At 70.6% G+C, this 57671-nt stretch carries 30 protein-coding genes (2 of these 30 running past the window's edge); 5 read left to right on the top strand and 25 right to left on the bottom strand.

All coding sequences use genetic code 11. The annotated features are described in order from the left end of the window. The 8 genes from OG453_RS30400 to OG453_RS30365 form a co-directional block, all read right to left on the bottom strand. Positions 1-811, bottom strand: partial view of a sensor histidine kinase gene (locus OG453_RS30400; RefSeq protein WP_266871767.1) — the 5' portion only. 437 nt of this gene lie to the left of the window's left edge; 811 of the gene's 1248 nt are visible here — the first part of the coding sequence; its start codon is at positions 809-811; the stop codon falls past the left edge of the window. Then, a complete protein-coding gene (locus OG453_RS30395; protein ID WP_266871766.1) occupies positions 808-1620 on the bottom strand; it encodes a response regulator transcription factor in 813 nt (270 codons plus the stop codon). The genes OG453_RS30400 and OG453_RS30395 overlap by 4 nt, the downstream gene beginning before the upstream one ends. Positions 1621-1776: 156 nt before the next feature. After that, the gene (locus OG453_RS30390) at positions 1777-2565 is read right to left on the bottom strand and encodes a hypothetical protein (protein ID WP_266871765.1); all 789 of its coding nucleotides are present in this window, start codon (positions 2563-2565) and stop codon (positions 1777-1779) included. Further along, positions 2562-3497 (bottom strand): ABC transporter ATP-binding protein, encoded by a 936-nt coding sequence (locus OG453_RS30385; RefSeq protein ID WP_266871764.1) that lies wholly within the window; start codon positions 3495-3497, stop codon positions 2562-2564. The genes OG453_RS30390 and OG453_RS30385 overlap by 4 nt, the downstream gene beginning before the upstream one ends. Then, positions 3494-3697: a hypothetical protein gene (locus tag OG453_RS30380; RefSeq protein WP_266871763.1), complete on the bottom strand. Its 204-nt coding sequence runs from the start codon at positions 3695-3697 to the stop codon at positions 3494-3496. The genes OG453_RS30385 and OG453_RS30380 overlap by 4 nt, the downstream gene beginning before the upstream one ends. Positions 3698-3708: 11 nt before the next feature. After that, positions 3709-4809 (bottom strand): sporulation-delaying protein SdpB family protein, encoded by a 1101-nt coding sequence (locus OG453_RS30375; protein ID WP_266871762.1) that lies wholly within the window; start codon positions 4807-4809, stop codon positions 3709-3711. Next, positions 4802-5374 carry an SdpA family antimicrobial peptide system protein gene (locus OG453_RS30370; RefSeq protein ID WP_266871761.1) on the bottom strand — a complete coding sequence of 191 codons (573 nt, stop codon included), beginning with the start codon at positions 5372-5374 and terminating at the stop codon, positions 4802-4804. The genes OG453_RS30375 and OG453_RS30370 overlap by 8 nt, the downstream gene beginning before the upstream one ends. A gap of 105 nt (positions 5375-5479) precedes the next feature. Continuing rightward, positions 5480-6091 carry a hypothetical protein gene (locus OG453_RS30365; RefSeq protein ID WP_266871759.1) on the bottom strand — a complete coding sequence of 204 codons (612 nt, stop codon included), beginning with the start codon at positions 6089-6091 and terminating at the stop codon, positions 5480-5482. Between the two features lie 1255 nt (positions 6092-7346). Here OG453_RS30365 and OG453_RS30360 point away from each other — a divergent pair. After that, entirely contained in the window at positions 7347-7586 is a 240-nt protein-coding gene (locus tag OG453_RS30360; RefSeq protein WP_266871758.1) for a hypothetical protein, read from the top strand. A 664-nt stretch (positions 7587-8250) separates the two neighbouring features. Here OG453_RS30360 and OG453_RS30355 read toward each other — a convergent pair. From OG453_RS30355 to OG453_RS30340, 4 genes are all read right to left on the bottom strand, one after another. Then, entirely contained in the window at positions 8251-9795 is a 1545-nt protein-coding gene (locus OG453_RS30355) for a nuclease-related domain-containing DEAD/DEAH box helicase (RefSeq protein WP_266871757.1), read from the bottom strand. 246 nt (positions 9796-10041) lie between these two features. Continuing rightward, on the bottom strand, positions 10042-10842 hold the full coding sequence (locus tag OG453_RS30350; RefSeq protein WP_266871756.1) for a GNAT family N-acetyltransferase: 801 nt from the start codon (positions 10840-10842) through the stop codon (positions 10042-10044). Positions 10843-10897: 55 nt separating this feature from the next. Further along, on the bottom strand, positions 10898-12424 hold the full coding sequence (locus OG453_RS30345; RefSeq protein WP_266871755.1) for an amino acid permease: 1527 nt from the start codon (positions 12422-12424) through the stop codon (positions 10898-10900). A 49-nt stretch (positions 12425-12473) separates the two neighbouring features. Continuing rightward, a complete protein-coding gene (locus tag OG453_RS30340) occupies positions 12474-13508 on the bottom strand; it encodes a hypothetical protein (protein ID WP_266871754.1) in 1035 nt (344 codons plus the stop codon). A gap of 936 nt (positions 13509-14444) precedes the next feature. Here OG453_RS30340 and OG453_RS30335 point away from each other — a divergent pair. Beyond that, complete coding sequence (locus tag OG453_RS30335; protein ID WP_266871753.1) at positions 14445-15077, top strand: TetR/AcrR family transcriptional regulator; 633 nt, start codon at positions 14445-14447, stop codon at positions 15075-15077. A 66-nt stretch (positions 15078-15143) separates the two neighbouring features. Here OG453_RS30335 and OG453_RS30330 read toward each other — a convergent pair whose 3' ends face one another. After that, positions 15144-16133, bottom strand: a complete 990-nt coding sequence (locus OG453_RS30330; RefSeq protein ID WP_323178682.1) for an ABC transporter permease — start codon at positions 16131-16133, stop codon at positions 15144-15146. Between the two features lie 227 nt (positions 16134-16360). On the opposite strand from OG453_RS30330, the gene OG453_RS30325 reads away from it, so the two are divergent. Beyond that, positions 16361-17731, top strand: a complete 1371-nt coding sequence (locus tag OG453_RS30325; RefSeq protein ID WP_266871750.1) for a phosphatase PAP2 family protein — start codon at positions 16361-16363, stop codon at positions 17729-17731. Positions 17732-17743: 12 nt separating this feature from the next. Here OG453_RS30325 and OG453_RS30320 read toward each other — a convergent pair whose 3' ends face one another. The 5 genes from OG453_RS30320 to OG453_RS30300 all read right to left on the bottom strand — a co-directional run bounded on the left by OG453_RS30320 (position 17744) and on the right by OG453_RS30300 (position 24151). Continuing rightward, positions 17744-18820 (bottom strand): LCP family protein, encoded by a 1077-nt coding sequence (locus tag OG453_RS30320; protein WP_266871749.1) that lies wholly within the window; start codon positions 18818-18820, stop codon positions 17744-17746. A gap of 2 nt (positions 18821-18822) precedes the next feature. Beyond that, complete coding sequence (locus tag OG453_RS30315) at positions 18823-20913, bottom strand: bifunctional polysaccharide deacetylase/glycosyltransferase family 2 protein (protein WP_266871748.1); 2091 nt, start codon at positions 20911-20913, stop codon at positions 18823-18825. Next, positions 20910-21203, bottom strand: coding sequence for a hypothetical protein (locus tag OG453_RS30310; RefSeq protein ID WP_266871747.1), 294 nt, complete (start codon positions 21201-21203; stop codon positions 20910-20912). Before OG453_RS30310 ends, OG453_RS30315 begins: the two co-directional genes overlap by 4 nt. Positions 21204-21623: 420 nt before the next feature. Beyond that, a complete protein-coding gene (locus tag OG453_RS30305) occupies positions 21624-22979 on the bottom strand; it encodes an MFS transporter (RefSeq protein WP_266871746.1) in 1356 nt (451 codons plus the stop codon). Beyond that, entirely contained in the window at positions 22976-24151 is a 1176-nt protein-coding gene (locus OG453_RS30300) for an aminotransferase class V-fold PLP-dependent enzyme (RefSeq protein WP_266871745.1), read from the bottom strand. Before OG453_RS30300 ends, OG453_RS30305 begins: the two co-directional genes overlap by 4 nt. A gap of 85 nt (positions 24152-24236) precedes the next feature. Here OG453_RS30300 and OG453_RS30295 point away from each other — a divergent pair, with 85 nt between their 5' ends. Next, complete coding sequence (locus OG453_RS30295; RefSeq protein WP_266871743.1) at positions 24237-25658, top strand: PLP-dependent aminotransferase family protein; 1422 nt, start codon at positions 24237-24239, stop codon at positions 25656-25658. 17 nt (positions 25659-25675) lie between these two features. On the opposite strand, the gene OG453_RS30290 is transcribed toward OG453_RS30295, so the two are convergent. The 7 genes from OG453_RS30290 to OG453_RS30260 form a co-directional block, all read right to left on the bottom strand. Continuing rightward, positions 25676-26680, bottom strand: a complete 1005-nt coding sequence (locus tag OG453_RS30290) for a methyltransferase (RefSeq protein ID WP_266871742.1) — start codon at positions 26678-26680, stop codon at positions 25676-25678. Beyond that, on the bottom strand, positions 26677-27567 hold the full coding sequence (locus tag OG453_RS30285) for an alpha/beta fold hydrolase (protein ID WP_266871741.1): 891 nt from the start codon (positions 27565-27567) through the stop codon (positions 26677-26679). Before OG453_RS30285 ends, OG453_RS30290 begins: the two co-directional genes overlap by 4 nt. Continuing rightward, positions 27564-30794 (bottom strand): amino acid adenylation domain-containing protein, encoded by a 3231-nt coding sequence (locus tag OG453_RS30280; protein ID WP_266871740.1) that lies wholly within the window; start codon positions 30792-30794, stop codon positions 27564-27566. The genes OG453_RS30285 and OG453_RS30280 overlap by 4 nt, the downstream gene beginning before the upstream one ends. A 103-nt stretch (positions 30795-30897) precedes the next feature. Then, complete coding sequence (locus tag OG453_RS30275) at positions 30898-31110, bottom strand: MbtH family protein (protein ID WP_266871739.1); 213 nt, start codon at positions 31108-31110, stop codon at positions 30898-30900. Positions 31111-31140: 30 nt separating this feature from the next. Then, positions 31141-43209, bottom strand: a complete 12069-nt coding sequence (locus OG453_RS30270) for an amino acid adenylation domain-containing protein (protein WP_266871738.1) — start codon at positions 43207-43209, stop codon at positions 31141-31143. A gap of 67 nt (positions 43210-43276) precedes the next feature. After that, a complete protein-coding gene (locus tag OG453_RS30265) occupies positions 43277-44272 on the bottom strand; it encodes a TauD/TfdA family dioxygenase (RefSeq protein ID WP_266871737.1) in 996 nt (331 codons plus the stop codon). A gap of 60 nt (positions 44273-44332) precedes the next feature. Next, positions 44333-53992 (bottom strand): non-ribosomal peptide synthetase, encoded by a 9660-nt coding sequence (locus OG453_RS30260; protein ID WP_266871736.1) that lies wholly within the window; start codon positions 53990-53992, stop codon positions 44333-44335. Between the two features lie 624 nt (positions 53993-54616). Here OG453_RS30260 and OG453_RS30255 point away from each other — a divergent pair. Further along, on the top strand, positions 54617-57671 hold the 5' portion of the coding sequence (locus OG453_RS30255; protein ID WP_266871735.1) for a non-ribosomal peptide synthetase. The gene runs 4883 nt beyond the window's last position; 3055 of the gene's 7938 nt are visible here — the first part of the coding sequence; the start codon lies at positions 54617-54619; the stop codon falls past the right edge of the window.

Below are 57671 nucleotides of genomic sequence, written 5' to 3'. Positions count from 1 at the left end.
GCACCGTGAGTCCGCTGCGCTCGACGAGGGCGGGGATGTCGGCCAGGCGGGAGCCGAGGGGCACGCTCGCCTCCTCAGGGCGCTGTTCCCGCAGCGCCCTGACCAGGTGCCGCATCTCGTCCAGGGCACGCAGGCTCACCGTGCGGATCAGTTCGGCCTCCTGACGGGTGTCCGCGTCCGGGGCCCGCCGGGCCAGCGCCGCCGTCCTGACCGAGATCAGGCTCATCTCGTGCCCCACCACGTCGTGCATCTCGCGTGCGAGCGCGGCGCGTGCGCCCTCCTCGACGGCGGCGCGCTCACTCCTCAGGGCACGCTCGTGGCTCTGCCGCAGGGCAAGGACCTGTTCGGCCACGCGGGCCCGGGAGCGCAGCAACTGCCCGAGCGCCGCCGGTGCCGCCCCGAACACCGTGCAGTACACCAACGCCTGGAGCACGTCACCGGACGCGTGCGGCGATCCGACGCGCCACAGCAGAGAGTCAAGGAGTTCGGCGACGGACACCACGACCGCGCACAGCGACGCCGCCACGAGGGGTAGTACTCGTGCCGCTGCGACCAGGGCCACCAGGGCGGCGAGTTGCATGCCCGCCGGGAGCGCGGGCAGCGTCAGGACGAGCACGAGCACTGGCCGACGCCGCCGCCACGGCAGGGCGGCCAGGGCGAGCACGGTCAGCACCAGGCCGTACGGGCCCGGCTGCTCCTTCTCACCTTCGAGGAGTTCCACCAGCAGGTCGGTGCCCGCGAGGAGCAGTACGGCGGCCTCAATCGCGCAGCGGCGCGCGAACGGCGGGAGCCGAGGCTTGGCCGGAATCATCGGGCCGGTTCCGGCGTCGGCAGTCCGCCGTCGCGTCCCGGAGCCGGCCGAGACCCGCCGACGAGACCGGCCTGATAGGCGATGACTGCGGCTCGTACGCGGTTGTCCGTGCCGAGCTTGGCGAGCGTGGCGCTGACGTGCTCCTTGGCCGTACCGGGAGTGATGGCGAGCCGTTCGGCGATCTCCGGGTTGGACAGGCCGTTGCCGAGCAGCGCGAGCACCTCGTGCTCCCGGGCGGTGAGCCGGGCCAGACGCTCCCGCAACTCACCTGATGCGGTTCGCTGCGCGGCACGGGACGTGTCGTGTCCCGGCAGATCGCGTTCCAAGGCATCGGGGCCGGGAGGTGTCCGGGCGTCGAGCGTGGAGGCGTACCCCTCCACGACCGCCGCGGCGATGGAGGGGGAGAGCACTACACCTCCCACCGCTGCCGCGCGCACTGCGCGGATCAGGTCGTCCGGATCGCTGTCCTTGAGCAGGAAGCCGTCCGCCCCGGCGCGCAGCGCGCGCACCACGTACGCGTCGGCGCTGAAGGAGGTCAACATGACCACGGCCGGCGTCGGAATGCGTCCCTTGAGGTCCTCGAGCACCGCGAGGCCGTCACGTTGGGGCATCCGGATGTCGAGCAGCACCACGTCGGGGGAGTGCGCGGCCACGGCCTTGAGCACGCCGTCCGCCTCGCACGCCTCGACCACGCGTACGTCCCCGGCCGTCTCCAGGACCATGCGCAATCCCGTACGAAACAGTTCCTCGTCATCGACGATCACGACGTCGATGACGTCGTCAGGCCGACCCGCCCGTCTGTTCGCCACTGTCCTCGTCGCCCCCGTTGTCCCCGTTGTCCCCCTGTTGATCAAGTGTCCATCATGGGATTCTCGTCCCGCCTTGTGCAAGCCGGACGAGTGCGAACCGGGGTGATCAGCCCATTCCAGGGCCAACCATCTCAAAACCCGCTGTTTCAGGGCCCGTTATTCCAGGACCCGCTCCGCCCGGAAGACCAGCGGCATCAGCACGAGCAGCACGGCCGTCAGCACCACGGTGCCGCTCACGTACCAGCCCGTCATCGTCGTATACGCGTCCGGCGCCAGGCTGGCGGCCGTCGTCGCCCCCAAGGCGGGGAAAAGGGCGATCGCCCGCGCGAGCCCTCCGCCGAGCCCCGCGGTCGGCCGCAGCCCGGCGGGCCAGCGAAAACCGACGAACACGGTGGCGGACGCGGCCCACAGCACGGAGGCGGCCGGGACGAGCAGCCCCAACAGCAGGTATCCGGCGCTGAGATGAACACTGCTGCCGCCGAGCGTGAGGGCGGCCCAGGCGAGTCCGGTGAAACTGAGTACGAGGACGAGCCAGGACAGCACCCCGGTGATCAGCGCGCACGCGGTGTAGGCGAGGTACACGGAGCGCAGACGGACCGGTGTGGCGAGCAGCGCCTCCATGGAGCCGCCCGCCAGGTCCCCTGAGACGACGGCGCGGCTGACCGCCCCCGTGATCAGCGCGGCGGCCACCCCGAGCAGGGTGGGCGCGGCGAGCAGTGCGGTGCTCAGCGCGCGGGCGGTGGCGGAGTGCAGACCGGCCACGGCGACCAGGCCGTTGTCGGCGGCGACGAGTTCTCCGTGGACCGCGTCGGGGAATATGTGCGGCAGCACGAGCAGCAGGGCGACGAGGCCCGTACCGGCGGCCGCGGGGACGAGCAGGGCCTGGCGGCCCTGGTGTCGCCAGGTGCGGACGAGCAGGGCGCCGAGGAGTCCGCCAGTGGTCATGAGGAATCGTCCAGGAGTTGGTGGATGGCGGTTTCAATGGCAGTTGGAGTGGCGGTCTCAGTGCCGGGTTCCGTGATGCCGGCGGCACCTGCGGAGACGGTGTCCACGGAAACGCGGCCTTCGGAGACGGGGCGTACGTCGGTGACCTCGACACCTCCGGCGACGAGCCCGGCGATGTGCTCACCGATCGTCGTGTCCTGCCCGAGCTCGGCCCGCTCCCAGGCTCCGCCGCCGCGCGAGGTGCGCAGGTCGTACGCAGACGGCGACGCGGCCTGTTCCGCTTCTCCCGCCGCGGGCAGTCCGTGGAGCGCCCCGTCCTTGAGGACCAGCAGGTGTGAGGCGAGCGTCATCGCCTCGGGCACGCTGTGCGTGGAGTAGAGGACGGTCTTGTGCGCGCCCCAGGAACGTACGAGTGCGCGGGTGTGCTCGGCACTGACCGGGTCGAGCCCCGTCATGGGCTCGTCGAGCAGCAGGACGTCCGGGTCGGTCAGGGTGAGCCTGGCCAGGTCGGCCCGTTGGAGCTGGCCCCTGCTGAGCCGGGCGGTACGCCGGCCGAGCAGCCCTTCGATGTCGAACCGCGCGGCCGCGTCCCGTATCCGCTCGGTGTGCAGCGCCCTGTCCAGGCCCTGCACCCGGGCCCAGAACTCCAGGTTGTCCCGCACGCTCAACTGCGGGCTGAGCGCGGCGCGGTGGGTCAGCACGCCGATCGCGCGCTTCGCCTCACGGTGGGTGGCCAGGTCGGTGCCACCGAGGAGAACCCGCCCCGCGAGCGGCGGCAGGATACCGGCCAGGACCCGCATGAGCGTGGTCTTCCCGGCGCCGTTGCGCCCGAGCAGGACATGCACCCCAGGGGCGAGTTCCGTGTCGATGGGGCCGATTTCCGGGCGTCCGCGGTACCCGGCGACGACCCCGTCGAGGCGTACCCCCGTCACGGCGCGTCGAAGAGGGTGCCGCGCTGCTCGGCCGTCAACTCGCTCTCGTCGACACGCCGGAGCAGCGACAGATGCCGACCCGCCTTGCACATGCCCAGCCGGCGCGGGCCGAGCCGGATGGTGGTCACTGAGGCTCCGTGGACCCAGCTTCCCCAGAAGACGTGGTCCTTGCCGCACGCGATGATGGTGTCCGCAGCCATGTGTCTCTCCTTCAGCCGAGGTGGGGGGTATACGTCGGTTCTCTGCCGGCTTCACTGGCTTTCCCGGCTTCACCAGTTCCACCGGCCTCATCTGCCTCATCGAGGTCTTCGGGCTCTTCCGCGACCGAGGGCTGTCGCCCGTCCTGCGGTACGGGGTCCGCGAGTTCCACGCGATCCGGCGTCGCGGCGACCGCGGCAGCACCGATCATGATCAGGCTGAAACTCCACAGGCCGATGGTCGCGATGATGGCGCCGTGCAGCAGAACATCCATCTGGAAGGCCAGCTTCCGCCAACGCTCCGGACCGATCAGCAACGCGGCGATCACCACCTCAATGATGATCGCACCCCAGGTCATCGCGCTGACCAGCAGTCCATTTCCGGACATGTTCAGCAGGGGTGCCGCGAAGGGCTTGGCGACACCGAAGACCGGGTCGCGCAGCACGTAGTACTCGGCCGAACCGTTCAGCCAGTCCGGGACGCCGAACTTGCTGATGCCGGACTGCAGATAGAGGATCACCAGTTGTACGCGCAGAGCCCAGAAGGCGGCGAACGCCACCCCTCGGCGGCGCGGCCCGAGCACGGTGGTCGGCCGCTGCCAGTGCCAACGCCGGTCGTCGGCCAGGCCCATGAGGATCAGGAGCAGGCAGACGATCCGCGCGATGGCCTCACCGCCGTCGGGCAACGCGGTGCTGACGCCGATCGAGTACGCGATCCAGGCGTGGATCCACACTGTCCAGCGGGGCCGGTATCCGCTGGCGACCAGGGCGAGCAGTACGACCATGATCCAGCGACGCCACTCCTGGGAGACCGCGTCACCGCCCACGCAGTACGTGGAGATGGCCTGCACGCCCGCGCAGTGCGGGTAGGGCTGCTCACCGAGGAGGGGGTGGAGCAGCGCGGCGGACGGCGTGAGCGCCAGCGTGATCAGATGCGCCAGGGCGATGATCGTGCGGCCACAGCCGAACCACACCGACCGTGGGTCGAAGCGTCGCAGCGCGTGGTCCACGGCGTAGGGAAGGCTCCCGGGCGAGGTTGCCGTCGCTCGCGCGGCCACCTTCTTGTTCCTGTCGGTCATCGACTTGTTCCTGTCGATCTTCGCCGTCTCAGTCATCGCACCGGATCCGCAGGTGCGCCGCGCGGGTCACGCGCGAGGTGTCGGACAGCAAGTCGCGGTAGGCCCAGGGCACGGGCCGCTGGTTGGTCACGATGACGTCTCCGCAGAGCGAGGGAACGGGCGAGGGATTGGTCACCGCTGCGGCGGGCCGGGCCGCGGCCGTGCGCAGACAGTCGTCGTTGGAGCCCTCGCAGGTCTCCCAGTGATGCACTTTGGAGGCGAGCAGCGCCTCCTCGGGACCTTGGGCGCGCTGCCGCCGCGAGAGGCCGAAGAGGTTCTCGGCCTTGCCCTGTGGGGTCAGCGAGAGGTTCTCTGGCCGCGCTCCGCCGCCGTGCGGCCGGTAGGCGCCGAACTGCTCGCTCTGCGGGTCCTTGGTGAAGAAGGCCCAACCCTGCGGAACGAACGCGGAGAAGGCGGTCTTCACAGGGGGCATCCATGGCTGCGTGGTCACATTGCGCGGCATGGCGAAGTAGATGGAGGCGGCCAGGACGGCGAACAGCGCGGCGGCGGCCGTGACGAAGGCCCGGCGCTCTCGCTGTACGGCCTGGGACGTGTCTCTCATGTTTTTTCCTCGGACGTGTGGGGTGCCGCCCGCCGGGGAGGGCGGCACCCCACACACGGTGTTCACGGAGCCTCGGCGCTCAACGCGCCTTGCCCACCGCGACGTTTACAGAGCCTTGGCCACCGCGACGTTCAGCGCCTCGCGGGTGAACTGCGAGGTGTCGTCGGCGGGCCGGTAGGCAACCACCACGACCACGCCGACCTCGGCGACGGCCGCCACCGTGGTGGCCACCGTGCCGGTCTGGAGAACGACGTTGTCCGTCTTGACCCAGAAGGAGCCGCGCGCGACGCCGTCGGGGAGCGACTTCTTGTCGGTCACCTTGTTCACGTCGGCCGCGAGGCGGGTGAGCGCGGCGTCGACCTTGTACGGGTCGCCGCTCTGCACGTTCTCGGTGACGGCCTTGTGGAACTGCGGGTCGGCCTTGCCCAGCGCGCCCGTGAAGGCGGCCGTCTTCGCCGCGTCCACCTTCTGGTGCGGTATGCCGAACTTGTCGAGCACGTCCGGGTGTTCCTGCGCGGCGCGGCCGCTGCCGAGCGCGAAGAGCCCGACGATTTCCTGGTCGTTGTACGCGCCGCCTTCGGCCGCCCTGCTCTCGCCGCCGTCGCGGTGAGCGGGCTCCGCCGCGAGAGCCGTGGGGGCGAGCGTGGTCAGCACAGCGGCCGCGGTGACCGCGCCGACACCGGCGATCCGGGTACGTCGGGACGCCTTGATCTGCACGTTGTCTCCTCCTCGAAGTTCCGGTCCAGGCGGCTGCCGGGACCAGAACTTGATCTTGGTTGCGGCAGTACGGCGCCTCAAGAAAGAGACCGCAAAGAGGCGGCAACGGGATCATGTCGGCTCTCTCGCCTCGTCCGCGGATCAGGGGGGTTCACCCCCTGCCTGGGGGGTGGGTACCTGCCGATCGTGGGCTGTCGAACGGACGGCACTGACCCAGGGAATGGGAACTGGAGCGCGCCTGACTGGCGCAGGCCTCTCTCGAACCGGAGCAGCACGGTCTGCCCCGCGTGCTGATGAGCATGGTGTGCGTGAGTCTGTACTTCATCTTCAAGAGGCGGGACTGGCTGTAGCCAGCGGGCGGCGGCCGCGGGCATGCCACGTAGCCTCGAACATGCTGGCCAAGGGAGATCACTTCGCCTTGTGGGTGACCGGCGACAAGGGAGGCCTCGTCGCACGAGGGCGTATCACGGGGCCGCCAACGCAAGAGCTCTCAGCGGACATCGAGTACTGGCGTGAAGATCCCGGTCCTCGCTGGTACGTCCCACTGATCGTGGATGAGTGGCTCGACGAGCCAATTCCACGGAGTCAGTTCACCGCAGATTCTCGGTTCGCGGGCAAACCGCCGCTCACCTTTCTCCGAGCCGGCAACCCGCACCCCCTCAACACTCCACAATGGGAAGCTTTCACCGCGTCCTTCGTCCGACAAGAAGCAGAGGGGGAACCCGTTGGGAGCAGGCTCCGGTCACCCCGTCTCCCGATCGGCTGTCAGTACCGCCCTGCGAGCGAGACAGTCGCGCTGTCGATATCACCGCCGAGCCACCCCGATCCTCACCTCGCCGAACGAAACCTCAAGTCGCACCGGAAACTCCAGAACGATCTAGCCACTGCTGCCGAGAAGCGTGGCATGGCGGTCCGTTCACCACTCGTGGAAGAGAACGAGCCCGAGTTCGACGTCGCCTGGTTCAACAGCCGGGGTGTCTTGATGAGCCCACCGAGTCGCGATGGCTCGCATTGTGCGCGCGCATCGGAGTCAAGCTTGCCTGGCCGGGCTGTGAGGATGCCGTCATCAGGTAGGACAACGGCGACGGCCCCGTAGTTGACCCCCTCAGCCGTATCCCCCTGCGGCGTGCACAGGTCGCGGCGCGGCCCACGGTCCGCGACGAGCACCAACGGGCGCCGGTAGGAACGCGGACTCCGATGGCGCGGGAGCCGTCTCCACCTTCAGCCGATGAGGGAAGGTTCGCTTGGCACTGACGTGAAGGCACCCAAGGTGTGTACGGCAAGACGGAATGTCACCGGAAGTCAGCCGTCGGAGGCGCCGGTGACGCTCCCTGCCAGTGCGTGGGTACAGCTCATGCTCATGGTGCCGATGACTGTGCTCATCACCGTCATCGGGCTGATCTGGCCGGCGGGCATCATCATCCCGCCAGCTCGCCAGTACGCCCTCGAAGTGGGTAAGCAGACGACAGGAATGATGCGGGCGTTGACCCGCTGATCTCCACCAGTCGGGGGCTCGGAATCCGGGCCCCCGGCTCCCGTACAGCTCCATGGCCATCGCAAGCCAGGCCAATTGGCGGTGAACCGCCGTCGGCCGTTCCGCCCTTGTCGCCCGAGCACGGCGCCCCGCTCCCGCCGGTGCCCAGGTGGCTACATGCTCCGCCTTCTACAAAGGCGCTGGGGTTCCGGATCTCCCCAGAGGACGTACGCAACGTGCGGCTACCGGTCCACGCTTCCCAGCCACAACACGTCCCTGGCCCTGGTCATTGCCACGAACAGCTGGCTGCACAACAGCTCTTCGCGTTCGCGTGCTGTTTCGGATGCCTCTGGGGCGCCCGGACCGCCGGGCGGTGTCCCGTTCGGCAGGGCGGCATCGTGCTGCGGCAGGTACACGCACTTGAACTCCAGGCCCTTGGCCCTGCGATACGTCCCCAGCTTGACCGCGTCGACGGGGCGTCCGTCGTAGTGCTCCAGCAAGCACACCGGGATCTCCGCCTGGGTGAGCAGCCGCTGGTAGTGGCCGATGGCTCGCGTGGACGGGCACAGTACGGCGGCGTCGGCGCGCGCTCCGTCGGGCAGGGCTCGCAAGGCGTCCAGAAGCGTCTGGTCGTGTTCGGCCGCCGTCGGCTTCGTGACGCGGACCACCTGCCCGTCGTGGTACGTCAGGTCGACGTCCCGGCGGCCGGGTGTGCGCAGGCCGTCGATGTCGTCGAAGGAATCGTCGGCGACGACCGCGAGTGCCGTGTCGAGGATCTGCTTGCTGTTGCGGTAGTTGGTGCGCAGCACTTGTCCGCGGTCACCGCGGATGTCGATGCCTGCGTCGGCGAGGCGGAACCCGCCCGGGTAGACGGCCTGTTGGCCGTCGCCGACCAGCAACAGCCCGTTGGGGGCGTCGCCGACCAAGGCGTGCAGGAGGCGTACCCCGACGAGGGTGAGGTCCTGGACCTCACCCCGACGAGGGTGAGGTCCTGGACCTCGTCCACGATCACCGCCGCATAACGCGGCCCGTCCGTGCGCCGCTTCGCCTCCGCCAGAGCGAGGGACAGGACGTCATTGAAGTCGTGCACGCCGCGCTCGACGCGCAGGGACTCGTACTCCTCGTACAGCGCCCACACCGCCTGGCGATGCGGCTGACGCAGCATCGTCCTACGGCGGCGCCGGGGCACGGCCGCGTAGTCCTCGTAGGTGGTGATGCCGCGGCCCTTGATGACGTAGGCGATCTCGTCGCGCCAGTAGGGCGGGGCGGGGTCTATCTCGGCAAGCCGACTGTCACGGCCGACGCGCTTCCAGGCGAGGCTGAAGGCGGTCTCGGCCTTGTCGGCGTGCAGTCGGACCTGAACTCCGCGTTCCTGCAGGAACTCGTGCGCCCAGGAGTGCAGGCTGCGGAAGTCCACCCGGTCCGCGACGGCCGGGGACATGGTCTTGAGGAAGGTGCTCTGCACCCGTGGGAGATTGTTGGCGAACGTCACGTACAGGATCCGGCCGCTCGTGCGTCGGGCGAGGTGCGCCGCGCGGTGCAGGCCGACCACCGTCTTCCCCGTTCCCGCCGGACCGCTGATGCGTGCCGGGCCCGACCAGTTGCGGCGAACCAGCGCGACCTGGTCGGGGTGGAGGAACGTCATCCACTGCTCGATGGGGGCCCGTAACGCCTCCTCCAGGGCCGCGTCCCGCAGGCCGGACAGGTCGAAGAGGCCGTCGGATTCCGCCTGTTCGGGATGTGCCGGGACGGACTGCGCCTGCTGCCCGACCCGCGATCCCTCGTAGTCGGGGAAGACACGCTCCAGATGGTCGGCGATCGCGCGGACCGATTCCGTACGCAGCCTGCCGCGCTCCGCCAGAAGCGCGGGGCCGACTTCGTGCTCGCCCAGAAGCCGGATCCTGCCGAGCTCGGCGTCGACCCGCCGGCCCGCGAAGACCATGAGCGGCTGAACTGCCACCGGCGACAGGCCGAGAGACGCAACCGCTCCCTCAGCGGCCTTCGTCACCGCCACCAGCTTCGCCGCGTGCTCGTCGCGCGGCTCGCCTCCGGCGCAGAGCTTGCCGCCCGAAGTCTCGGGTGCAGACCGCCAGTTCTTGACGTCGATGACGAAAACACCGCCGGGGCCCACCAGCAGCATGTCCACATTGGCAGTACGCGTCCCCGGCCATCGCCGGTCCACGAGCAGCCGCCACCCGCGCTCCGTGAGCACCAACAGCTGGGCAGCCACCCGGCGTTCGCCCTCGCTCGCCGCTTCCCATTGACGCGCCTGCCGACGAGCGGCCTGCCACTGTTCTCGCAGCTCCCGCTCCTGCCGCCATGCCCAGCCCCCCTCGTACGCGGAGTAGCGATCATAGGACCGTCCGCGGGCGGAAAGGCAGGGTGCACAATCGCCAAGTCGGAAGCCATCCTCTTCGCCTCCACCTCGCGATCCTGCTCGTCCAGGCCTCGTCCAACGTGGGCCGGCCTCCTCGGCTCACTCCTTCAGGTTGTAGAAGTGGATGGGTGAGTTCGGCTTGAAACCGATACGCGGGTACACGGGGGCCCCGGCGACGGTCGCGTGCAAAGTGGCGCGGGTCAGGCCGGTGGCTCGGGCGCCCTCGTGCAGTGCCTTGCGCGTGACCGCCTCGCCATAGCCCCTGCGCTGCCACTGCGGATCGGTGGCGACATAGGCGACGAAGAGGCGGCCTTGCGCTTCGACCGTCGCGGCGCATGCCACCGGAACGTCGCCTCGCATGGCCAGGTAGGCGTACATCTCGCTCTTCCAGTGCGCGGATCCGACCAGGCCGTCGCGGCCTTCCTCCAAGGGGAACCCGTAGGCGTGTGCTTGGAGGTCCGCGTAGGCCCGCAAGTGCTCGTCGGTGCGCACCCGCACGAACGTCAGGTCGGGGTGGACCGGGTCGGGGATGGGCAGCAGGTCTCCGGCCATTCCCGTGCCGGGGAAGGCGTACTGCAGGCCGGCCTGCTCGGCCGCCTTGGGCAGCGCGGTGCGCGCCTCGTCGTCGAGGAGGTCCTCGAAGAGCCACAGGAAGCCCGGGTGCTTCTTCGCGCGCATGATGTCCGCCGCCTGGCTCAGGCGTTGTGCGACGAGATCGGCTCCTGCTCCTGCGTCGGTCAGAGTGATGCAGTTGTAGAACGAGAACTGGCAGTCGGCCCAGCGGACGGCGATGCCGGGGAGGTCGCGCACATCCGCGTCCGCGTCGCGGTCGAGCACCAGGGCACGCCAGGCGACGGTGAGCTGCTGTGCCGATTCGATGGACTCCGTGAGGCCGGTCACCGTACTCCCATGGGTTGTTGAGGAACTGGGCATGCGGCACGCGGTGTCGCCGTCATCAGATGATGCCTTCGAACTGTTTGTCCTCGGTGGAGGAACTGGAGCGGGGCACGTGGTACGAGTCGCGTCCGAAGCGCCGCCACAGGGCGGCTATGAGGAAGGCCACCACTACGGCGACGGGGGTGTAGTTGAAGGTCTTGGCGGTGATCGGGCTGCTCTGCGGGAGCAGGAACAGCACCGTGACCGCGGCCGCCCACACCACCGCCACCCAGCCGATCGGCCGGCTCCAGCGGCCCAAGTTCCAGGGCCCCGGGGTGAATCGGTCGCTGTGGAGCAGTCGCAGCAGCACCGGGATGGCGTACGCCGAGGTGAATCCCACGACCGAGATGGCGGTCACCGCCGAGAACGCCGCTGTGGAATACAAGGACGGCAGCGCGAGCACGAAAGCCACGGCGACCGCGAGCCAGACCGCGTTGGCGGGGATGGCGGTGCGGCGGCTGACCTTCTTCCAGCGCCCCGATCCGGGCAGGGCACCGTCCCGGGCGAAGGCGTAGATCATCCGGCTGGCGCTTGCGGTCACGGTGTAGCCGCACAGGAACTGGGCCACGATGATCACTAGCAGCAGGGCCTTGGCCGCCGCCTCGCCCAGCGCGTCCAGAAGGATCTGTGCCACTGGTACGCCGGTCGGTCCTGACAGGGTCGTGGTGTAGTCCTGGATGGCGAACAGCAGTGTGAGCAGCAGGATGCCGCCGGCGATCCAGGACACCGCCACCGAGCGGAAGACTCCGCGGGCCGCGGCGACGGAGGCGTGGTTGGTCTCCTCGCTCAGGTGGGCCGAGGTGTCGTAGCCGGCCAGGGCGAAGACCGGCAGCAGCATGCCAAGGAGGATCACGTAGACCGGGGCACTCCAGCCCGTGTTGTTGGTGAACTCGGTGAAGACGAAGCCGGCCGACTGGTGGTCGGAGGGCACGAACGCCAGGGCGCCGACGATGACGACGGCCCCCGCCAGGTGCCACCACGCGCTCACGGACGTCAGGATGTTCATCAGCCGGGTGCCGAAGAGGTTCAGGACCGCGTGCAGCGCGAGGATGATCCCGTACAGAAGCAGCAGGGATTCCGGGGTCGGCGTGTAACCGAACTGCAGGTTCATCCACGCGGCGGTGAACGTCGCTATGCCGTAGTCCTGGGCGGCGATTCCGCCGAGCAGGCCCAGGAGGTTGAGCCAGCCGGTGTACCAGCTCCACCGCTCGCCTCCGAGCTGGCGGGCCATGTAGTACAGGCCGCCGCTGGTGGGGTAGCGCGATGTGATCTCCGCCAGGGCCGCGGCCAGGCACAACACCAGCGGCCCGACGGCGAGCCACCCCCACGTGATCACCGCGGGGCCTCCCGAGTTCAGGCCGTAGCCGAACAGCAGCAAGGTCCCCGACATGATCGAGATGACCGACAGGGAGGCCGAGAAATTGCCGAACGCTCCCATCCGGCGGTGCAGTTGCTGGGTGTAGCCCAGCGACTGGAGGATGCGCGCGTCCTCCCCGTCGTCATCGACCGGGTTCGGCTGCTGTCGCGGTGTTCTTACCGAAGTCATGGGTTCTCCGCACAGGATGGCTGAAACAGGGGGTGCAAGCGGGGTGGTGTCATGGGTGTTCTCCCGTATGCCGCGGGTGGGACCTCAGGCAGGCGACGCGGTCCTCCTCGAATGCCTTCCGCCACTGGTCCTCGGGGTACCGGGCGTCGTACTGCCACGGGGCGGGAGTGGCGAAGTCGCCGATGGCGTCGAAGACTTCGGTGGCCCACTGGGCGAAGCCGCCCCTCGCCAGGGCGTATGCGAGGTAGTTGAGATCCAGCTGGGAACTGGTGGCCGGATCGCTTTTCTGGAACCAGCCCTCGAATGCCTGCGTGACGGCCCGGGTGGTGTCCTCCCTGGTCCACAGGAGGTTCAGCATGACCTCGGCGCCCCTGTCCCGTCGCTCCCGGTGTTCCTGCACACGGGCGTAGAGCGGCAGCAGAAGCAGTGGCGAGTCGGGCGGCGCGAAGGAGACCGACCAGCGGGCGAAATCCGTCGCGACGGCCTGGCGGCCCGCAGGACCCGGGCGGGCCTGGAGCGCCTGGGACATGCGATGCCATGCCTCGCGGTTGAACGGATCCCGTCGGTGCACCTCCCCCAGCAGGCCCCATGGCCCGCCAGGCAGCAGATACTCATGGGGAGGCGGAGCCACGTGATGCTCCGGGTAGCGTCCCGTCACGTCCGTTTCGGCCAGGGCCAGGCGACAGATCCAGGGCACCGAGTCGTCGGGATTCCCGTCGCCCGCCTTGCGGCACGCCTCCCGGGCCCGGGCCACCAGTTTCTCCAGGTCCCCTGCCCGCCGGTAGTCACGCGCCCAGTTCCTTCGGTGGGCCTGCAGCACCCGTTCGGTGGCGACTCTGGCGTACATCACCCGGGCGGCGACGCTCTCCGGTTCCTCTTTCAGCCATAACTCCACGACGTTGGCCTGAGCTGCGACAACCCCAAGCACTTGCGTACGGGATGTCCACTGCGGCCAGTTGCCCGTGCGGGCAAGGACCTGCCGCATCTGCATCCAGTAACCCGCCTGAATGTCCTGCACTGCCGCATAGAGGTCTGTGTCTCGGCCGACCGGGTTCGCCCGGCCGGCGGGGTTCGAACTCTCCATCAGCGCCTCCCCCGGCCGGCCGGACACAGGGCGGACCGCAGGGGGCCGCCGGCTGGAGCCGCTGGGGCCGCGGGGAGGCGGGTCTGCGTGCGGCGTCTGGGCGGTCTGGGCGCCTTCACGCGGCGACCGGCCGGTCCGGACGGCGCTGCCGAGACCTGGTGGCGCGCCCGACGGGCCCCAGGTCGACGGTGCCCTCGGACGCGACCCGGTGGTGCGGCGCGCGGCCCGGCTGCGCAGGGCATGCTCTGCGGCGGGCCACCTGCCGGCCGCTGCCGTAAGCGCTGAGGCTCGCCGGGTGGTGTGAGCACGACAACGAGCGGTGTGCACTGGCGGGCATAGGCAGAAGGACCCTCGGGACAGTTGGGACGGGGTGGCACGGTCGTGCAAAGGACAGCGGTGTGGGCCGAGTGCCTGAGAGGTACTTAAGTGCCTGGAGAGGCGCGTGACCAGAGAATCCCAAGATTGTCCGGTTACGCGGATGCAGGTTTCGGCCATGCGGCAGGCGAGCGTCGCCATCCGTGACCAAACCTGCCGCCCGCAGCCCTGAGCGGAAGCGGGCGGCCCCCTGGCGTGCGGGCGGACAGTTGAACAGGAGCCGGACCAGCCGTCGGTCCGACGACGGAACCCACAACCGCTCACCACGAGCGCGCCCGGTTCGGGCGGCGTCAACTTGCTTGCGAGATAGGCAAGTTGAGGCCTGCCGATGGTGAACAGGCGTCCCGGTGACGGTCTTCCGGACGCGGAATCATTCGGCCAGTTCGATGCGGTGGTCACTGACTGTGAGCAGCCGCCCGCCGTGGGTGTAAGTGCGCGGCCATAGGCACTTTGGTGATCCGCTCGCGACGGTAGCGGCGAGCCGCCAGACAACAAGCTGAATGCTCGTTTTATTTTGTCCGAGGCAGGCAGTGAAACGAGTATCCGTTCTACAATCCGGGCATGCCCCGCGTATCCCAGTCACACCTCGACGCCCGCCGTCGCCAGATCCTCGACGCGGCCCGCCGCTGCTTCATCAGCAACGGCTTTCACGCCACCTCGATGCAGGACATCCTGCGCGAGGCCGACCTGTCCGCCGGTGCCGTCTACCGCTACTTCCAGGGCAAGGACGACATCATCATGGCGATCGCCACCGACGCGCTCGGCGAGCTGACCAGCGCCTTCGATGCGGCGCTGGGGGGTGAGACCGCCCGTCCACTGGATGAGGCGCTCGACGAGATGCTCGGCGTCATCCGCCGCCTTTCGGACACGCAGGACATCGCCCGGCTCATCCTGACCGTGTGGGGCGAAGGGGTGCGCACCCCCGAACTCGCCGCGTTCTTCAACACGACCTTCCACGGCGTGCGTCAACTCGTGAGCCGTGCCGTCGTCCAGCATCAGGAGCGCGGGCTGCTGCCGAGCGATGTCTCCGCCGACGGCGTCGCGCGCGTACTGATCGGCGCTCTGCACGGCTATGTGATCCAGATGGCGCTTCTCGACGACCCCGACCCCGAGGCCTTCCGGAGCAGCCTGCACATGTTCATCGGAAACACCGTCAGAGCTGACCCCGGTGCCGCTTCGATGCCGCACTCCTGAAGGACCGCGGGGGAAGGGGGAGACGAGGTCTCCGCAGAACGGACCGGTGGGGTCGACCCCCAGGCGTCAGCCGGCCGACCCGCCTGAGAACTCGATGTCCCGCGCAGGTGTGGGCTCGTCGTCACCCACCGGCTCCGCGCCGGACCGTCGGATGCCGAACAGGACTCCCGTCACGCCGAGCCCGGCCCACACGAGCAGCACGGTCAGCGGTGCGGCACTGGCCGCGCCGTCGAAGAAGGCAGTGCCTCGCAGCAGGTTTCCGCCCGCGCCCGGGGGCAGCATCTGCCCGATCCAGCCCGCCGGTTCGGGCAGCATCTCCGGGGCCGACGAGACGCCGGCGAAGGGGTTGCCCAGGAACACCATGAGCAGCGAGACGCACACCATGCCGGCCCGGCCGATCAGTGCGGCGGATCCGGCCGACATCACCGAGATGGCGAGCACGGTCAGGCCCATCACCGAAGCGTTGACCGCCCAGTTGCCGTCCACGATGCCGAGCCAGGACTGAACGATGAGGCCGCCGCACACGCCCGCGAGCGCCGCAGCGGTGAACAGGCCGCCCAGCTGCAGCATGCCCGGCTTGCTGAGCATGACGATCAGGATCGCGCTGAGCACGCCGGTGAGGACCAGCGGCAGCACCGATGAGGAGAAGCCCGTGCCATTCGGGTCGTCCGGGTCGGACGCCACCACGTCGACGGTCCGCGCCGTGGCTTCCTTGCCCGCGATCTGGCCGGCGAGTGCATCACCGGCCTTGGTGACGACCTGGGCAACGGGCGCGCTGGCCGCCGTGGCGGTCAACGTGGTGACGCCCTTCGGGGACACCACGAACGCTCCGTAGACGTCCCGGTCGCGGATCGCCTCGCGCGCCTCGCCCTCGCCGGCGTAGATGTGCACGTCGAAGGCGTCGCCGCGCTGGAGGCCGCTCTTCAGCTTTTCCGCCGCCGGCATGGGCGCCACCACGCCTACCGGGAGGTCGCGGGGTGCCAGTCGGGACGAGGACCACGCGAACGCGGACAGGGCCAGGGTCACGATGACGGGGACAAGTAACACACCCACCATCAGGCGTCGCAGAGACGCTGAATCCGGAGAGGCCATAACAACTCCTAGAAAAACGAACGCTCGATTACTTTACGGTGAGTGTGTACCCGGGCACGAGGCACCGTCAAGGCGGGGTGAAGGGGGCCACCGGGACGGCGGCGGCTCTGCGGTGCGGCGGCTGTCTGTCAGACGGCAGCAATGCCGTAGCGGGGAGCACGAACGCCAGGCCGATACATATAGTTTCGCTGGTGTTTCCACGAATAGACCGCAGAACCAAGTTCGCCGCGTGGTGCCGGCCACGGGTGATCCTGTGGGCCACGGCCGGTGTGGTGGCCCTCGGATTCCTTGTCGCGCTGGAGATCGCCGCGCGTCGCTACGGCGGCGTGCCGGGGCCGATCACCAATCAGGTGCGAGAGGTGCTGTTCCCGCCCAAACCGGGGCCGCTGTACGGCGGTCTCGCGTTGATGATGGTCGTGCTCAGCTGGCGCCAGCGGTTCATCGCGGCGGGTGCCGCTGTCGGCATCGACGTCGTCTTCGTGGTGGTGCGGTGGGCGGTCGACGCCGAGGTGCCCGAGGGGCAGGCCTTCGGCAATGGCGCGCTGTGGGTGATGCTGGGCTGTGCGGTCTTCGCGGTCACGCGCCGCACCGGCCGGGAGCGGATTCTGCTGCTCAAGGGCGTCGGCCTCGGGCTGCTCCTGGTGGCCGGCCGCAAGACCGGTGACACCTGGCTGCTCATCACGGCGAAGACCCGCCCGACCGTGCTCGACCCTTATGTGGCGACCGCCGATCACGCGCTGGGTGACCCGTCGTGGCTTGCGGGCCGAATACTCAGGGCCTCCGGCCCGGTCAGCACCCACATTCTCGACCTGGTCTACGCCCAGCTCGCGGTGGCCGCGGTCGCCGTCGCCCTGTACCAGCTGCGCAACGTGGCTGCCGAGGGGCGCTTCCCGCGCCATCATCTGGTGCGCACCTTTCTGGTCATCGGCCTGCTCGGTCCCGCCGTCTACATGATCTTCCCCGTGGTCGGGCCGATCTTCACCTACGGCCCGGGGACCTCCGGCACCGGCGGCCTGCAGTGGGCGGTGGCCGACCTGTGGCCGCACACGCCGCCGCCGATCGGCAACCCGCACCCGGTGCCGTACGACGGGATCACCCCTCGCAACTGCATGCCCAGCCTGCACACGGCGTGGGCCACCGCGATCTTCCTTCACTCCCGCAAGGGGCCGCGCCTGCTGCGCTACGCGGGCACGTTCTGGCTCGTCGCCACGCTCGGCGCGACGCTGGGCTTCGGCTACCACTACGGCGTGGATCTCATCGCCGGCGTGGTGTTCGTCCTCACGGTCGAGGCCGCGCTGCGTTCGCTCGACCGCGGCTGGGACCGGCAGGGCATCCAGCTGGTCGCCTATGGCACAACGGTCTTCGCCGCGCTCCTGGTCGCCTATCGCTATCTGCCGGTGGAGATGGCCAAGTATCCGGGTGTGTTCGGACCGCTGCTGATTCTGGCGCTGGCCTCCATGCTCTACGGCTACGTACGGACCACCAGGCTGTGGGACGCGACGCCCGCGCCGGTGCGGCTGCCGCGGCAGGCCGAACCGCAACCGGCGGCCGAACTGGTGTGAGCCGGGCCGGGTTCAAGGGCGGCCCGTCTCCGTCACCGGGCGGTCGTGGCGCAGGTCGGCGAAGAGGCGGGCCGACCTCTTGGCGTCCCACTTCAGTACGTTGCCCTTGGGGGTGGGGACGCCGATGCCGGACACGGGTACGTTGATCTGCTTGCCGTGGCCGCCCGTGACGCTCTGCGCCGCGCGGAACATCCTGGTGAGATCGCGCAGGCTCATGTCCTTGTCGACGATGAGCGTGTCCAGTCCGGCCTGCATGGCCGGGCCCATCTCCAGCGGGTCGAAGAGGGTGTCGGGGCGTGCGGCCTGGTGGGCGAGGGTCGACAGGAACTTCTGCTGGTTCTTCGACCGGCCCAGATCGCCCTCCTTCTCCTGGTGGCGCTGGCGGACGAACGCGAGCGCCTGCTTGCCGTTCAGGGTGTGGCAGCCCTTGCGCAGATCGGCGCCCGATTTCTCGTCCTTGATGTTCCGGTCCAGGCACATCCGTACGCCGCCGATGGCGTCGACGATGTTCACGAAACCGGCGAAGCCGATCTCCGCGTAGTGGTCGATGCGCAGACCGGTGTTCTGCTCGACGGTGTGCACTAGGAGTTCAGGGCCGCCGTAGGCGAAGGCGGCGTTCAGTTTGTCTCCCTCGGGGCGCTTCGTCTTGCCCGTCGACGTGTCGAGGCGGCCGGGCACGGTGACCCAGGAGTCGCGCGGCAGGCTGACCATGCTGGTGCCGTTGGCCCCGGTGTGCAGCAGCATCATCGAGTCGGTGCGCCTCCCTCCTCCCCCGCCGGCGTGCAGGTCCTGCACGTCGTCCTCGGAGAGCCCGTCGCGGCTGTCCGAGCCCACGATGAGGTAGTTGGTGCCCTTGCCGGGCGCCGGGCGGTCGCCGTACGCGCCGAGGTCGACGTCACGGTTGAGCCGGGTCTCGGCCCAGCCGTACGTGCCGCCCGCCGCGACGACCACGACGGCCAGCAGGACGAGCACCGTCCGGCGCAGCCTTCTGCGCTTCACCTTCGGCTGCCGGGCGTGGGCGCGCCGGGGTCCGTAGCGGGAGCTGGGGCGGTCGGCGAACCGTTCACGTGTGGCAAGCGGGTCTGTCATGGTCAACTCCCTTGCAGGCTCCGCCGCTCCTCTTCGGGCGGCGCTTCCAGCAGATACGGATCGGCGGTTCCGGCGCGCTTCATGCTGTGCCACTTCAGTCGGGTGCCGAGCAGCGCCGTGGTCACGGAGTGGATGACCACCAGGTACATCAACTGCCGGTAGACGAACTGCTGGAGCGGAAGCACCCACAGCACGCGCAGCCGTTCGCGGTCGAGCCGCAGCGCGTACGCGGCGGTGACCAACTGGATGGACAGGAAGCCGAACCAGACGAGCGCGGCCTCCACCGGGTCGCGGAACAACGCCCCGAACAGGGCGAACATGTCGACGACCGGCGCACACAGCGGAAGGGCGATCTGGAACAGCGTGACGTAGAGCAGCACCCGACGGCCGAAGCGTCCTGCCGGGCCGACCTCCCTCACCGCGTGACGGTGCTTCCACATCGACTGGAGGGTGCCGTAGCACCAGCGGTAGCGCTGGCGCCACAACTGCCGTACGGTGCCGGGCACTTCGGTCCAGGCGACCGCCGACTCCTCGTACACGACGCGCCATCCTGCCCGCCAGAGCGCCATCGTGAGGTCGGTGTCCTCGGCCAGGGTCTCGTCGCTGACGCCGCCGACACCCATCAGCGCGTCCCTGCGGAAGGCGCCGATCGCCCCCGGCACCGTCGGCATGCACTCCAGGACCTCGAACATCCGCCGGTCCAGGTTGAATCCCAGTACGTACTCCAGGTGCTGCCATTTGCCCATCAGGCGGCGCCTGTTGCCGACCTTGGTGTTGCCGCTGACCGCGCCGACCGCCGGGTGGGCGAGCGGCTGGACGAGGCGGGCCAGGGCCTCGGGTTCGAAGATGGTGTCCGCGTCGACCATGACGACGATGTCGTGCCGGGCGTGCGCGAGGCCGGTGTTGAGGGCGCTCGGCTTGCCGCCGTTGGGCTGCCGGATCACCGTCACCCGCGGGTCGTCGATCTCCTCGGCGATGTCGGCGGTGGCGTCGGTCGAGCCGTCGTCGATCACGATGATCTGCAGGTGCGGGTGGGTGGAGGCGAGCAGCGAGTACACGGTGGATGCGATGCCCGCCTCTTCGTTGTACGCGGGCACCAGGACCGTCACCGGGTCGCGCACCTCGCGAAGGCGTGGTGCGCCGGGCCGGTACCGGTGCAGCCTGCGTACGTGAATCCGGGCGAACACCGCGAACAGGAGCATCCGCAGCACGCCGAGCACGCCCGTGAGGGTCAGCGTCCACACCATCACGGTGAGGAAGGCGTGCCCGAGCCGCTGCGACCAGATCAGGCCGTCGCCCTTGATCTCGTCGGCGACCGGGACCTCCTTGACGAAGGAGGGACGGCCGAGGCCGCCGCTGACGGTGGTGAACCACTTCACGCCGCGGTTCTGCAGGAGTTCCTCGGCCTCGCGGTAGCCGAGGTCGGTCTGGCTGTGCTGCGACACGAGCCCCCGCCACGGCTTGCGGTCCTTGTAGTCCGACGCGACCACCAGATACCCCTGTTCCGCCGCGCGCTTCGCGGCCGGCCACTGCGGGCCGCAGAGCGTGTCCGCCGCTGTGGTGTGCGGCAGCCTCAGCAGGGTGGTGTTGACGCCTGCCGCGCCCGCGAGAGCGTTCTGGGTGAGCGACAGTTCGAGCCGCGCGCGCAGCGGCGACGCGAGGCCGAGGTCGCCGCCGCTGTAGGTGTACGAGCCGATCTCGTGGCCCTCGTACAGAATCCGCCGCATCAGCTCCGGGTGCCGGGCGGCGTCTTTCCCGTACACGAAGAAGGTCGCCCGCGCGTGGTGTCTGCGCAGCAGGTCGAGGAGGCGCGGCGTCCACACCGGGTCGGGGCCGCCGTCGAAGGTGAGCGCGACGGTCCGCGGCGGCATGGCCGCGGTGGTGACGCCGTTCGGGCCGAACCGCAGGATCGGTTTGCCGTCGTCGGCCTCGCGCGGGATCGGCCGGGTGCACAGCGGCTTGGTACGCGCCGCGTCGACCTGGTGGGTCGTCCAGCCCTCGAAGAGGAGGGTGACGGCGACCACCAGGAGGACAAGGAGGAGGACGAGCCAGTGTCCGCGCGGCGGGCGGCGGACAGCGGAACGCCGGATCACTGCCCGAGGCCTCCGGCCGGCGGGGCGGATCTGCCGTGCGGCGCCTCACCGGTGTCCGGGCCGGAGGCCGCCGGTCCGTTCGTGCTCGGCGGCTGGGTGCCGACGGGCTGCCAGAGGCCGCTGATCAGCGTGCCGACGAGCAGCAGATACCCGAGGCAGGCGCAGACCACGGCAAGTGCCAGGCCTTGCAGCGTCCGTTTGCGCCAGCCCGACTGGTCGATGAAGACGGGGAGTTGGGGTGTGGCGGCGGCCTGGGTACGCCGCTCCACCGGGGGCACAAGAGGCGTCACTGCCTCCCGCTGCTCCCCGCGGGCATGGGGAACGGACGACCATCGCCCGTCGTGGGGTGTGCTGGCTATGTGGGGGGTGCCCTGCACTGGTGCTCCTGATCTGCGGCCGCGCACGCGCGGCTCTTTGTCTGTGGGGGGTGCGGACCCGGAGGTCCGCCGTGCTGCCCGTGAGACGTCAGGAGCCGCATCCCGGATCCTGCGCGCACGGAGCGTTCCCGTACGCGCGCATGCCATGAGCCCTTCCCGGGTGGGGCCGGGAAGGCCACGTACGCATGGGCCCTCACAAGGGCCGGGAGGCCGGGGCGCGGCCGTCAGCCATCACGCGGCCCCCGACCCTACTAGGGCGGGCGGAATCGGGCATCCCCGGACCCGAACGGTCGGTGACGGACGCCCGGGTGACACCGCGCCAGGCCGTGCGCTTCAGCCGTCGGTTGGCCCGTCCGCTGCCGCCACGGCGGGTTCCTCCGGCGCCGACGGCAGGGCGCGAAGACGGCTCACCGGGGACAGGACGAGCGCGATCAGTACGGCGGCCGAGCCGATCGCCGCCACGGTCAAGGCGCCCCGGGCGCCGATCCGGCCGGACAGCAGGCCCGCGAACAGGCCGCCGAGCGCGCCGCCGCCGAACAGCAGGGTGCGGAAGACCGCCGTCATCCGGCCCATCATCGACTGGGGGGTGCTTGCCTGGCGCAGGCTGACGATGATGACGCCGGCGACGCCGAGTCCGAGATAGGTGATGAAGAAGGAGAGGACGAACATCACCACCATCACCGGCCGGGGTCCTGTGGCCAGGACGATCAGCGTCGGTCCTATGAGGAGGGCCGACTGGGCGACGAGGTAGACGAGGCCGAGCCGGAAGCGGCGGATGACCTTGCGGGAGACCGCCGCTCCGATCAGTCCGCCCACGGAGGCGGTGGCGAAGATGGAGCCGAGGGTCGTCGAGTCCAGGTGCAGGTCGCGTGTTCCGTACAGCAGGAACATCGTCCATACGGTGATCATGGAGAAGTTGCAGCAGAACCCGATCAGGGCCAGCGACCGCAGGACCGGATTCTTCAGGACCAGGCGCAGGCCGTCCCGGAGTTCGGTGGGCAAGTGCCGTCGCGCGGCGGGCGGTTGGGGGCGGGGCTCGGGTGTGCGGATCAGCAGCAGCGAGATCAGGGACACCAGATAGGAGAAGGCGTCGACGATCAGCGCCACGGGCGCGGTGAGGGCACCGACCAGGACACCCGCGAGCCCTGGCCCCGCCACGTCGGCCGCCGATGAGCTCATGCCCATCTTGGCACCGGCCTCGACATAGTGCTTGGGGTCGCGTACGAGCGTGGGTACGTACGACATCCAGCTCACGTCGAAGAGCACCGATGCGACGCCGACGGCACAGGCGATCACCAGGAGCGAGGCCAGGCTGAGCGCCTCCGTCCAGTACAGGACGGGGACGAGGGCCAGCAGGATCATCCGGACGGCGTTGGCGCCGAGCATGATCCGCCGCCGCCTGGCCCGGTCCACCCACACCCCGAAGACCAGGGCGAGGCCGAGGTACGGGACGAGTTGCAGGAACCGCAGAATGCCGACCTGCTCGTCGGTGGCGTCGAACGCGATGATCGCGGTCAGCGGCAGGGCGAGGTTCGTGACCTGGGTGCCGAGGAGCGAGAGGGTCTCGCCGAGCCAGAATCTGAGGAAGTCGCCGTTGCGCCACAGGCTCCGCGGGGGCGGTTCCTCCGTGCGCGTCTCCGGATGGGGTCTCCCCTGCTCGAACGGAGTTGAGAGCTTGGGGAAGGTCATCGCCGTCCCTGGGCGGCGAGTTCCGCGACCGCGTCCGCGACGTGGTCCACTTCCTCTTCGGTGTTGTAGTAGTGCGGCGACAGGCGCAGGCACCAGTCGACGTCCTTGTCCCCGAAGTCGAACTGGGCGAACTCCCGGTAGCTGATCGCCGAGTTGATGCCGCGGGCGTCCAAGGCCGCCTTGAACGGCTCCGGCTGCCAGCCCGCCACGCCGCAGGTGACGAGCGCGGCGAGCCGCGGGCCGCGGTCGAGCACGCGCACCCCCGGTATCGGTGCGAGCCGGTCGCGGAGCCGGGCGGCGAGTGCGGGGGTTCGCCGCTCGATGGCCTCGATGCCGACCTCGCGGGCATAGCGCGTCGCGGCGGCGCTGCCGAGCACCGTGGCGTACGGGAACTCCCACTCCTCGAAGCGGGCCGCCGTCGCCACGGGCTTGTAGCCGCCCGGCTCGGTCCAGCGGGCGCCGTGCATGTCGATGAACAGCGGCTCGCGACCCGCCCGCAGGACGCGATCGGATACGTACAGGAATCCCGAACCGCGGGGGCCGCGGAGGAACTTGCGGCAGGTGGCGGTGAGGAAGTCGCAGCCGATCTCCTCCACATCGAGGACGTACTGGCCCACCGACTGGCAGGCGTCGACCAGGTAGAGCAGGTCCAACTCCCGGCAGTGGCGGCCGATTTCGGCGACGGGCGATACGAGGCCCGAGTTGGTGGGGACATGGGTGGCGGACACCAGGCGGGGGCGGTGGGTCCGCATCAGCACGGCCATCGCCGCCACGTCGACGCCGCCTTCCGGGGTGTTGGGCGCGTGGACGATGCGTACGCCGAAGCGCTTGCGCAGGGACAGGAAGGCGATCTGATTGGAGACGAAGTCGTCGCGGGTGGTGAGGATGACGTCGTCGGTCTCGAACGGGATCGAGGACAGGGCGTTGGCGTAGGCGTGGGTGGCGCTGCCCGCGAAGGCGATGTTGTCGGGCGTGGTGTTGATGAGGGCGGCGAGCTCCGTGTAGAACTCGCGGACTTCGGCGGCGCGGGCGGCCGACGCCTCGTAGCCGCCCGTCCGGGCTTCGAGGTGCAGATGGCCGACCATGGCGTCGAGGACCGGGGCTGCGAGGAGCCCACAGCCCGCGTTGTTGAAGTGGATGACGTTGCGGCAGCCCGGGGTGTCGGCCCGCAAAGTGGCTACATCCAGCGGGAGTTGACCCTGAGGTGCCTTCTGAAGTGCTTCCCGACCAGGACCAGAAGCGCTACTGTTGTCTCTCATGAATGACAGTAGCACTTCTGTCGAGTTGGCCGACAGGCTCCGTGCGCTGGTCTCCCGGCTCTCGCCCGGCGACCGGCTGCCGAGCAGCCGGGAGCTGACCAAGGAGTACCGGGTCGGCCCGGCGACCGTGGCGCGGGCCATCGCCGCGCTGGCCGCCGAGGGCGTGGTGGTGACCCGTCCGGGCAGCGGGACGTACGCGGCACAGCGCACCCGGCTCCAGAGCGAAGCCACTGCCACCGACACCGACTGGCAGACGGTCGCCCTCACCGACCGCGCCGTCGACACGCATCTGATCGCCGACCCGCTCGGCCCGCCACCGGCCGGGACGATCACACTGGACGGCGGCTATGTGCACCGCTCACTCCAGCCAACTCGGGCCCTGAGCGCGGCACTTGCACGGGCGGCACGCCGTCCGGACGCCTGGGACCGCGCCCCAGCAGGCGGTCTGACGGCGCTGCGCACCGTGTTCGCCCGGATCGTCGGCGGCAGCGTGACGGCGGACGACGTGCTGATCACCGCCGGCGGGCAGAGCGCCCTGTCGATCGCGTTCCGCGCCGTCGCCGGGCCCGGCAGCCCGGTCCTGGTCGAGTCCCCCACCTATCCGCGGGCTCTTGCCGCCGCCCGCGCCGCGGGGCTGCGGCCCGTCCCCGTACCGCTCGACGCCGACGGCCTGCGGCCGGACATGCTGGCCGACGCGTTCGCGATGACCGGCGCACGGCTGCTGTACTGCCAGCCGACGTTCCAGAACCCGACCGGCACGGTGCTCACGCCCGAACGGCGCCGTCAGATCCTCGATGTGGCGCGCGCATCGGGCGCGTTCGTGCTGGAGGACGACTTCGCGCGGCACCTGGGACACGGCGGCGCGGTGCCGCGACCGCTGGTCGCCGACGACCGCGACGGCACGGTCGTGCACGTCACCTCACTCACCAAGCCCGCCGCACCGAGCCTGCGGATCGGAGCCCTTGTGGCCCGCGGGCCGGTCATGGAGCGGATGCGGGCGGTGCGCCTGGTCGACGACTTCTTCGTCACGCGCCCGCTCCAGGAGGCCGCGCTCGAGGTGCTCAGCTCCCCGTCCTGGGACCGGCACGTCCGCTCGCTCGGTACGGCGCTGCGGGAGCGCGGCGCCGTACTGGCCGCCGCGCTCACCGAGGAGCTGCCGGGCGCGACCCTGGCCGGTCTGCCAACGGGCGGACTGCACCTGTGGGTTCGCCTGCCGCCGGGCGTGGACGACACCGTCCTCACCGCCGCCGCCCGGCAGCGCGGCGTCGCGGTGAGCGCCGGTGTCCGCTACTTCGCCGCCGAGCCGCCGGCGGCCCACCTGCGCATCGGGTTCGCCGCGACCGCCGATCACGCCGAGCTGACGGAGGGGGCGCGTCGGCTGGGGGCGGCGCTCGGCGGACTCGCCCCGAAGGCAGGGTGAGGTGGGGCGCCTGATGGTCAGGCCTTCTTGTGGCCGATGACCAGGTGCTTCTCGGCGCTGCTGCGGCGCACCTCGCAGTCGGTGAAGCCCGCGCGTTCCAGGAGGGCGATGAACTCCGCGGCCGTGCGGTGGCGGCCCGCCATCTCGATGTGCATCACCAGGTTCATCGCGGCGGTGGCCAGCGGACCGGTGTGGTCGTCGTCGAAGAGGCGGTCCATGATGAGGACCCTGCCGGGGCCATCCGTCGTGTCGCAGGCGCGGTACGCCTTCTCCAGGAGCCGTACGCAGGTGTCGTCGTCCCAGTCGGAGAGGATGTAGCCGAAGGCGAGGCAGTCGCCCCGCGGGAGTTCGTCGGCGAAGAAGTCGCCCCCGGCGAAGCCGAGCCGGTCGACGACCGGTCGTGCCTCGGCGTCCTCGCCGACCAGGGGTGCGACCGCGGGCATGTCGAAGACCGTGGCGCGCAGGCCTGGTTCGGCGAGCAGCGCCGCCACGGCGAACGGGCCGGTGGCGCCGCCGACGTCCACCAGGTGCGTCGTCCCGGAAAGGCCCGCGAGGGCGGCGAGCTCCTGCGACATGCCGAAGCTGAGGTCCCACATCGCGCGCATGAACGCGCGCAGCGATTCGCTGTCCCGGTACACGTCGTCGAACGGTGATGCCTCGCCGCTCTGCTTGCCATCGGCGAGGTAGGTGTCCAGGCGGGTGAGGCGGCCCTGCGTCTCCACCGTCAGGTGCTCGATGAAACCGCCCAGGTACCGGCTGTTGCGGTGGTCGAGGAACGGCGCGGCCTCGGCGGTCAGGGCGAACTCCCCGTCCTTGGAGCGTTCGACGACACCGAGGGACGTCAGGACCAGGAGCATGCGCTCCAGGGTGTCGGGGTCGGTGGAGAGGCGCTCGGCCAGGCCCGGCACGGTGTCCGGGCCCTGCTCGATGAGGGACGCGAACACACCGTGCTTGAGGGCCGTGTGCAGCACCGGGGTGGAGATGAGTCCGTAGACGGTGTTCTCAAGTGCGCGCGGCATCATCGGGGCTGCTCCTCTGTCGGGGCGGTCGTAGGGGTGAGTGTCGGGGTGGGTGTCGGGGTCGTCGTGGATGGTGGTGCGGCCAGCAGCTCTTCGATCAGGCGGGCCACTTCCGTCGGGTGGGTGACGTGGGAGGCGTGGCCCGCGCCTGCGATCTCGGCGAACCGGCCGTGCGGCAGCAGTTCCGCCAGGCGGCGTGCCACCTCACGGTGGTGCGGCGCGGACCGCGTGCCGGCCGCCACCACGGTGGGCGTCGCGAACGTCAGGGGGTCGAAGCGCGGCACGTCGACGGTGGGGTCCGTCATCTCGGAGATCAGGGCCGCACCGTCCGCGGCGAGGTCGGACGGCTGGGTGCGGGCCAGGTGCAACCGGCTTGCGGGGCCGAGGAGTTCGGTGAGCAGCGCGCGGGCCGCCCGCTCCGGCCCGCCCTCGGCGGCGGCGCCGCGCACGGTCTCCTCCCAGGGGTCCACGGCCGGCCACCACGGCAGCCAGCGCACCGGCGGTTCCACGGCGACGATGCCCGCGACCAGCGACGGTTCCGCCGCCGCGGCGGCCAGCGCCACCAGGGCGCCGTAGCTGTGGCCGAGCACGACCGGTGCGGACAGCTCGGCGAGGATCTCGCGCAGGTCGTCCACGTGCGCCTGGTGGTCGACGCCCGCGCCGCCGAGCGGCCGCGACCGGCCCCAGCCGCGCCGGTCGTATCCGATGACCGTCCGGTCCGGCAGCTCGTCGCTCACCCGGCGGAAGCCGGTGCTGCGGTCCATGGAGCCGTGCACGATCACGACCGGCTGGGCGGTCGCGTCCGTCCCGCCGCGGACCTTGCTGACGGCCGGCCGCGACGCGCGTTTCCCCGCGGCGGCCGCCGCGGCCTGTCTTCCTGTCGACTTCACTGTGTCTCTCGCTCCTCGCCCAGCAGACGTACCAGACCGGCCAGGGTCGGGTCGTCGAGCAGCCGTTGTACGTCGATCACCACGCCGAAGCGGTCCTCGGCGGCCGCCATGAACTCGGCCATGGCCAGCGAATCGCCGCCCGCCGAGAAGAAGTCGGTGTCCAGCTTCACCTGGGCCTGCGGAACGCGCAGGCACGACGAGAAGAGCCGGGCGAGTTCCCAAGTGGCGTGCGTCAACTCCCACTTGGGCGGCGGAGGGCTCCAACTGCTCGGCTGAGGCGTCGGCTCCGGATTCGGCTCCGGTTTGGCGTGATCGGCAACCACCTCGGCTGCCTCCCCCACCTTGCCGTTCGTGGTGAGCGGCAGCCGGTCCAGGACGGTGAACGTCGCCGGGATCATGCCGCCGTGGAGGTGCTCGGCCAGGTAGCCGCGCACCTCCGACTCCCGCCAGGAGTCCGGGCGTTCGGGCACCACGAGGGCGTGCAGCCTGTTGTCGCGTTCGACGGCGTGGCAGGACGCGACGCCGGGTGCCTTCTCCAGGACGCGCTCGACCTCGTCGAGTTCGACGCGCTGTCCGCGGATCTTGACCTGCCGGTCGCGGCGGCCCGCGTACTCCAAGGAGCCGTCCTCCCGCCATGCGCAGATGTCGCCGGTCCGGTACATCAGCCGGCCCGGCCGGTCCGCGAAGGGGTCGGGCACGAACGACGTGGCCATGAGGTCGGGGCGTCCGAGGTAGCGGCCGATGCCCGTGCCCGCGATGTACAGCTCGCCCGGGCAGCCTGCGGGCAGCAGCCGCCGTTCGTCGTCGAGTACGTACACACGCTTGCCGTGCACCGGCCGGCCGATCGGCGGGTCCTCCTCGCCCGCGACGCACTCGTGCCAGGTGGACCAGACGGCCGCCTCGGCGGGCCCGTAGAGGTTGAGCAGGCGCCGGCCCTTCGCCGTCCAGCGCTGGACGAGCTCGCCGGGCAAGCGCTCGCCCGCGAACGCCGCGATCCGCAGATCGGGCAGCGGATCGCGCGGGAGCACCGACCAGACCGATGGCGTCATGATGGCGGCGGTCACGCGCCGTTCGCGCAGCAGCCGAAGCAGCGGCGGTCCCGGTGTCAGGGCGGCGGCGGTGCCCATCACGAGGGTCGCCCCGTTCAGCAGCGCGAGGACGACCTCGGAGACACAGCCGTCGAAGTTCAGCGACAGGAACTGCAGCACCCGGTCCCGCGGCCGCAGCCGGAACACCTTGCGCTGGGCGATGTGCAGATTCGTCAGCGCCTCATGGCTGTTGGCGATCGCCTTCGGCCGTCCGGTGGTGCCGCTGGTGAACACCACGTAGGCGGTGTTCCCCGGCACCACGCCGGTGACCGGCGGGGTGGCGGCACGCTCGCCGGGGTGCAGCCTGACCACGTCGGCCGGCACGCCAAGCGCGTCGAACCGCTCGGCGGTGGCGTCGTCGGCGATGACGAGCCGCGCCGACGTCTGGTCCAGCATGGTCTTCAGGCGCTCGCCGGGGCAGTCGGCGGCGGCCAGCAGGAAGGCGCCACCCGCCTTGGCCACGGCGAGGACGGCCACGATGAGCCGCACGGAGCGTTCCATGCTGATCGCGACGACCGTCTCCGGCTCCACGCCCAGGTCACGCAGCCGGTGCGCGGCCCCGTTGGCCAGCGCGTCGAGCTCCGCGTACGAGTAGGTGACGCCCTCGTCCTCGACCGCCGTACTGTCCGGCGCGAGGCGGGCCCGGTCCTCGAAGAGCAGCTGCCAGCAGACGTCGGCGGCCCGCTCGTCGGCGCCGGTGTCGTTCCACTCGGTGATGATCTGGTGCCGTTCGAGGTCGCTGACCGGCTTCGCCTCCGGCAGCACGTCGGCGGCCTCCTTCGCCTCCAGGAGCACGTCGGCGGCCTCGGACCGCGCGGGGCGGACGGCCACCGCACCGTCCATCACCGAGCCCTCGGACGGGGAGCCGACGACCACCAGGGCCTGGTGCCGGGAGCGGGTGTTGCAGTGCGGCCCCCACTCCACCGGTTCGGGCTCCACCGGGGAGAGCCCGAACTCCTGGTAGCGCTCGATGAATCCGAGGATCGCCCAGCGCGCCAGGCGTTCGGCGAACGGCGCGCCCAGGCAGTAGTGCGGCCCCGAGCCGAACCCGAGGTGGCGGCCCTCGGCGCGCGCGACGTCGAAGGCCGTGGGGTCGGTGAACTTGCGGGGGTCGAGGTTGGCCGCGGCGAGCAGCACGAGGACGCCGTCCCCGGCCTTCAGCCGCGCACCGCCGATCTCGATGTCGCGTACGGCGTGCCGCCCCACGTACTGGCTCGACCCGTCGATCCGCATCACCTCGGACACGGCGGAGTCGACGAGCGAGGGGTCGTCCCGCAACCGCCTTAGCTGCTCCGGGTGTTCGGCGAGCAGCAGGAGCCCGGTGGAGACGAGGTGGGTCAGGGTCTGGTAGCCGCCGGCGACGAGCACCATCGCGTTGGCGGCGACGAGGTCGAGGAGCTCGGCCGGCGGTTCGCCCGACGGACCGGCGTCGAAGTCGGCGCGCAGTCCGGCCGCCAGCGTGGTGACGAGGTCGTCGCCGGGCTCGGCGAGGCGCTCGGCGGCAAGGCGGCGCAGTCCGGCGAGCGCCTTCTCGAGCAGCGGGATGGTCTCCAGGTCGGCCCGGCTCGGGAAGGTGGAGACGCTGCTGAGCAGGCGCTCGTAGGAGTCGGCCCACTCGGTGAGTTCCGCGCCGCGGCCCGCCATGCCGAGCAGATGGGTCATCAGGTGCTCGGGCAGCCGCTCGGCGAAGTCCCGTACCAGATCGATGGTTCCGGCCCCGGGCAGCGTGTCGAGGACCTCGGCGGCGATCGACCGCAGGGCCGGGTCGTGCCGGCGCATGCTGGCCGGCGAGAACTCGCCGCGCAGGGCGTCCCTGATCCTGGTGTGCGCGGGAGGGTCGTTGAAGAGGAACTGCGCGGACAGCATCTCGGCGGTCGGCACGATGCCGCTCATGCCGCGCTCCGCGAGGTCGTCGGGGGCGTGGTGCCGGGCGGACGAGAACGCCCGGTGCTGAGCGAGGATCTCGACCGACTCGGCGTACCCGGAGCAGACCCAGACGCCGCCCACCTCGTCGTAGAAGACGGGCGGGAGCTCGGATATCGCGGCCCAGTAGCGCCGGGGGTCGGCTATGACCTCGGCGCGGCGCAGATTGTGGATGCCGTGCCGCGCACGGTCATAGCCCTTGTCCTTGGGTGTCATTCATCTCCCCTTCCTCGGCGGAAGGTTGGTTCGCAGTGCCGGGGAGTCGTTCGGTGCGGCAGCGAGCGCGGGCGCTCGTGGAAGGGGAGGCGGTCCCCCGTCGTCAGTTGCCGGCCATGCGCTGCGCGAGGCTGCGCGGGCGCATGTCGGTCCAGTTCTCCTCGATGAAGCGCAGGCAGGCCTCGCGGGTGTCGCTCGGGTGCGCGACGGTCCAGCCTGCGGGCACGTCCACGGTGACCGGCCAGAGCGAGTGCTGGTTCTCGTCGTTGACGAGCACCGTGTACGTGCCGTCCGGGTTCTCGAAGGGGTTCGTCATGTTCCTTGCTCCTTGATAGGTGGGGCTTGATTACGGGTTCGGGTTCGGGTTCGGGTCCGGGTCCTGGAGGGCGTGGGAGACGATCTTTCCCACCGGCTCCAGGATGTGGGGCATGAGCATGTCGTCGTGGCGGCACGGGACGCGGTGCTCGTCGATCCGCCCGGTGGCGTGCGCCGCCCAGGCGTCACGGCCCCTCGCGGGCGCGGTCTCCGTGCCGTCCCGGCGCAGCCCGGCGGTCAGCACGAGCAGGTCGCCGCGGAACAGACCAGGGGTGAACGCGGCGCCGATGCCCGCGTTGTGCCGCAGGGTGTGCGCGAAGGTCCGCAGGTCGTCCGCGGTCAAGTTGGCCATGACCGCGCCGACTTGCCGGAAGAACTCGCTCAACGCGGCCGGGGTCAGCGGCTCGTCGGCACCGACGGTGGTGATGGCGGCCGGATCGTATCCGGCGTTCGCGGCGATCATCCTGAGCATGCTGTCCTCGTCCGCGGGCACGGCATCGGCGCCGTCGTCCGCCGCGCTCTCCGGGAAGGCGTCCAGGAGGGCGAGCAGCGCGATCTCCTCGCCCTGCTCCTGGAGTTGGGTGGCCATCTCGAAGGCGACGAGGCCGCCGAACGACCACCCGACGAGGTGGTACGGCCCATGGGGCCGCACCGAGCGGATCTGCTCGACGTAGTCCGCCGCCATCGCCGCGAGCGTGGCCGGGGGCTCGGCGTCCTGCAGCAGGGTGCGGGCCTGGAGGCCGTAGAGCGGGTGGCCCGCCGGCAGGTGGTCCTTGAGGTGGTAGTAGCCCCAGCTGTGTCCGCCCGCCGGGTGGACGCAGAACACCGGTGCCCGCTCCCCTTCCAGGTGCAGCGGCAGCAGGACGTCGCCCTGTGCCTTGGCCGCGCCGCGCAGCCGCTCGGCGAGACCGGCCACGGTGGGCGCCTCGAAGAAGTCCATGGGCCGCAACTGCGCGCCCAGGGCGGCACGGATCCGCCCGATCAGGCGCATGGCGAGCAGCGAGTGCCCGCCGAGCGCGAAGAAGCTCTCGTCGCCGCCGATACGGGCGACGTCCAGACCGAGGACTTCGGCGAAGAGACCGGCGATGATCCGCTCGTGCGGGGTGCCGGGGGCCCTCGTCGGCCCGGCACCTGCGTAGTCGGGCGCGGGCAGCGCCTTGCGGTCCAGTTTCCCGTTGGGCGTCAGCGGCAGCTCGCCGAGACCGACGACGGCCGTGGGCACCATGTACTCGGGCAGGCCGCGCCCCAACCGGGCCCGTATGTCCTGCTGGTCGATGACCGCACCGTCCTCGACCACCGCGTATCCCACCAGGCGGTGGTCGCCGGGCCGGTCCTCACGGATGACGGCGGCGGCGCTCTTGACACCGGGGCAGGACGTCAACGCCGCCTCGATTTCCCCGAGTTCGATACGGAAGCCGCGCAGCTTGACCTGGTCGTCGGCGCGCCCCAGGAAGCGCAGGGTGCCGTCGCCGTTCCAGCACGCGCGGTCACCGGTGCGGTACATGCGCGACCCGGCGGGCCCGTACGGATCGGCGGTGAACCGTTCCGCGGTCAGTCCCGGCCGGTTCAGATAACCGCGGGCCAGGCCCGCCCCCGCGATGTACAGCTCGCCGGGAACGCCCGGCGCCACCGGTCGCAGCCGGTCGTCCAGCACGTACACCCGGGTGTTCGCGACGGGCCGGCCGATCGACGGGGCGGCCCCGTCTCCGGGACGGTCCAGATCGGCGGCCGTCGACCAGATGGTCGTCTCGGTGGGCCCGTACACATTGGTCACGGACCCGCCGTGCCCGCGCAGGGTGTCGGCCAGGGCCGCGGAGACCGCCTCGCCGCCGACCAGGATCCGGCGCAGGCCAAGGCCCTTCGTGTCGCCGGAAGCCGCCGCGAGCTCCCGCCACAGCGAAGGCGTCGCCTGGACGACGGTCACCGAGGCGTCGGCGATCAGGCCGGCCAGGGCGAGCGGCTCGCTCACCACCGAGGCTCCGGGCAGGACGACCGCCGCGCCGCACAGCAGTGGCAGATAGATCTCGAGCCCCGCGATGTCGAACGCGATGGTCGTCACGGACAGGAACCGGTCGCCCTCGCGGACACCGACCCGGCCCTTCATGTCGTCCATGAAGTTCACCAGCCCCCGGTGCGGGACGGTGACGCCCTTGGGGGTGCCGGTGGAGCCCGACGTGTAGATGACGTACGCCGGATGCTCGGGGTCGGGTGCGGCGGCAGGGTCGTCGCCGGTCGCATCGAGCTCGTCCAACTCCCCCTGGAGGGACGGCTCGTCGAGGCAGACGGCTGGCGTGCCGTCGGCCCAGAGGCCGTCGGTGGTGGTATCGGTATCGGTGAGGACGAGGGTGGGGCGCGCGTCCTCGACCATGAACCGGATCCGCTCCACCGGATACCCGGTGTCGATCGGCAGATACGCGGCGCCCGCCTTGAGCACCGCGAGGAGCGCGACGACCAGTTCCGGCGAGCGCGGCAGGGCGAGCGCGACGATGTGCTCGGCGCCCACGCCGCGCCCGGTCAGGAACCGGGCCAGGCGGTCGGCACGGCCGTTGAGTTCTTCGTACGTGATGTGGGTGCCGTCGGCGATCAGAGCGGTGGCCCCCGGGGTGGCGCGGGCCTGAGCCCGGAACAGCTCCGGAACCGTGCCGGACGGGACCGCCGTGGCCGCGTCGTTCCACTCTTCGAGAACCCGGCGCCGCTCAGCGTCGGACAGCACATCGACGGACGCGATGGGCCGAGCGGGCTCGGCCACGACCGTGCGCAGCACACGCAGCAGCCGTTCGACCAGCGCGGTCGCCGTCCCGGGCTCGAACAGGTCGGTGCGGTAGGTGAGCGAGCCGACGATCCCGTCCGGGGAACCGCCCTCGTCCTGCCGCTCGGCCAGGCTCAACGCCAGGTCCGTACGCGCCGCGTGGACGGCCGCGGGCTGCACGGTGGCCCGCGCTCCCGCGAACTCCAGTGCCGCACGCGGGGTGTTGTTGAAGGCCAGCATGACCTGGAAGAGGGGGTGATGGGCGAGGGAGCGTGCAGGGTTGACGGCCTCGACGAGGCTTTCGAAGGGGACGTCCTGGTGGGCGTAGGCGTTGAGGTTCGTCTCGCGTACGCGGTCGAGGAGCTCGGCGAAGGCCGGGTCACCGGACAGGTCGGTGCGCAGGACGAGAGTGTTGACGAAGAAGCCGACCAGATCGTCGAGTTGGTCCTCGCCGCGACCGGCGACGGGCGTGCCGACGGGGATGTCGGTGCCCGCGCCGAGCCGGTGCAGCATGACGCCGAGGGCGGCCTGCAGCACCATGAACACGGTGGTCCGGCTGGAGCGGGCGAGAGTGGTCAGGGCCTGGTGCAGTTCGGCGTCGACATGTACGGGGACGGACGCACCCTCGTACCCGGCCTGCTCGGGGTAAGGGTGGTCGGTGGGCAGTTCGAGGCGCTCGGGGAGTCCGGCCAGGGCCTTCTTCCAGTAGCCGAGCTGGGCGGAGAGGAGGCTGTCGGGGTCGGTGTCGTCGCCGAGGAGTTGATGCTGCCAGAGGGTGTAGTCGGCGTACTGGATCGGGAGGGGGGTCCAGGCCGGGGTGTTGCCGTCGCGGCGGGCGGCGTAGGCGGTGCTGAGGTCGCGGGCCAGCGGGCCCATGGACCAGCCGTCACCGGCGATGTGATGGATGGTCAGGACGATTACGTACTCATCCGCAGCATCGCCCAATGTGAACAGGCGGGCCTGCAAGGGCAGTTCGGTCGCCAGGTCGAAGGGATGGCGTATCGCCCGGTGTACGGCGGAGGTCAGCTCCTCCTCGGCCGCGACCGCCTCGACGGTCAGGTCGGGGCGGGCCTCACCGGCCGGGATGACCTGCTGGTGCGGCTGGCCGTCGACGTCGGGGAAGACGGTGCGCAGGGCTTCGTGGCGTTCGACGACGTCGGCGAGGGCGGCGCGGAGGGCGTGCGCGTCCAGGGGGCCGGAAAGGCGGAGTACGACGGGGACGTTGTACGTCGCGCTGGGGCCCTCCAGCCGGTAGAGGAACCAGAGGCGGCGCTGGGCGAAAGACAGCGGCATCGGCTGCGGGCGGGTGGCGGCCGCCACCAGCGCGGGGCGGACGGCCGGTCCGGACGCGGCGTCCAGCGCACTGGCCACCGCCGCGACAGTGGGCGCCGAGAACAGGTCCCGGATGGCCAGGTCCGCGCCCAGCACGGCGCGTATCCGGGAGATCAGGCGCATCGCGAGCAGTGAATGCCCGCCCAGGTCGAAGAACCCGTCGTCCACGCCCACTTGATCGAGTCCGAGAACCTCGGCGAACAGCCCGGCCAGGATCTCCTCGCGCGCATCACGCGGGGCGCGGGAGGGTCCGTTGCCGCCCGTGTAGTCGGGAGCGGGCAGCGCCTTGCGGTCCAGCTTCCCGTTCGGCATCAACGGCAACGCGTCCACGGCCACGACAGCCGCGGGCACCATGTACTCCGGCAGCCGCTCGGCCAACCGGAGGCGGAGCTGGGTCGGCTCTGCTACTTCTACTTCGCTTTCAGGTACGACGTAGCCGATGAGGCGGCGGTCGCCGGGGCGGTCCTCACGGATGAGGGCGACGGCGCTCGCCACTCCGGGGCAGGCCGTCAACGCGGCCTCGATTTCCCCGAGTTCGATGCGGAAGCCGCGCAGCTTGACCTGGTCGTCAGCGCGCCCGAGGAAGTGCAGGGTGCCGTCGGAGTTCCAGCGGGCGAGGTCGCCGGTGCGGTACATGCGGGTGCCGGCAGGCCCGTACGGATCGGGGACGAACCGCTCCGCGGTCAGCCCAGGCCGGTTCAGATAGCCGCGAGCGAGCCCCGCACCAGCCACGTATAGCTCGCCGGGAACACCAGCCGGAACGGGGGCGAGCCCCGCGTCCAGCACATACGCGCGTACGTTCCCCAACGGCCGGCCGATCGGCGGCACGACCGCACCCGACATGGGTCCGCTCATCGTGGCGCAGACCGTCGACTCCGTCGGACCATACGCGTTGACCATCAGACGGCCCTGGGACCAGCGCCCGGCAACGTCCGGACCGCAGGCCTCACCGCCCACGACCACGGTCATCGTCGCGGGGACGTCCGCCACATCCAGCACACCGAGCGCGGACGGCGGCACCATGCAGTACGTCACGCCCGCATCACGCAGCACACGCGCCAGCGCATCCCCCGGAGCCAATTTGTCAGCCTCGGCGACCACGAGCGCCGCGCCCGACAGCAGCGCCAGACTCCAGTCCCACGTCGCCGCATCAAAACTCGGCGACGCAAACTGCAACACCCGACTACCCGGACCCAACCCCAACTCCGGGCCCGACGACGCCACCAGATTCACCAGACCCGCATGCGCCACCACCACACCCTTGGGCACACCGGTCGAACCGGAGGTGTAGATGACGTACGCCGGATGCGCGGGGTCCGGGGCGGTGGCCAGGTCGGCGGGCTCCAGGTGGGCCAGCCGGTCCTGCACGGCGGTGCCGTCGACGAGAACCGTGGGAGTGCCGGCCGCCCACTCACCGGTGGCGGTCGAGTGGGTGAGGACGAGCGCCGGGCGGGCGTCCTCGATCATGAAACGGATCCGCTCCACCGGATAGGCGGTGTCGATCGGCAGATACGCCGCACCCGCCTTCCACACCGCAAGCACCGCCACAACCAGCTCCGGAGAACGCGGCAACGCTAGAGCCACCAACTGCTCGGGGCCTACACCCCGTTCGACCAGCAGTCGCGCCAGGCGATTCGCCCGCGCGTTCAACTCACCGTACGAATAGACCGTGCCGCCATCCGCCGCTACGACTGCCGCCGCATCCGGCGCCTTCGCCGCCCACGACTCGAAGACCTCCGGCGCAGACGTCCCCGCCGGAACCTCCGTCAGCGGACCACGGCCCCACACCTCCACCACACGCTCACGCTCAGCAGTAGCCAGCAGGCTCGTCGCACCCACCCGCTGATCAGCACCCTCCGCCACAGCCGACAGAAGACGGAGCAGGCGGTCGAGGAGGGCGTCCGCGTCCGGGCGGGTGCAGCTGTCGGTGCGGTAGTCGAGGCGCAGCCGCAGTCGGGGGCCGGGAACGACCACGAGGTTCAGGGGGTAGTGGGCGCCGTCGTGGCCGGTGGCTCCGGTGACCCGCAGTCCGGTGGCCTCGTCGACGGGCTTGGCGGTGCGGTCGGCCAGGTAGTTCTCGAAGGCGACGACGGTGTCGAACAGGTTGCCGGGACCGGCTGCCCGCTGGGTCTCCGTCAGGGCCAGGTGCTGGTGGGGAAGGAGAGCGCCCTGCTCCGCTTGGACGCGGGCGGCGAGGTCCGCCCAGGTCTCGTCGGGGTCCATCCGCACGCGTACCGGAACCGTGTTGATGAACAGGCCGATCATGCTCTCGATGCCCGGGATCTCGGGCGAGCGGCCCGAGACGACGGCGCCGAAGACCACGTCGTCCTGGCCGGTCATCCGGCCGATGAGTACGCCCCAGGCGCACTGCACCAGGGTGTTGAGGGTGACGCCCGCGCGGCGGGCCGCGGCGTCGAGTGCCGTGGTGGTGTCCGCGTCCAGGTGGGACACCAGACGGTCGGGCAGGGGCGCGGGCCCCTCTTCCGTGGTGGGTGCGTTGGCGTTGGCGTTGGCGTTGGCGTTGGCCAGGAACGTCGGTTCGGCCCCTGCCATCGCCTGGGTCCAGGCGTCCAGTGCCGCCGTGCGGTCGCGCTCCGCCAGCCAGGTCAGATAGTCGCGGTAGGGCGTCGTCCTGGGCAGGGCGGAGTCGTCGCCTCCGGACGCGTAGAGCCGGTACAGGGCGAGGAGTTCATTGACGTGGAGGGTCGAGGACCAGCCGTCCGTGAGGATGTGGTGCTGGGTGATGACCAGGCAGTGGCGCTCCTCGCCCAGGCACACCAGGGCGAACCGCATGAGCGGCGGCTGCGAGAGGTCGAATCGGCGGGCGCGCTCTTCGGCGAGGAAGTCATCCAGTGCGGCGTCGGGGCATGCTGAAAGATCGACGTCCTGCCAGGGGAGCTGCGTTCCGTCCTCGATGATCTGCACCGGGCGGTCCAGGCCCTCGTGGCGGAACGCCGCCCGCAGATTGGCGTGGCGCTCCAGCATGCGCTGTCCCGCCGCACGCAGCGCCTTGCCGTCCACGGCGCCGTCGAGGCGGAGCGCCATCTGGACCGTGTAGACGTCGGGGCCCGCACTGTCGGCGATGGCGTGGAAGAGCATGCCTTCCTGGAGCGGCGACAGCGGCCAGACGTCGGACAGCTCCGGGTGGTGTTCTTCGAGGCGGGCGATCTGCTCGTGGGTGAGGTGTACGAGATCGAGGTCGCTCGGGGTCCGGCCGGCGGGCGCGGGGCTTTCGGCGTGGGCGGCGAGGGCGTCGAGCGCGGCCAGCCAGGCGTCGGCGAGACCCTGGACGGAGTCGCGGGGGAAGCGGGCCTCGGGCCACTTGAAGGTGGCGCTCAGCTCGGAGCCGTCGGCGGAGTCGACGGTGACGGCGTTGATCTCCAGGGGGTGCGGGGCCCGCATACGGGGGTCGAGGCCGCCGAGCGAGGGGTTGCCGGGGACCTGGTGCCAGTCCGCCGCCGTGGTGTCGGCGCCGGGGGCGGGCACGGTGAAGCGGCCGAGGTAGTTGAAGGCGACCTGGGGGTCGGCGAGTTGAGCGAGGGTGTGGGCGGTCTCCGGGTTGAGGTGGCGCAGCAGTCCATAGGCGAAGCCGTTGTCGGGGACGGCGCGGAGCTGCTCCTTGACCTGTTGCAGCGCACGGCCGACCGCGGGCCCGCCGGTGCGCAGGTCGGCGGCGGGCACGGTTCCGGGGTCCAGCCTGACCGGCGCCATGCTGGTGAACCAGCCGACGGTACGGGCGGTGTCGGCGCCGGGGAAGGCGTCCTGGCGGCCGTGTCCCTCCAGGTCGATGAGGGTGGCGGTGTGCCGGGGGTCGTTGCGCCAGGACGCGAGGGCGAGGGCGAGCCCGGTCAGGAGCACCTCGTTGGTGCTGGAGTGCAGCGCGGCGGGCACACGGGCGAGCAGTGCCTCGGTGAGCTCGGCGGGAACGGTGAGACGCAGCGAGGCTAGCGAGGCGGCGGTGTCGTACGCGGGCCCGTCTTCGGCGGTGTCGTACGCGAGATCCTCATCGGCGGCGTCGCCAAGCCCCGGCTCCGACTCCGACTCCGCATCCGGCCCAAGCCCCGGACCCGGCTCCACCCCAACCAGCATCTCGCTCCACAGCGGCAGCGACTCAACAGCACGCTCCTCCCCCGCCAGTTCCGTCAGCCTGCGGGACCACTGCCGGAAGGATGTGCCGACCGGCGCCAACTCCGGGGCCCGGCCCGCGAGTACGGCCGTGCCGGCGATGGCGAGGTCCGGCAGCAGGATGCGCCAGGAGACGCCGTCCACCACCAGGTGATGAATCGTCAGGAGCAGTCGGCCCGGCTCCGCGGAGCCGTTGTCGAACCAGACGGCCTGAAGCATGACCCCGTCCCGCGGGGCGAGCCGGTCCCGTGCCTGCTCGGCGTGGTCGGCGAGGAGTTCACGGCGGCGCTCGTCGTCGAGACCGGCGGTCGCGACCCGGGTGAGGTGCGGATCGACCGGCGTCGCGCCGGGCGGCGGGACGTCCAGCGCCCAGCCGGAGCCAGACGCGTCCCGCACGAGACGGGCCCGCAGCATGTCGTGGTGGTCGACGAGCGCCTGCAGGGCGTCGCCCAGCTGTGAGCGGCTGATGCCCGCGGGCACCTGCACCAGCATCGACTGGTGGAAGGCGTCGAAGGGGTGGCCGGGTTCGGTGAGCCAGTGCATGACGGGCGTCAGCGGCAGCTCGCCCACGCCGGAGCGGTCGGCGTCGGTGGCGTCGTCGCCCGTGGCGCGCTCGCCGCCGAGCGGCCGTGCCCTGCGGGCCAGCGCCTCGGGCGTCTGGTCCTTGAAGACGTCGCGCGGGGAGAGGTCGAGGCCGTGTTCGCGGGCCCGGCTGACCAGGACGATGGAGCTGATGCTGTCGCCGCCGAGGGCGAAGAAGCCGTCGTCGACGCCGACTTGGGCGGCGTCCAGGCCGAGGACGTCGGCGAAGAGGGCGGTGAGCGTCTTCTCCTGCGGGGTGCCGGGTGCGCGGGCGGGGGTGGTGCGCGCGTAGTCGGGTGCGGGCAGCGCCTTGCGGTCCAGCTTGCCGTGGGGGGTCAGCGGCAGCGTGTCCACGACGACCACGGCCGCGGGCACCATGTACTCCGGCAGCCGCGCGGCGACGGTCTGCTTCACCCGGTCCACGTCGACCTGCTTCACCCGGTCCACATCGACCTGCACCCGGCCCACGTCGACGGGGCCTTCGGGTACGCCGGTGCCGTCAGACACGGCGGAGCCATCCGGCACGGCAGAGCCATCCGACACGACAGAGCTCTCAGGCACGACGTACCCGACAAGCCGCCGGTCACCCGCCCGGTCCTCACGAATGATCGCGGCAGCGGCCGCGACCCCCGTGCAGGACACCAACGCCGCCTCGATCTCCCCGAGTTCGATGCGGAAGCCGCGCAGCTTCACCTGGTCGTCGACGCGGCCGAGGAACTGGACCGTGCCGTCGCCGTTCCACCGCACCAGGTCCCCGGTGCGGTACATCCGCGACCCGGCGGGCCCGTAGGGATCGGCGACGAACCGCTCGGCCGTCAGCCCCGGCCGGTTCAGATAGCCGCGCGCGACACCGGCGCCTGCCACGTACAACTCACCCGGAACACCCGGCGGCACCGGTGAAAGGCCCTCGTCCAGGACGTACACCCGCACGTTCGCGATGGGCCGGCCGATCGGCGGCACCTCGGAGCCCGACAGCGCCTCGCTCAGCGTCGCGCAGACGGTGATCTCCGACGGGCCGTACGCGTTGAACATCTTCCGGCCCGCGGACCAGCGTTCCACGATCTCCGGGCCGCAGGCCTCGCCGCCGACGATCAGCGTCAGCGTGCCCGGCAGCCGCTCCTCGGACAGCACGCGAAGGACCGAGGGCACCAGGGTGCAGTGCGTGATCTCCTCGTCAACGAGGAGGTCGATGAGTTCGGGACCCGGCGTGAGCCGGTCCGCGTCGGCGAGTACGAGCGCGGCGCCCGTGAGCAGGGCCGTGAAGAACTCCGATGCGGCGGCGTCGAAGCTGGGCGACAGGAACTGCAGCACCCGGGAGCCCACGCCGATCCCCCACTGCTCGCTCTGCGCGAGCGCGAAGTTGGCGAGACCCTGGTGCGGGACGGTGACACCCTTGGGGGTGCCGGTCGAGCCCGAGGTGTAGATGACGTACGCCGGGTGGGCGAGGTCGAGTTCACCGACCCGGTCGGCGTCGGTGAGGTCGGCGGCGTCCAGACCCGCGAGGCGTTCCTGGACGGCGGGGTCGTCGAGGACGACGACGGTGGTGCCGTCAAGGTCCGGCAGGAGTTCACCGGCGCTGGAGTGGGCCAGGACGAGGCCGGGGCGGGCGTCGCTCAGCATGAAGCGGATGCGGTCGACCGGGTAGGTCGTGTCCAGCGGCAGATAGGCGGCGCCCGCCTTGAGCACGGCGAGCAGCGCGACGATCAGGTCCGGCGACCGGGGGATGGCCAGGGCCACGATCTGCTCGGGGCCGACGCCCTGCGCGACCAGGAGCCTGGCCAGACGGTTGACGCGGGCGTTGAGGTCCGCGTACGAGACGTGGGTGCCGTCGGCGATGAGGGCGCTCGCGTCGGGTGCGGCCGCCGCGCGCGCCTGGAACAGCTCGGCGGCGGTGCCGGGCAGGTGGGGCGTCGCGGTGTCGTTCCACTCGTCGAGGACCAGGCGTCGCTCACCGTCCGAGAGCAGGTCGATCGAGCCCACGCGCCGCTCCGGTTCGGCGGCCGCGCTCTTGAGGACACGGATCAGCCGCTCGGCCATGGCGGTGACGGTGGCGTGGTCGAACAGGTCGGTGCGGTACGAGATCACACCGCTGATGCCGTCGGTCGCACCGTCGTCGTGCCGCTCGGCGAGGCTGACGGACAGGTCCATCCTGGCGGACTGGAGGCGGACGGCCTGAGGAGTGGCCTTGAGGTCGCCGAAGTCCGGTGCGGTGCTCGGGGTGTTGTTGAAGGCCAGCATCACCTGGAAGAGCGGGTGGTGGGCGAGGGACCGCGTCGGATTGACCGCCTCGACCATGCTCTCGAAGGGGATGTCCTGGTGGGCGTACGCGTTGAGGTCGGTCTCGCGGACCCGGTCCAGGAGTTCGGCGAAGGTCGGGTCACCGGAGAGATCGGTGCGCAGGACCAGGGTGTTGACGAAGAAGCCGACCAGATCGTCGAGTTCCTCCTCGCCGCGCCCGGCGACCGGCGTGCCGATCGGGATGTCCGTCCCCGCACCCAGACGGTGCAGCAGCACGCCCAGTGCCGCCTGCAGGACCATGAACACCGTCGTCCGGCGCGACCGCGCGAGGGCGGTCAGCGCGCGGTGCAGCTCGGCGTCGACGTGCACCGGAACGGCGCCGCCGTCGTTCCCGGCCTGTTCCGGATACGCGCGGTCGGTGGGCAGTTCGAGGCGCTCGGGCAGCCCGGCGAGGGCCTGCTTCCAGTAGCCGAGCTGGGCGGAAATGAGACTGTCCGGGTCGGTCTCGTCGCCCAGCAATTCCTGCTGCCACAGCGTGTAGTCGGCGTACTGCACCGGCAGCGGCTCCCACGCCGGGGCGCGCCCCGCACACCGGGCCGCATAGGCCGTGCTGAGGTCGCGGGCCAGCGGGCCCATCGACCAGCCGTCACCGGCGATGTGATGGATCACCAGAACCAGGACGTGCTCGTCCGCGGAGTCGTCGATCGTCAACAGGGCGGCGCGCACGGGCAGTTCGGTGGCCAGGTCGAAGGAGTGGCGCACCGCCCGGTCCACCGCTGCGGGCAGCTGCGCCTCGGTGACCGTCTCGGCGTCCACCACCGGGCGCGCATCGGAGACCGGGCGGATGTCCTGGTACGGCTGACCGTCCACATCGGGGAACACGGTCCGCAGCGCCTCGTGCCGCGCCACCACGTCGCCCAGCGCGGCCCGCAGCGCGTCCGCGTCCAGCGCACCGGAAAGACGCAGCACCACCGGCACGTTGTACGTCGGGCTCGGTCCCTCGAAGCGGTACAGGAACCACAGCCGACGCTGCGCAAACGACAACGGCACCATGATCTCTTGCGTTCCCCTCATGTTCACAGCAGCGGTTCTGGCGCCGGTCTCTCCCCGCGCGACGTGGATCCGGATCCGGCGGGCCGGGTCACCCCGACATGGCCACCAGGACACGGCGCGGTCCGGTGTAGGGGCGGCGGCCGTGCGCGACGGCCACGTTGTCGATGAGCAGCAGGTCGCCGTCGTACCAGTCCACGTCCACGGCGGCCTTGAGACCGTTGTCGCGTACGTGGGCGACGTACTCGGCGGGAATGGGCGTGCCGTCGGCGAAGGTCACCGACTGCGGCAGTTCGTCCTCCGGCAGGAGCTCGGTGAGCATCTCCGCGGTCTCGGCGTCGAGTCCCGCGAGGTGCCACTGGTCGAACTGGTTGAACCAGACCTCTTCGCCGGTGACCGGGTGCCGGACGGTGGCGGGGCGCAGCTGGGTCAGCCGGATGCCGTCGTCGGCCTTCCACTCCCAGGTGACGTCGGCGTCCGCGAGATGCGCCTCGACCTCGGACTTGTCGGAGGTCTCGAAGGTGTCCTGCCAGCTCCTGCCGAAGCCGGAGCCGCTGTGCAGGTTCTGCGTGTAGCGGATCCCCTGGCCGAAGGCCGCCCTGACCTCCTCGTCCAGGGAGCTCAGCCACAGCGTGCCGTCGACCACGGGGGTCGCGCCGCCGGTGGCGGGCTGCCGCTCGCAGTAGAAGGCGAGACGGGAGGGCCAACGGCGGGCGTAGGACAGCTCGTTGTGCATCGAGATGGTGAACTCGGCCGGATACTCGGTCGATGTGTAGACATTGCTGCCCACCTTGGTGCGGGGCGAGTTGCCGTGCACGTAGGCGAGGCGGTTGGGCAGCAGCAGGTCGAGCGCCGAGTCGACCTGCTCCTTGGAGGTGCCGAAGCCGCGGAAGACCAGGGCCTTGTTGGCCAGGAGCAGTTCGCCCGTCTTCGCCGTGTCGCCGATCGCTTCCAGCAGACCTGCATGGGTCGCCGGCACACCGGCGGTGTCCGGGGTCACCACATGGGGCGCCCAGACGCCCGACTCGCTCGACCCACTCGACTTGCTCGACCCGCTCGACTCGCTCGACCCGCTCGACTCGCTCACTCCACTCACCTTCTGCTCTCTGTTCCAGGTGCCTTTCGGCGTTTCGTCCGTACGGGCCGGCTAGCGCGACCGTGGCCGCAGCTTCGGCCTGGCCCTCGCGGGGCTCTTCAGGTTCTCGGCGAGCTCCGCCACCGTCGGCCTGGTGAAGACCGTCCGCAGGTCGACCTCCGCGCCGATGACGGTGCGGATGCGTCCGATCAGTCGCGTCGCGAGCAGTGAATGACCGCCGAGATCGAAGAAGTTGTCGTCGATGCCGACCGTCTCCAGGCCGAGGACCTCGGCGAAGAGCCCGGCGAGTGCCTTCTCGCGGTCGTCCCGTGGAGCCCGTGCGGGAGCCGCGGCGCCGGTGTGGTCGGGTGCGGGCAGCGCCTTGCGGTCCAGCTTCCCGTTGGGCGTGAGCGGAAGTTCCGCCAGCGTCACGACGGCCGCCGGCACCATGTGCTCGGGCAGCCGCAGCCCCAACTCCCCGCGCAGCTCCCGCTGGTCGAGGACCGCGCCGTCCCGCGGGACCGCGTACCCGACGATCCGCTGGTCGCCGGGCCGGTCTTCCCGGATCACCACGGCCGCGCTCGCCACGCCCGCGCAGTCCGCCAACGCGGCCTGCACCTCGCCCAGTTCGATGCGGAAGCCGCGCAGCTTGACCTGGTCGTCGGTGCGTCCCAGATACCTGAGGGTGCCGTCGGCGTTCCAGCACGCCAGGTCGCCCGTGCGGTACATCCGGCTGCCGGGCACACCGTGCGGATCCGCGACGAACCGCTCCGCCGTGAGCCCCGGCCGGTTCACGTATCCCCGCGCGAGCCCGGCCCCCGCGAGGTACAGCTCACCGGCCACGCCCGGCGCCACCGGAGCCAGCGCGGCGTCAAGGACGTACACACGGGTGTTCGCGATCGGTCGGCCGATCGGCGGGACGTCGTGTACGTCGCCGTCCGCGTCGCACGGGTGGAAGGTGACGTCGACGGTCGCCTCCGTCGGCCCGTACAGGTTGTGCAGCCGGGCGGGCAGCAGGGAGCGGAAGCGCGTCACCAGGTGGGCGGGCAGCGCCTCACCACTGCAGAAGACCTGCCGCAGGGACGTGCAGCCGCGCGCCGCCGGTTCGTTCAGGAACGCGTCGAGCATCGACGGCACGAAGTGGGCCGTGGTGACGCCCTCGGCCGCCACGAGCTCCGCCAGGTAGCGGGCGTCCCGGTGTCCTTCGGGCTTGGCGAGGACGAGGGTCGCGCCGTGCAGCAGCGGCCAGAAGAACTCCCATACGGAGACGTCGAAGCCGGCCGGCGTCTTCTGCAGGACCCGGTCGTCGGCCCCGAGCCCGTACTCGGACTGCATCCACCGCAGCCGGTTGACGACCCCGGAGTGCGGGACGGCGACGCCCTTGGGCACCCCGGTCGAGCCGGAGGTGTAGATGACGTACGCCGGATGGTCCGGGTCAGGAGCGCTGAGCGGCCCTGTCGCGTCGAGCCCGGCGAGGCGCTCCCGCACGGCGGGGTCGTCGAGGCGGACCGTCACGGTTCCCTCGTCCCACAGCCCGCCGGTGCCGGAGTGCGTAAGGACCAGGGCTGGGCGCGCGTCCCGCACCATGAAGCGGATGCGGTCGACGGGATATCCGGTGTCGATCGGCAGATACGCGGCGCCTGCCTTGAGCACGGCGAGGAGCGCGACGACAAGCTCCGGCGAGCGGGGCAGCGCGAGCGCCACGGTCCGCTCGGGGCCCGCGCCCTGCTCGATCAGGAGCCGGGCCAACTGCTCGGCGCGGGCGTCGAGTTCGGCGTACGAGGTGGGGGCGCCGTCGGCGATCAGCGCGGTCGCGTCGGGCGTGGCCAGCGCCTGGGCCCGGAACAGCTCCGGGACGGTGCCGGAAGGCACGGGCGTCGCGGTGTCGTTCCACTCCTCCAGGAGCCGGTGGCGCTCGCCGTCGGACAGGACATCGACCGAGGTGACGCGCAGGCCCGGGTCGTCCGCGACGGCGTGCAGCACCCGCAGCAGCCGCTCCACCAGGGCCGTCACCGTGCCGGGTTCGAAGAGGTCGGTGCGGTAGGCGACCGAGCCGGCGATGCCGTCCGGGGTCCCGTCATCGGCGTGCCGCTCGGCCACGTTCAGCGTCAGGTCCATCCGCGCGGCACCGGTGCGGACTTCCTGGGGGACGGCCTTCGCCCCGGCGAACGTCAGCTCGCCGCGCGGGTTGCTGTTGAACGCCAGCATGACCTGGAAGAGCGGGTGGTGGGCGAGCGACCGCGCCGGGTTGAGCGTCTCGACCAGGCTCTCGAAGGGGATGTCCTGGTGGGAGTAGGCGTTGAGGTCGGTCTCACGGACCCGGTCCAGGAGTTCGGCGAAGGTCGGGTCGCCGGACAGATCGGTGCGCAGGACCAGGGTGTTGACGAAGAAGCCGACCAGATCGTCGAGTTCCTCCTCGCCACGCCCGGCGACCGGCGTCCCGATCGGGATGTCGGTGCCCGCCCCGAGACGGTGCAGGAGCACGCCGAGTGCGGCCTGCAGCACCATGAACACGGTCGTCTGACGCGACCGCGCGAGGGCGATCAGCGCGCTGTGCAGCTCGGCGTCCACCCGGACCGGAACCGTGCCGCCCTCGTAACCGGCCTGCTCGGGGTAGGGGTGGTCGGTGGGCAGTTCGAGGCGCTCCGGGAGGCCCGCGAGCGCCTCACGCCAGTAGCCGACTTGCGCGGCGAGCAGACTCTCCGTATCGCTTTCGTCGCCCAGGAGTTGGCGCTGCCACAGCGTGTAGTCGGCGTACTGGACCGGGAGAGGGGTCCAGGCCGGGGATTTGCCGTCGCGGCGGGCGGCATAGGCGGCGCTCAGGTCACGGGCCAGCGGGCCCATGGACCAGCCGTCACCCGCGATGTGATGAATCGTCAGCACGAGTACGTGCTCGTCCTTGCCCAAGGTGAACAGGCAGGCCCGCAGCGGAAGTTCGGTCGCCAGGTCGAAGGGATGGCGTATCGCACGGTGCACGGCGGCGGCCAGGTCGGCCTCGTCGCCGACCGGCTCGACGCTCAGCGTCGGCCGGGCCTCGGCCGCCGCGACGACCTGCTGGTACGGCTGGCCGTCCACGTCGGGGAAGACCGTGCGCAGCGCCTCGTGCCGCTCCACGACATCGGCGAGGGCAGCTTGCAGGGCATCCGCGTCCAGCGCACCGGAGATGCGCAGTGCGGCGGCGCCGTTGTACGTCGCGCTGGGGCCCTCCAGGCGGTAGAGGAACCACAGGCGGCGCTGCGCGAAGGACAGCGGCATCCGCTCCGGGCGGACCGCGGGCAGGACCGGCGGCCGTACCGTCGTGCCGCCGCCGAACAGCCGCGCGAGGCCGGCCACCGTGGGCGACTCGAAGAACGCCTTGATGCCGAGCTGCACGCCCAGGGCGCTGCGGATGCGGCCGATGACGCGGGCGGCGAGCAGGGAGTGGCCGCCGAGGTCGAAGAAGTCGTCGTCCGCGCCGACCCGGTCGGGCTCGATGCCGAGCACGTCGGCGAAGAGCCCGGCCAGGATCTCCTCACGGGGGTCGCGCCGCGGCTTCTCGCCCCGGCCGTCGGCACCGCCGTCGGTGTCGGCAGCGTAGTCCGGCGCCGGCAGCGCCTTGCGGTCCAGCTTTCCGTGCGCGGTCAGCGGCAGGCCGTCCAGGACGACGACCGCGGACGGCACCATGTACTCGGGCAGCCGCGCGGCGAGCAGCTCCCGCACCTCGGCCGGGTCGACGGCGCCGCCGGTCTCCGCGACGACGTAGCCGACAAGACGCCGGTCCCCCGGCTGGTCCTCGCGCACCACCACCGCGGCCCGCGCCACCTGCGCGCAGCCGGTGAGCGCGGCCTCGATCTCGCCGAGCTCGATGCGGAAGCCGCGCAGCTTGACCTGGTCGTCGGCCCGGCCGAGGAAGACAAGCGTGCCGTCGGCGTTCCACCGCGCCAGGTCGCCGGTGCGGTACATGCGGGACCCGGCGGGCCCGTGCGGATCGGCGACGAACCGCTGGCCGGTCAGACCGGGCCGCCGCAGATACCCGCGCGCCAGGCCCGCACCCGCCACATACAGCTCGCCGGGAACCCCGGGCGGCACCGGACGCAGCCCCGCGTCCAGGACGTACACCCGCGTATTGGCCATCGGACGGCCGATCGGGACCGGCCCGTCGGGCACTTCGTCGCCCGGCTCGATCCTGAACTCCGTGCAGTTCACGGTGGCTTCGGTCGGGCCGTACACATTCAGGACGGTCACGTCCGGGTGCGCGGAGCGCCACTTCCGCAGTGCATCGCCGAGCAGCGCCTCACCGCCGAGCAGCAGCTCCCGGCGCGGCGAGATCTCCTCGGGAAGGCCTTCGAGGAGCGCGAGGTGGCTGGGCGTGGCCTTGAGGAAGTCACAGCCGAGCGACCGCACCTCCGCGTTCCCCTCCAGGTCGTCCCGCAGCTCGGCGAGGACCACGCGGCCGCCGGAGACGAGCGGGGTGAAGAGCGCGGTGATCGAGAGGTCGAAGGAGAGGGAGGTGTGCAGGAGCGCGACGCCTTGAGCCCCTGGGTAGCGGCGGCTGGTGTCGCGGAGGTAGTCGGTCACCGCCGAGTGCGGGACGGCGACGCCCTTGGGGGTGCCGGTGGAGCCCGAGGTGTAGATGACGTACGCGGGGTGGGCGGGGTCCAGCGGCGAGACGCGGTCGGTGTCGCCCGGATCGGCGGTGGGCTGCCGGTCCAGGAGCTGCCCGACGGCCGGGTCGTCGAGGAAGACAACTGGGGTGCCCTCGGCCCAGAGGCCGTCGGTGGCCGTGGCGGTGGCGGTGGTGGTGTCGGTATCGGTATCGGTATCGGTATCGGTGAGGACGAGGGTGGGGCGCGCGTCCTCGACCATGAACCGGATCCGCTCCACCGGATACCCGGTGTCGATCGGCAGATAGGCGGCACCGGTCTTCAGGACGCCCAGAACCGCGGTGATCACCTCGGCGGACCGGGGCAGCGCGAGGGCGACGATGTGCTCCGGGCCGACGCCGCGCTCGATCAGCAGTCGGGCCAACTGGTTGGCCCGGGTGTTGAGTTCCGCGTACGAGGTGTGGGAGCCGTCGACGGTCAGCGCGGTCGCGTCGGGCGTCGCGTGGGCCTGTGCCTGGAACAGCTCGGGGAGCGTGCCGGGCGTGGCGGGCACGACGGTGTCGTTCCACGTCCGGAGCAGCTCTTCCTGCTCGGCGGCCGACAGCAGATCCACTGCCCCGACGAGCTGCTCGGGGTCGTCGAGAAGACTCGTCAGCGCCTGGCGGTACCAGCGCCCGATGGCCTCGATCCGCTCCCGCGAGAACCGGGTCGCGTCGAACTGGATGACCCCGTCGATCCCCAGCGGCTCGCCGTCGGGGCCGTACCGCTCCCGCAGGGTCAGGGTCAGATCCCGGCGCGATACCTGTGTGTTCCACGACGAGGTCGACACGTCGAGACCGGGGATCTCCAGCTGCCGCGCCTCATGGTTCTGCAGCGTGAGCATGACCTGGTAGAGCGGCTGATGGTCCGCGGAACGGGCCGGGTTGAGGACCTCCACCAGACTCTCGAACGGCACGTCCTGGTGGGCGTAGGCGTTGAGGTCGGTCTCGCGTACGCGGTCGAGGAGCTCGGCGAAGGTGGGGTCGCCGGACAGGTCGGTGCGCAGGACCAGGGTGTTGACGAAGTTGCCGACGAGCGTGTCCAGCTCCTGCTGCGCCCGGCCGGCCGTCGGCGTACCGATGGGGATGTCGGTGCCCGCGCCGAGCCGGTGCAGGAGCACGCCGAGGGCTGCCTGCAGCACCATGAACACGGTGCTGCGGTGCCCCCGCGCCACCTCGACAAGCTCGGCGTGCAGGTCCGCCGCCAAGGGCAGCGGGGCCACTTCACCGCGCCGCTCGCCCGCGGCCGCTCCCGGGAGGTCGGCGGGCAGGTCGATGCGGTCGGGGAGGTCGGCCAGGGCCTGCTTCCAGTAGCCGAGTTGCGCGGAGAGAAGGCTGTCGGGGTCGGCGTCGTCGCCGAGGAGTTGATGCTGCCAGAGGGTGTAGTCGGCGTACTGGACCGGGAGGGGGGTCCAGGCCGGGGTGTTGCCGTCACGGCGGGCGGCGTAGGCGGTGCTGAGGTCGCGGGCCAGGGGGCCCATGGACCAGCCGTCGCCGGCGATGTGGTGGATGGTGAGGACGAGTACGTGCTCGTCCTTGCCCAGGCTGAACAAGCGGGCCCGCAGGGGCAGTTCGGTGGCGAGGTCGAAGCTGTGGCGTACGGCTTGGTCGATGGCGGTGGTGAGGTCGGCCTCGCCGATCGTCTCGACGGTGAGGTCGGACCGGGCCGCCGCCTCGGCCGCGGGCAGGATGTGCTGGTGCGGCTGGCCGTCAGCGTCGGGGAAGACGGTGCGCAGGGCTTCGTGGCGTTCGACGACATCACTTAGCGCGGCCTGCAAGGCGTCCGCGTTCAGAGGGCCGGTGAGGCGGAGTACGACGGGGACGTTGTACGTAGCGCTGGGGCCTTCGAGGCGGTAGAGGAACCAGAGGCGGCGCTGGGCGAAGGACAGCGGCATCGGCTGCGGGCGGGTGGTGGCCGGGAGCAGCGCGGGGCGGCTGGTGGCGTCTGTGCCGGTGTCGAGGGTTCGTGCCAGGGTTGCGATGGTGGGTGCGGTGAACAGGTCCCGTATCGCCAGGTCCGTTCCCAGCACCGCCCGTATTCGGCCGATCAGCCGCATCGCGAGCAGCGAATGCCCGCCCAGAGTAAAGAAGTTGTCGTCCACGCCGATGCCGCCGGGCTCGATGCCGAGGACCTCGGCGAAGAGTCCGGCCAGGATCTCCTCGCGTGCATCACGCGGGGCGCGGAAGGGTCCGTTGCCGCCGGTGTAGTCGGGAGCGGGCAGCGCCTTGCGGTCCAGCTTCCCGTTCGGCATCAACGGCAACGCGTCCACGGCCACCACGGCGGACGGCACCATGTACTCCGGCAGGCGGTCGGCGACGGCTTGCCTCACCTGGGCCGCGTCGGGGGTGGCGTCGTCCGTGCCGGGTACGACGTAGCCGACGAGGCGGCGGTCGCCGGGGCGGTCTTCGCGGATGACGGCGACGGCGCTCGCCACTCCGGGGCAGGCCGTCAACGCGGCCTCGATTTCCCCGAGTTCGATGCGGAAGCCGCGCAGCTTGACCTGGTCGTCAGCGCGACCCAGGAAGTGCAGGGTGCCGTCGGAGTTCCAGCGGGCGAGGTCACCGGTGCGGTACATGCGGGTACCGGCAGGACCGTACGGATCGGGGACGAACCGCTCCGCGGTCAATCCCGGCCGGTTCAAATAGCCGCGAGCAAGCCCCGCCCCAGCGACGTATAGCTCGCCGGGAACACCAGCCGGAACGGGGGCGAGCCCCGCATCCAGCACATACGCGCGTACGTTCCCCAACGGCCGACCGATCGGCGGCACCACCGCACCCGACAGGGGCCCACTCATCGTCGAGCAGACCGTCGACTCCGTCGGACCATACGCATTGACCATCAGACGACCCTGCGACCAGCGCCCGGCAACATCCGGACCGCAGGCCTCACCACCCACAACCACCGTCATCGATGCCGGAACGTCCGCCACATCGAGCACACCCAGCGCCGACGGCGGCACCATGCAATACGTCACGCCCGCATCACACAGCACACGCGCCAGCGCATCCCCCGGAGCCAGCACCTCAGCGTCAGCCACCACGAGCGCAGCGCCCGACAGCAACGCCAGACTCCAGTCCCACGTCGCCGCATCAAAGCTCGGCGACGCAAACTGCAACACCCGGCTCCCCGGACCCAGCCCCAGCTCCGGGCCCGACGCCGCCACCAGATTCACCAGACCCGCGTGCGCCACCACCACACCCTTGGGCACACCGGTCGAGCCGGACGTGTAGATGACGTACGCGGGATGTTCCGGAACCAGAGCCGCCACACGGTCCGCGTCCCGCAAGTCACCGGACGCAAGCTGTTCCAGCCGCGCCTCGATCCCCGCATCGTCCAAGGCGACCGCGGTGAAACCCTCGTCCGGCAGCAGCCCCACCGAGGCGGAGTCCACAAGGACCACGCTCGGCCCGGCATCCCTCAGCATGAAGCGGATCCGCTCCACCGGATAGACGGTGTCGATCGGCAGATACGCCGCACCCGCCTTCCACACCGCAAGCACCGCGACCACCAGATCCGCAGACCGCGGCAACGCAAGAGCCACCAACTGCTCTGGTCCCACGCCCTGTTCGACCAGGAGCCGTGCCAGACGGTTCGCCCGCGCATTCAGCTCGCCGTACGAATAGACCGTCTCCCCATTCGCAGACACCACAGCCGCCGCATCCGGCGACTTCGCCGCCCACGACTCGAAGACCTCCGACGCCGCCGCACCCTTCGGCACCTCCGTCAGCGGACCACGACCCCACACCTCCACCACACGCTCACGCTCAGCAGAAGCCAACAGACTCGTCGCACCCACCCGCTGATCAGCACCCTCCGCCACAGCCGACAGAAGGCGAAGCAGGCGGTCGGCGATGGTGGTGACGGTGTCGTGGTCGAAGCGGTCGGTGCGGTAGTCCAGGCGGAGGCGGAGGACATCGCCGGGGGCGATGGCCAGGCTCAGCGGGTAGTGGGTGGCGTCTCGGCCCTCGGTCGCCGCGATCTTCAGGCCGGGTGCCGGGGCGGCGGCGGACTTGTCACGGTCGGCGGGGAAGTTCTCGACGGCCACAACGGTGTCGAACGCGTCGCCGATGCCTGCTGCGCGCTGGATCTCGGTGAGCCCCAGGTGCTGGTGGGGCAGCAGAGCGCCCTGTTCGGCCTGGATGCGTACGGCGAGGTCGGACCAGGTGTCCGCGGCATCCACGCGGACCCGCACCGGGACCGTGTTGATGAACAGGCCGATCATGCTCTCGATGCCCGGGATCTCGGGCGTGCGACCGGAGACGACGGCGCCGAACAGCACGTCGTCCCGGCCGGTCATCCGGCCGACGAGTACGCCCCAGGCGGCCTGGATGAGCGTGCTCAGCGTGACGCCGGTGCGGCGCGCCTGGGCGAGCAGCGCGGCCGTGGTCTCCTGCGGGAGCTGTGTGACAAAGCGCTCAGGCAAGGAAGTTGAGGAGCCGTCAAGGAGCTTGGCCGGGGCGGGATTTGCGAGATGGGTGGGCTCCGCACCGGAGAGCGCAGTGGTCCAGGAGGCGAGTGCCGCGTCGCGATCCTGCTCGGAGAGCCAGACCAGGTAGTCCCGGTAGGGCGTGACGGGAGGAAGGTCGCTGTCGTCGCCCTTGGCGTCGTACAGGGCGAGCAGTTCGCGCACCATCAGGGGCGACGACCAGCCGTCGACGAGAACATGGTGCTGAGTGATGATCAGCCGGCCGCGGTCGGCACCGCCTTCGTCGGGCCGGTGCCTGAGCAGGGCGAACCGCAGCAGGGGCGGGGTTTCAAGGTCGAACCGGCAGGCCCGCTCGGCGTCGGCGAACGCCTTTGACTCGGCTTCGGCCTGCGCGGCGGGCAGGTGGGTGAGGTCGACCTCCTCCCACGGCAGCTCCACGTCGCGCGCGACGACCTGGACCGGCTGGTCGAGGTCGTCGATCCAGAACGCGGCGCGCAGATTCGCGTGCCGGTCCAACAGGGCCTGCCCCGCGGCGCGCAGCGCGACGCCGTCCACGGCACCCTCAAAGTCCAGGATCAGCTGAATCGCGTAGACATCGGGCCCCTCGCCGTCGAGGAGGGCGTGGTAGACCAGCCCCTCCTGCAGCGGCGAGAGCGGCCAGACATCCTCGAGCTCATGCGACATGGCTGATCCACTCCCCGTACGTACTTTGGACGCTACTCGTGACTCATGCGCTGCTTGTGACTTGGAAACCGATGACAAAGGCTCGGGCACCATACGTGCCGGATCGCAAAGAAAGGGATCCGGAAAGGGATCGCCGAGATGCTTTGAATCAACAAGGGGCCCGGCAGCGAGAAAGGCTTTCGAATCGGCCGATCCGCCCGTAGCCAAATAGACGACAACTCGCAGATAAGCCTGACATGCCTTTGAGATCTCCCCCGAGAAAGCTTTCCATGGGCCCCGCTCTCCCGTGCTGAATATACATCTCGACACGTGGCGATGAGCCTGGTCAGACGCTACTACAGTTGCCCGAACCTGTCACCCGTGATGCGCGCCACCTGCCCCAACACCTCTTCTGTGCACGAGTTCTGACGCCTCGCAAGACGCGTTGAAGGAGCCGAACTGTGGCGTATCCAACACTAGTAAGACACCAGTAAGGATGACTGTCGCCGACCCTTCGGGTAACACTCCGAAACCGGATGCCAAACCATGTGCAGCCGGAAGGCGCAATGTGTAACTATGCAGTCGCCCGGCGAGTGACCGGGCCCGGGTTCAAGTCGCTGCGGGGGGCGTGGGGTGCCGGATCCCATGGATGAACAATGGCCGTTGACGGCGGCTCAGTTGGGTGTCTGGTTCGCCGGTTCGCTGGGGCCTGGCGGCTCGGTGTACAACGTCGGCGAGCAGGTCGAGATCCACGGGCCGATCGTGCCCGATATTCTCGAGCGGGCACATCGGATTGTTCTCGACGAGGCAGAGACGCTGCGGTTCACGATCGCCGACGGTCCCGGCCCAACCGGCGATCCGGAAGCCTCGGACGGTCCTGTCCAGATGCGCCGGGACGCTCACGTGCCGGTACGTCGCGTCGACTTCAGCGCGGATGCGAACCCGCGCGAAGCTGCCGAGGCATGGATGCGGTCGGACATGGACACCGCGTTCGACCTGGTACAAGGGCCGTTGTACGCCCCCGCACTGCTCACCCTCGGCCCGAACTCCCATATTCTTTACAGCCGTTACCATCACGTCGTGATGGACGCGTGGAGTTCCGCGCTGATCACCCGCCGAACCGCCCAGGTCTACTCGGCCATGGTCACCGATCAACCGGACGACGGAACTCCGTTTCCTCCCTTCCGAACCCTGCTGGAACGCGAGAGCAGTTATCGCGGTTCAGAGGAGCAGGAAACCGACCGCCGATACTGGCTCAAGCGACTCCGCAACGCCCCTGCCCCGGTCAGTCTGTCCGACCGGCCGTACAGCAGGCCCACAGAAATTCTCCGGCAGCGCACCACGCTCGACGCGCATCTCGCGGACACGTTGCGTTCCGCGGCCGCTCAACTCGGCGTCAGCTGGTCGGTATTGGCCGTTGTGGCAACAGCCGCCTATTTGGGCGCGGTCACCGGAGAGAGCACGGTATCCGTCGGACTTCCCGTCTCGGGCCGTCTGGACGAGGACGAGCGCAATACACCGGGAATGGCGGTCAATGTCGTTCCGCTGCACATCGCGGTGGGGCCCGAACTGCCTTTGTCCAAGGTCGCAAAGCAGGTCTGGGCCCAGACGACCCGTGCGGCCAGGCACAGCAGATATCGAATGGAGGATCTGCGCCGAGAACTCGCCTGGACGACGGGCGCCGGCCTCCCCTATGGACCCGTCGTCAATGTCATGGCATTCGACTACGACATCGACTTCGGCGGCCACCGGGCCAAGGCGAGCAGCATCTCGCGACGCTACACCGACGACTTCTCCATCGCCTTCCACGAGGGTGAGCGCGAAGGCTCCATAGAGGCGCACTTCGACGCGAACAACCAGATGTACAGCCAGGAGGAACTCGACGCCCATGTCGACAGATTCCTCCTCTTCCTGGGACGAATGGCGAAGGCCGGACCGGACCAGCGGGTGGGCTCGCTGAGCCTGCTGACCGCCAGCGAGCGGGAGTCCATGCTGGGGGCGTGGAGTGGCTCGGCGGAGGCGGGGGCGGGGGCTGCGGCGACGCCGGTGAGTACGGTGCCCACCCTCTTCGAGGAGCGGGTCGCCGGAGCGCCGGATGCTGCGGCCGTGCTGTCCGCGGACGGTGAAGTGGGGTTCACCTACGGCGAGTTGAACGCTCGGGCGAATCGCGTGGCGCGGCTGCTCGTGGAGCGGGGCGTGGGACCGGAGCAGGTCGTGGCTCTTGCGCTGCCTCGGTCTCCGGAGCTGGTGGTCGCCGTTCTGGCGGTGCTGAAGGCGGGTGCGGCGTATCTGCCGATCGACACCGCCTATCCGGTGGAGCGGATCGGGTTCATGCTCCGGGATGCCCGACCGAGCGTGGTCCTTGCGGACTCGGCCTCGGTGGGGCTGCTGCCGCAGGAGGGTGTCACTGCGCTGGTCTTAAACGGTGCAGGGGTCGAGGAGCGGCTTGCGGGACTGTCGGCCGCTGACCTGAGAGACGCGGACCGGGTGGCGGCTCTGGTTCCAGACCACCCCGCGTACGTCATCTACACCTCCGGATCGACCGGCGTACCCAAGGGTGTCGTCGCCCACCACGCGGGCCTGGTCAACCTCGCCCTCGCCCAGAGCGAGCAGTGGCAGATCGACACGCACAGCCGTGTCCTGCAGTTCGCATCCCCCAGCTTCGACGCCGCCGCCTCCGAGATCTTCACCGCCCTGCTCTCGGGCGGCGCCCTCGTGACCGCCGATGCGGAGCAGTTGGCGCCGGGATCGGCCCTGGCGGCGGTGTTGCGCGACGCGAGCGTCAGCCACTGCACGCTGCCACCGTCCGCGCTGCCTCTCCTGGAGGTTGCGGATGTGCCGACGTCGATGACGCTGGTGGTGGCGGGAGAGGCCTGCGGGCCGGACGCGGTCGAACGCTGGTCCGCAGGGCGACAGATGATCAATGCGTACGGGCCGTCGGAGACGACAGTCTGCGCCACGATGAGCGAACCCCTGTCGGGCGCCGTCGTGCCGCCGATCGGCCGCCCGATCGCGAACGTACGGGTGTATGTGCTGAATGCAGGGCTAGCACCTGTACCGCCCGGTGTTCCTGGTGAGTTGTACGTCGCCGGGGCGGGCGTCGCGCGCGGCTACCTGGGACGGCCGGGGCTGACCGGTCAGCGATTCGTCGCCGATCCGTACGGGCCGCCCGGCGCCCGCATGTACCGCACCGGCGACCTCGCCCGTTGGAATCCCGACGGCACCCTGCAGTTCCTGGGCCGGGCGGACGACCAGGTGAAGCTGCGCGGCTTCCGCATCGAACTGGGCGAGATCGAAGCCGCCTTGACGGCCTGTCCGGGAGTCGCCGGCGCTGCCGCCGTCATCCGTGAGGACCGGCCCGGCGACCACCGCCTCGTCGGCTACGTCGTACCCGAGAACACCAGTCACGGCGTGGATACCGCCGCCACCCGAACCCTCCTGGCCGACCGGCTCCCCGACTACATGGTCCCCGCAGCCGTCGTCACAGTCACGGAACTCCCCCTCACCCCCAACGGGAAGCTGGACCGCAAAGCACTCCCCGCACCCGACTACAGCAGCGGCAGCACGCCGTCACGCGCCCCGCGTGATGCACGCGAGGAGATCCTGGCCGGACTCTTCGCCGAGGTGCTTGGGCTTGAGTCGAGCCAGGTGGGTGTGGAGGACGACTTCTTCACGCTGGGTGGCCACTCACTGCTCGCTA

It is taken from the genome of Streptomyces sp. NBC_01381 (assembly GCF_026340305.1).
Lineage (GTDB): Bacteria > Actinomycetota > Actinomycetes > Streptomycetales > Streptomycetaceae > Streptomyces.
Note: the sequence above shows the minus strand (reverse complement) of the source record. Positions and strands in the feature narration are given on the sequence as shown.

Excerpts from the sequence above, each read along its gene's own strand:
- OG453_RS30390 (WP_266871765.1), bottom strand. The coding sequence starts at position 2,565 with ATGACCACTGGCGGACTCCTCGGCGCCCTGCTCGTCCGCACCTGGCGA.
- OG453_RS30380 (WP_266871763.1), bottom strand. The coding sequence starts at position 3,697 with ATGGCTGCGGACACCATCATCGCGTGCGGCAAGGACCACGTCTTCTGG.
- OG453_RS30375 (WP_266871762.1), bottom strand. The coding sequence starts at position 4,809 with ATGACTGAGACGGCGAAGATCGACAGGAACAAGTCGATGACCGACAGG.
- OG453_RS30370 (WP_266871761.1), bottom strand. The coding sequence starts at position 5,374 with ATGAGAGACACGTCCCAGGCCGTACAGCGAGAGCGCCGGGCCTTCGTC.
- OG453_RS30345 (WP_266871755.1), bottom strand. The coding sequence starts at position 12,424 with ATGACTTCGGTAAGAACACCGCGACAGCAGCCGAACCCGGTCGATGAC.
- OG453_RS30340 (WP_266871754.1), bottom strand. The coding sequence starts at position 13,508 with ATGGAGAGTTCGAACCCCGCCGGCCGGGCGAACCCGGTCGGCCGAGAC.
- OG453_RS30335 (WP_266871753.1), top strand. The coding sequence starts at position 14,445 with ATGCCCCGCGTATCCCAGTCACACCTCGACGCCCGCCGTCGCCAGATC.
- OG453_RS30330 (WP_323178682.1), bottom strand. The coding sequence starts at position 16,133 with ATGGTGGGTGTGTTACTTGTCCCCGTCATCGTGACCCTGGCCCTGTCC.
- OG453_RS30320 (WP_266871749.1), bottom strand. The coding sequence starts at position 18,820 with ATGACAGACCCGCTTGCCACACGTGAACGGTTCGCCGACCGCCCCAGC.
- OG453_RS30305 (WP_266871746.1), bottom strand. The coding sequence starts at position 22,979 with ATGACCTTCCCCAAGCTCTCAACTCCGTTCGAGCAGGGGAGACCCCAT.
- OG453_RS30295 (WP_266871743.1), top strand. The coding sequence starts at position 24,237 with ATGAATGACAGTAGCACTTCTGTCGAGTTGGCCGACAGGCTCCGTGCG.
- OG453_RS30290 (WP_266871742.1), bottom strand. The coding sequence starts at position 26,680 with ATGATGCCGCGCGCACTTGAGAACACCGTCTACGGACTCATCTCCACC.
- OG453_RS30280 (WP_266871740.1), bottom strand. The coding sequence starts at position 30,794 with ATGACACCCAAGGACAAGGGCTATGACCGTGCGCGGCACGGCATCCAC.
- OG453_RS30275 (WP_266871739.1), bottom strand. The coding sequence starts at position 31,110 with ATGACGAACCCCTTCGAGAACCCGGACGGCACGTACACGGTGCTCGTC.
- OG453_RS30270 (WP_266871738.1), bottom strand. The coding sequence starts at position 43,209 with ATGAGGGGAACGCAAGAGATCATGGTGCCGTTGTCGTTTGCGCAGCGT.
- OG453_RS30260 (WP_266871736.1), bottom strand. The coding sequence starts at position 53,992 with ATGTCGCATGAGCTCGAGGATGTCTGGCCGCTCTCGCCGCTGCAGGAG.